Genomic DNA, 47,179 nt, shown 5'->3' with positions numbered 1-47,179 from the left:
GCGGGCCTTCCCGCAGGCTGGCCTTCGTCGCCGAAGCGGCGGGGCGGGCGGGCGTCGCCGCCGGGACGGCGCGGGCCTTCGTCGCCGAAGCGGCGGGGCGGGCGGGCGTCGCCGCCGGGACGGCGCGGGCCTTCGTCGCCGAAGCGGCGGGGCGGACGGGCGTCGCCGCCGGGACGGCGCGGGCCTTCGTCGCCGAAGCGGCGGGGCGGACGAGCGCCGCCCTCGAAGCGACGCGGCCCCTCGTCGCCGAAGCGGCGGGGCGGACGGGCGCCACCCTCGAAGCGACGCGGCCCCTCCGCGTCGAAGCGCCGGGGCGGAGGCGCGCCACCCTCGGGACGGCGCGGCCCCTCGTCGCCGAAGCGGCGGGGCGGACGCTCGAAGCTCTCCGCGCGGCGCGGGCCTTCCCCGCCGAAGCGCCTGGGCGGACGTGCGCCTCCCTCGGGACGACGCGGCCCCTCCTCGCCAAAACGGCGCGGCGGGCGCTCGAAGCTCTCGGCACGGCGCGGTCCTTCGGCGCCGAAGCGTCGCGGGGGACGCTCGCCGCCTGCAGCGAAGGGGCGCTGCTGCCGATCGCCGCCGCCGGGCCTGCCCATCCGCGGGGGGGCTGCGGGTCGGGACGGTGCCTCCGCCGGGCCCGCTGCGCCGATGCGCATCACCCGCACCTCTCGGCGCGGCTCGCCGAAGCGCGGCCGCACCGGCAGGTTGGTCCGGGCTGCGGCCTCGCGCTCCACCGGGCCGGTGGTGCGGCTCGCCCGCGGCTCCTCCGGCGGCGGCACCCCGAGGATCGCAGCGGCGATGTGCGCGAGCCGGTAGCGGCGCAGCGCCTTGCGCCACACCCGCGGCTCGATCTCCATCCGGCGTCGCGCCAGCTCCACGACCACGGTGGGCTCGGTGCTGCTGCCCTCGGCAGCCACCGCCTCGATGGCGGGGCGGAGCTCGGCGAGGTTCCGATCGTCGAGATCCTCGAGCACACCTGCGTCGCGGAGCTGTTCGTCCTTCTCCGCCGCCAGCACGATCCGCTCGGGCAGCGGGCGATCCGCCCGGGCCTCCTCGCGGGTGCGCTCCTTGAGCTCGCGCACGTCGCCCTCGAGGTGGTGCTTGCGGAGGAGCTGCTGCAGCTCCCGCGGCTCGAGCTGGAGCGTGCGGAGCATGCCGGGCAGGAAGCCGCGGTGCTGGCGGAGCAGGAGCTTCAGGTTCTCGGCCTCGACCTTCTCGAACCAGCCGTCGAGGTGATGCTTGCCGAGGAGGCGATCGAGATCGCCCTCGCCGATGGGCCTGCCGTCGTTGCGGGCGTAGAGGGTCCCGAGCCGCTCGACGATCTGCCGGCGGTTGCCCCGCAGCTCCGAGACCAGCCCCTCGAGCACCTCACTTCCCTCGCGGGCCTCGAGCTCGGCGAAGGGACGGCGCGCCGCCTGGCCGGTGACGTACCTGCCGAATTCCGGGACGCCGGGGGTGCGGCCCGGGCGCGGGGCGGGGGCCGCTTCCTCCTCCGGCTCCTCCCGCCTGGCCCGCTCTGCCTTGAGGGCCTCCGCCTCGGCGCGGGTCCGGCGCAGGGGCGCCGCCGCGCTCTCCGCCTTCTTCTTCCGGGTGGCCTTCTTCGCTGCGGCGGGGGCCTTCTCGCCAGCGGCGAGGAGTTCCTCGAGCACGCCGAGCTTGCCCGCCAGCTTGCGGAGCGCTGCGGCGTCCTCGAGGCCGAGCTCGTCCGCCGCCTTCTCCAGATCGCCAGCGGCCCGCGCCACCGCCTCGCGGATCCGGGCCCGCTGCTGATCCGCGCCCGGGGCGAAGGGGCTCTCCTCAGCCTCCGCCGCCTCCTCATCCTCTTCCACCTGCGCCGCTGCCACCGACGCAGCGAAGCCTGCGAGGACGGGGCGGGCGCTGCCTGCCTCTGCGGCTGCTTCGGCGGCGATCGCCTCGTAGGCGCCCGCTTCCTCGAGGCGGGCTGCCTCCGCAGCGGGCAGACCGCGGACCAGATCGATCACCGCATGGGGCGAGAGCGGCCGGGCAGGGGGCTCGCCCTTGCAGATGCCGAGAACCGTCCGGTCCTCGTCGGGCGAGAGCCGGGCGAGGGCCTGGCGGACCTCTTCGGCAGAGGAGGGCCTGTCGGCGCGCCGGCAGAAGTCGGCGAGGGCGATGGCGACGGGGGCGGGGATCTCGGCAGGGTCGCGGAGGAGCATGGGGCGCGGAAGATCCGCGCCAAGGGGGGTGGTGTCAAGCCGTTCCCCGCAGGCTTCCCGTTGACCAGCGATTCGGCGGGTGTTAGTAGCCATATGGAGTTGATAACGGTTTTCATTTTCGCAGCGTGAAAGGCCAGCCGGTGACGCAGCATACGGAGCGGACGCTCGAGCCGATGGAGGTCCTCAACCGCTACATCGCGGAGAAGGGCCTCAAGTCGACGAGGCAGCGCACCCTCATCGTCGACACCTTCTTCTCCACCGGTGGGCACCTGAACGTCGAGCAGCTCCTCGCCCGGGTCCGCGAGCAGGACCGCCGGATCTCCGCCGCCACGGTCTACCGGACGATGAAGCTCCTCACCGAGTGCGGGCTGGCGCAGCCCCGGCACTTCGGCGACGGCCAGACCCGCTACGAGACCGCTGGCGATCACCACGACCACCTGATCTGCACCAGCTGCGGCTTCATCGTCGAGTTCGAGAACGACGAGATCGAGAAGCTCCAGCTCGCGGTGGCGAAGCGGCACGGCTTCCAGGTGAGCCACCACAAGATGGAACTCTACGGTCGCTGCTCGAAATGCAGGAAGGCGAGGGCATAGGTGTCCGCTCCGCTCCCGGTAGAACCCCCGCGCGGCGACGCGGGCCCGGCCTCCTCCCGGCTCCTCCTCGTCGGAAATCCCAACGTCGGCAAGAGCGTGGTCTTCGGCGCGCTCACCGGCCGCTATGCCCAGGTCTCCAACTACCCCGGCACCACGGTGGAGCTCACCCGCGGCAAGGCACACTTCGGTGGCGCCGAGTACCAGGTGATCGACACCCCGGGCACCAACAACCTCCTCGCCATGAGCGAGGACGAGGCGGTAGCCCGCGACATCCTCGTCGCCGAGCGCGGCGCGACGGTGGTGCAGGTCAGCGACGCCAAGAACCTGCGCCGCGCGCTCCTCCTCTCGGTGCAGCTCGCCGAGGCGGGGGTGCCCTTCGTCCTCGCCCTCAACATGCTCGACGAGGCCCGGAGCCGCGGCATCGGCATCGATCCGGGGGAGCTCGCGAAGGCCCTCGGCGTCGAGGTGGTGGGCACGGTGGCGGTGGTGAAGGAGGGGATCGAGCAGCTCGTCGCCGCAGTCCCCGCCGCCCGTCCCGCCTCGCTGCAGATCGCCTACGCGCCGCCGGTGGAGAGCGCGGTGGCCCGGCTGCTCCCGGTGCTGCCCGAGACCGGCATCTCCCGCCGGGCCCTCGCGCTCCTCCTCCTCGCCGACGATTCGATGGAGGCGTGGGCGAAGGCGAACCTCGACGCCGAGACCCGGGCCGTCGTGGAGAAGGAGCGGGGCCTCCTCGCCGCAGCGATCCCGCAGCCGCTGCGGACGCTCCTCGGCCGCGCCCGCCTCGAGACCGCCGATCGCCTCGCCGCCCACGTGATGCGCCGCGGTGCGCCGCAGGGCTCCGGCGCCAGGTTCGCCCGCTTCGTCGGCGACGCCTCGGTCCATCCGGTCGGCGGCTTCTTCGTCCTCGCCGCGGTCCTCCTCGCCGCCTACTACTTCGTCGGCGTCCTCGGCGCCGGCATCATGGTCGACTGGCTCGAGAGCGTCTTCTTCGCCGAATACGTGGTCCCCTGGACCGACGCGGCGATCCGCGCGGTGGTGCCCTCCGGCGTGGTGCAGGAGTTCCTCGCCGGGCCGCCCGGCGTGCCGGTCGACGAATCGAGCGGCTTCCTCATCGGCCAGTACGGCCTGGTCTCGATGGCGCTCTCCTACGGCATCGCCATCGTGCTGCCGATCGTCACCACCTTCTTCATCGCCTTCTCGATCATGGAGGACTCGGGCTACCTGCCCCGTCTCGCCGTAGTGGCGAACAAGGCGATGAAGGCGATGGGGCTCAACGGCAAGGCGGTGCTGCCGATGGTGCTCGGCCTTGGCTGCGACACCATGGCGACGATGACCGCCCGGATCATGGAGACGAAGAAGGAGCGGGTGATCGTCACGCTCCTCCTCGCCCTCGGCGTGCCCTGCTCGGCGCAGCTCGGCGTGATCCTCGGCATGCTCTCCGGGATCTCGCTCACCGGCGCGCTCTTCTGGTCGGGCAGCGTCCTCGGCACGATCCTGCTGGTGGGCTGGCTCTCCTCGAAGGTGCTCCCCGGCGAGAGCTCCGACTTCCTCCTCGAGCTCCCGCCGATCCGCAGGCCCCAGCTCTCCAACATCCTGGTGAAGGTGGTGGCGCGGATCGAGTGGTACCTCAAGGAGGCGCTGCCGCTCTTCCTGCTCGGCACCTTCGTCCTCTGGGTCTTCGACAGGCTGCAGCTCCTGCCCCTGGTGATCCGCGCGGTGGAGCCGGTGGTCACCGGCGTGCTCGGGCTGCCGAAGGAGGCGGGTGTCTCCTTCGTGATCGGCTTCCTCCGCCGGGATTACGGCGCCGCCGGCCTCTTCGACCTCTTCAACGAGCGGATGCGCGCAGGCACCCTCGGCGTGGAGGGCGAGATCCAGGTGGTGGTGGCGATGACCGTGATCACGCTCTTCGTCCCCTGCATCGCGAACTTCTTCATGATCGTGAAGGAGCGGGGGCTCAAGACCGGCCTCGCCATGGTGGCGTTCATCTTCCCGTTCGCCGTCGCCGTCGGCGGCGTCGTCAACGTGCTCATGCACTGGGTGATGGGATGAGCGAAAGCATCGAAGCCTGCCCGCTCTGCAGCACCACCTTCGACGCGGACGGGCTCGGCTGCAGGCCGAGCTGCCCGCTGGCGAAGGGCTGCAGCACCGTCTGCTGCCCGGGCTGCGGCTACTCCTTTCCCCGCACCAGCGCCGGCCTCGCCGGCAAGCTCGCGAAGTGGCTGAAGAGCCGCAAGGACGCCTGACGATGGGACTCCTCTCCGCCTTTCGCCCGCGCAAGCAGGCAGCAGCTGGGGCCGCCGTGCCGGTCACCGAGGCGCCGGTGGGCGTCTTCCTCGTCGTCGACGCGGTCTCGGTGGAGAACCCCGTGCGATCGGACCGGCTCGCGTCGTTGGGGCTGGTGGCCGGGTGCGAAGTCGTGCTAAGGCAGCGCCGTCCCACGTTCGTATTGGACGTGGGCGAGACGACGCTGGCGCTGGACCGCGAGATCGCCACGGGGATCCGGGTGCGGTTGCCCTGAAGAGACGAGAACGCTCCTGCACTGCAGGAGGCGAGCGGTGACGAGCCGCTCTCTTTCTTGCCGGGATTTTGAGAGTGAAGCGCAAAAGCGTTTACATCGTCGCATGGGCGGCATTGGTGGGAGGCGCAGCCGCGTTGCGGCTGGCGGCGCTTCCGCCTGCGCTTCCCGACCTCGACGCGGTGAACTTCGCGCGCGCGCTCACCTCCTTCGATCTCGCCTCGCAGCAGCCCCATTTCCCCGGCTATCCCGTCTACGTCTTCCTGGCGCGGGCCTTCGCAGCGACGGGCCTCGGCGAGGTCGCCGCCCTCGCTGCGCCGGGGCTCCTCCTCGGCGTCGCCGCGGTGGCAGGCCTCGGCGCCGTCCTCCGCCGCCAGGTGGGGGAGGCCGGCGCCTTCGCGGCAGCTGCGGTGGTCGGCTTCGCGCCGTTGGCGGTGCTCCAGGGCGCGCTGCCCCATTCAGACGGCGCCGGCTTCGCCGCGCTGGTCCTCGCCCTGGCAGCTGCGCTGGCCGCTGCTGCAGGGAAGGGCGTCGGTCCTCTGGCCGCCGGTATGGTGGCGGGGCTCACCCTCGGGATCCGGCCCTCCTATCTGCCGGCCCTGGTGGCGCTGCCGCTCCTCTTCGCCGCGGGGCTGCGGCTGCGCTGGATCGCCGGCCTCACCCTCGGCACCGGCCTCTGGCTGGCGCCCCTCGTCCTGATGGTGGGCCCCGCGCGCTTCGTCGAGATCGCCGGCCACTTCCTCGCGGGCCATGCTGGCGAGTGGGGCGGCACCGTGATCGTGCGGCCGGAGCTCGCCGAACGCCTCACCTGGCTCGGCTTCGATCTCGGCGCAGCGGGCCTCGGCCTGCCCTGGAGCGGCGCCGTCGAGCCGGCGCGCATCCTCCTCGCGCTGCTCCTCGGTGCTGGTGCGGTGGCGCTCGTTGCGGCGCGGCAGCCCACCTCGCTGCCGCTGCGGGCCGCGCTCCTGGTGGCGCTGCCCTACGGCGCCTGGGCCTTCCTCGGCCAGAATCTGATCAAGGCGCGCCACGTGCTGCCGCTCCTCGCCGCTGCGGCGCTCCTCGTCGCGCTGCTGCCAGGGGCCGTCGCCCGGTGGCGCAGCGACCTCGCTCCCGCGATGGCAGGGGCGCTCGCGCTGCTGCTCGCCGTGGTGGCCTTGCCGCTCGCCAGGGAGCAGGGCCGGGTGCCCACGCCCGGCGCGCAGCTCGTCCAGCACGTGGCAGCGGCGCTGCCGCCTGCAGGGGCCAGCTATTTCACCGGCGAGGAGGCGCGGCTCTTCGAGCGCTACGCGCCGCAGTATCGGGCCGGCAGGCTCGCCGGCGGCGACGAACTCGCCGCAGCTGCAGGCCGTCTTGCGCAGGCAGGGGTGCAGGTCTACGTGAGCAGCGCAGCGCCCGGCTACGAGCGGCTGCGGCCGCAGCTCGAGGAGGTGGCGCGCTTCTCCACCAGCCGCCTCGTCCGCGCCCACGCCAATCCGATCGTGCTCTATCGCTACCTGCCCGCAGTCGCGGGCGGAGGGGAACTTCCGTGATTCGTACCACTGCGCTCGTGGCCCTCGCGCTGGCGATGGCGGGCTGCAAGGGGCCCACCTCCGACGTCCCCGAGGTGCAGGCCTCCGCCGAGGCGGCCCCGCGCGTGACCGTCTCGCTCAACCGGATCGTGATGGGCCAGTACCGCACCATCACCCCGCTCTGCGTGGGGCAGCGCTACCGGATCGATCTGCCGGAGGGCGGCAGCCCCGGTTCGATCCAGGCGGCGAGCGGCCTGCCGATCCGCCCGGGCGACACCGCCGAGTTCCGCAACTACCTGCCGACGGTGCCCGCCAACGTCACCGCCCTCGATGCGCCGGCGCCGATGTTCAGCCCGAACCTGGTGACGCCCTACAACACCGCTACCGAGGCGGGAGAGACCTTCTCCTTCTGGCGCTACACCTTCCCCGCAGCAGGGGAGTACGAGTTCTTCGACACCAACATGGGCGAGCCGGGGCGGAAGATCGTCGATTCCTACTACGGCACCGTCACCTACGTCGGCGAGTCGAACGCGCCCAAGGGCGTGGTCTGTGTCGACGAGCCGGGATGCAGCACCGATTTCGCCTGCCTCGGCACCAACCCGCCGGCGGATTGCTGCGCCTGCATCTCGGTCTGCTGCGACACCGACCAGCAGTGCGGCAGCGGGCTCTCCTGCCTGCGCAACCGCTGCGTCGATCCGGCCACGGTGGCCGAGTGATCCAACCCTCTTGCCCGGCCCGAAGCCGGGTTGACCTCCCGGTGGCTTCCACCGGCTCGACATCGTCCGCCGTGAGCAGCGAGCGGGCAAACGCTTCCTTAGCTGGAGACTGAAAATGCGAATCAAGTACCTGGCAGCAGCGCTCCTGGCCCTCACCTCCGTGGGCTGCGGTTCCGAGGACGACGGCGACGAGCAGCAGAACCCCGGCACCGAGCAGTGCGAGGGCCAGGCGCAGTACGTCGCCTTCGATCCGGTGAACCACGAGCCCCAGGACAAGCGCCTGGGCGCGATCGACGAGATGCTCGCGCTCTTCGCCGCCGTCCAGGCCGATCCGACCACCGCAGCGGCGAAGGCCGCCGAGGTCCGGGCGATCTACGAGAGCACCGACCACAACCTCCGCGCCAAGGTGCAGGGTCGCCAGGACGTCCACCTCACCGACGACGCGGCGATGGTCGGCCCGGCGATCGACGACGCCATCGTCGGCGCCATCGACGACCTCGCCGCTGCCACCACCGCCCTCGAGGCGAACCTCGCCAAGCAGACCTTCGAGAAGAGCGGCATCTACCGCTTCCTCTATCTCTCGGTGATGTACGAGCTCTACGAGCCCTCGAAGAAGCACTACGACGAGGCGTTCGGCTACTACGGCTCCGGCAACACCGACACCGACGCCAGCCGCCGCGGCCTCGCCCGCCTCGCCGCCAAGCGCGACGGCAACAACGACACCACCCTGGCCAGCGAGCTCTTCGCCCTCGTCCTCGACGGCAAGTGCGCCCTCGCCGACGCCCTCGCCGCCGCAGGCACCGACACCATCGAGATGGGCACCGACGCGACCTACGACGACATCGTCGACCAGATCGACGCGCGCCTGCAGCTGGTGATGGCCTACTCGATCGGCCACGAGCTCATCGAGTTCGAGGCGGACAAGGCCGACGCCGACACCGCCGCCATCAAGATCTGGGAGGCCGACGGCTTCTTCGACATCGTCGAGCCCTACCTGGCCAGCGGCACCACCGAGGAGCAGCAGTTCGCCGCCGACTTCCGCGCCGCCCTCGATGACGCGATGAGCAAGGTGGCAGCCGGCGACACCAGTTGGATCGCCACCTTCGACGGCGCCGGCTTCCTCGAGACGGTCGAGTCGATCTACGGCATCGACGTCAAGGGCTGATCCGCCGATTCGCGGGGGAGGGCGACGCCTTCCCCCGTAGCTGCTGCACCCGGGGATCGCCTGAGGCGATCCCCGGCGACCGGGGCCCACTCCCGGGAGGGGAACGTCTTGCTTCGCTCGATCCACATCCTGCTCGCCCTCGCGCTCCTCGCACCTGCCGCCGCCTTCGCGCAGCAGGAGGAAGAGGAGGCGCCGCCTCCCGACGCCGGTACCGAAGGCGGCGCCGCCTCCGATCAAGCGCCGGAGGAATCCGGCCCCGCCCTCGAGCTCGAGGGGCTCGACACCTCCTCCGGCCTGCAGCCTTCACTTCCGGGCCCGGCCCGCCGGGCCGAGGTGGAGAACTTCGAGTACCGCCTCGATCCCGGCACCACCCTGGGCGAGCGGGCGGCGGCGATCCTCGACCGCACCACCATCGGCGGCTACGGCGAGCACGACTTCGTGGTCCCGGAGGAGGGCGTGAGCACCTTCCGGAACCACCGCTACGTCGTCTTCATCTACAGCCAGATCTCCGAGCGGATCTCCACCGCCACCGAGGTCGAGTTCGAGTGGGCCGGCAGCCCGCTCAAGCGCGACGGCGTCCTCACCTTCGGCGAGGTGCTCCTCGAGTTCTCGGTGGTCGATCTCGAGATCGCCGAGTGGCTCGTCTTCCGCGCCGGCGTGATCCTCGTGCCGGTGGGTTCCTACAACCTGCGCCACGACGCGCCGGCGCAGGAGCTCCCCGATCGGCCGATCGCCTACACCACGATCGTCCCGTCCACCTGGTTCGAGTCGGGCGTCGGCTTCCTCGGCGAATTCGACCTGGGCGCCGGGATGAAGCTCAACTACGAGCTCTACGCGATCAACGGCCTCGACGCCCGGATCACCGACGGCCTCGGCTTCCGCGGCGCCCGCGGCTCGAACCTCGAGGACAACAACGACGACAAGGCGATCGTCGGCCGGGTCGCCTTCCTGCCGCTGCTCAACCTCGAGCTCGGCCTCTCCGGCTACACCGGCGCCTACGACCAGCTGAACAACCGGGTCAACATGGTGAACGGCGACGTCTTCTGGCGGGTGGGCCCCCTCGACCTGCACGGCGAGGTGGTCTACGCAGCGGTCGACGAAGGCTTCGTGCAGGGCTTCCCCGACGGTTCCCCCGCCAACACCCGCGACCGCGTGCCCGAGGGGATGTTCGGGTACTACGCCCAGGCCGACTACCGCTTCCGGATCGAGCCCTTCTTCCGGGCGCTGCCCGACGAGTGGACCGAGGGGCATTTCACCGCCTCGCTCCGCTACGAGGAGAAGGACACCGACACCGACTTCGTCACCGCCGAGGGCGACGCGGCCCGGCTCACCCTGGGCCTCAATTTCCGGCCCCTGCCGCCCTACGTGATCAAGAACGCCTTCTATTTCCAGGAGAACGGCGCCGGCGGCGATCAGCCGCATCTCTGGGACGGCGATTTCTTCGGGGATTCCTCGTGGACCTACATCGGCTCGGTCGCCTACCTCTTCTAACCCTCGCGCTCCTGGGCGCCGGCTGCGCGACGCAGCGGGGCACGCTCGCTGGCGAGCGGCCCCGCGACGTGGCGGTGGTGGTGCGCTCCGCGGTGCAGCTGCCTGCAGCGCAGAACGTCGTCGACGACGTGGCCGGGGTCGAGTCTCCCGCGGGGCTCCTCGCCAGGGAGGCGCAGCGGGCCCTGCAGGCGCGGGGCTACGCGGCGGCGGTGATCGGGCGGGCGGAGGCGCCGCAGGGCGCGCAGGCGCCGGGCTGCACCGGGGCGGAGATGCCGGTGGCGAGTTGCAACCGCGCCGCTGCCATCGCCGCCGGTGCCGGCAGGGACGCGGCGCTCCTCGTCGAGCTCGAGCGGATGGATCTGGAATCTTTGCGCATGCTCGGCCGTACGGAGATCGAGCTGCAGGCATTCCTGGTGGATGCAGGCGGCGCGCTCCTCTGGGCGGGCGAACACCGGGGCGTCACCCGGGTCACCACTTACCGGGCCGGGAGCGATTGGCGCGCGCATCTGCGTGACGCCCTCGACGAGGCCCTCCGGGAGCTGCCGTGAACCGCATCGAGAACGCCCCTGCTGCAACGTGTACGGGAGGAAGAAGCGTGATAGAGCACCCGGCGCCGATGCGCCTCCTTGCCCTCGTCCTCCTTCTCGTCGCCTCGATCGTGCCCGGCAGCGCCGGCGCGGCGGGGACCTATTTCACCACCCCGCAGCTCCTCAAGGCGTTCTTCCCGAAGAGCGAGCGGGTCACCTACCGCAAGATCCTGCTCGACCCCTCGCAGCAGCGGGTCCTCGAGAAGCGGCTCGGCTACACGCCGGCCCGGCGGGAGTACGTGGTCTTCGTCGCCCTCACCGGCGAGCGGATCGACGGCTACGCCCTCATCGACGACGAGCGCGGCCAGCACGAGCCGATCACTTTCGCGGTGAAGTTCTCGCCGACCGGCGTGGTGGAGCGGCACGAGGTGATGGTCTACCGCGAGGGCTACGGCGACGAGATCACCGACAGCCGCTTCCGCGCCCAGTTCGCAGGCAAGACCGGCAAGGACGTGGTCCGCGCCGGTCAGGACATCGACGTGGTCACCGGCGCCACCATCTCCTCCCGCTCGATGGCAGTCGGCGTGCGCCGCGCCATCGCGCTGGTCGAGGAGCTGGTGATCAAGCCCGCAGCCATCGCCGGCAAGCAGGACGAAGCAGCAGGGACGAAGGGGTAGCGCACGTGCGGCAGTTCGCCAGGCCCTTTCCCATCGACCGGCTCTCCCTCGAGGCGCGGGTGCTCTACACCGCCTTCCTCGTCTTCCTCGTGGGCGGCATCGCCTCGTCGGTGTGGCTCTACGAGGATTCCTTCGGATCGCTGGGGGGCGACGCCGCCGCGCGCTACTACCTCGGCGACGAGGCGGGCGCCGCTGCGGAGGGCGCCGGCGGGCCTGCGCTCGAGCTGCCGGAGGAGGGCGGGCCCGCGCTCGATCTGCCCGGGGAGCTGCCGGGCGATGTGCCTGCCCCAGCAGCCACCGCCGGTGGCCTCCACCTCGAGAAATCCCCGCGGCAGGTCCTCGAGACCTTCCACTTCCATCTCTTCACCGTGCCGGTGGTCCTCCTCATCGTGGGCCACCTCTTCATGCTCACCGCGCTCTCGCTCCGGCTGAAGATCGTGGTGATCCTCGTGGCCTCGGTGGGCACCTTCGTCCACCTGCTCGCGCCGCTCCTCGTCCGCTTCGGCGGCGCCGCGTGGTCGCCGCTGATGCCGCTCTCGGTGATCGCCGCCACCATCGGCTGGCTGCCGATGACCCTCTGGCCGCTCTGGGAGATGTGGACCCGGCTGCCGCAGCGGGTGCAGCGCGACGGAGCCGGCGCGTGATCTCGGTGGTGATCCCCGCCCGCGACGAGGTCGCCTCGGTGGCGGAGGTGGTGGCCGCCGTCCGCGCGGTTCTCGCAGCGGAAGCGCACGAGGTGGTGGTCGTCGACGACGGCTCCTCCGACGGCACCGGCGCCGCCGCAGCAGGCGCCGGCGCGCGGGTGCTCCGCACCGAAGGGATCGGCTACGGCGCCGCGATCAAGCGCGGCGCGCAGGTGGCCCGGGGCGAGCTCCTCGCCATCCTCGACGCAGACGGCACCTACCCGGCGGAAGCGCTGCCGCCCCTCGTCGCGGCGGTGCGCGGCGGCGCCCGGCAGGCCATCGGCGCCAGGCCCGCGGTCGGCGCCGCGGAGCCCTTCCTGCGCAGCGCGATCAAGGGGGCGTTCCGCCTCGCGGTGCGGATCGGCGCCGGCGTGGCGGTCCCCGATCTCAACTCGGGGCTGCGGGTGCTGCGCACCGCCGACCTGCTCGCGCTGGCGCCGATCCTCCCCGACCGCTTCTCGCTCACCACCACCCTCACCCTCGGCCTCGCTGCGGAGGGGGACGCGCCGCTCTTCCTGCCCATCACCTACCACCGGCGTTCCGGCCACTCGAAGTGGCGGCCGGTGCGGGACACCTGGCTGATGGGCCGCACCGTTCTCCGCGGGATCGGCTGGCTGCGCAGGGGCCACGCGCCCCGGGCGCTTCCCGCCCGGGAGGCGGTGCAGCCCTGATGCGGCCGGTGGTCATCGGCGCCGGGCCCGCGGGCCTCGCCGCTGCCTGGGCCCTGTGCAGGGCGGGGCAGCGCCCCCTCGTGCTCGAGGCGCAGGCCGGCCCCGGTGGTCTCGCCGGCTCCTTCGACCTCGACGGCTTCCGGGCCGATTACGGTCCGCACCGGCTCCACCGCGCCGCCTCGCCCGAGGTGCTCGACCTCTACACCGCCGCCCTCGGTGGCGCCCTGCGGGAGCGGGCCCGGAGCGGCGTCGTCCACCTCGGCGGCAGGAAGCTGCCCTATCCGCTCTCGCTCGCAGGGCTCCTTCGCGGACTCGGGCTCGGTGGCGCAGCCCGCCACGGCCTCTCCGCCCTCGCGGCGCAGGTGGCGAAGCCCGCGGGCAACCACTTCGCCGGCGAAGCGGCGCGGCGTCTCGGCCGCCACGCGGCGCGGGTGCTCTACGAACCCGCAGCCCGCAAGGTGTGGGGCGTCGATCCGACGGAGCTCGACGTGGCCCTCGGCGCCGCGCGGGTGCAGAAGGGATCCCTGGGCGCGGTGCTGCGGGCGGCGCTTTCGAAGGGGAAGGGCGGCGGCCGCAGCTTCTTCTACCCGCAGCGCGGCGCAGGTGATCTCGCCGAGGGGCTCGCCGACCGGATCCGGGCCGCTGGCGGCGAGATCCGCTGCGCCACGCCGGTGGAGGGGCTCGTCCTCGCAGGCGACCGGGTGGTCGGAGTCCGCGCCGCCGGCACCTCGATCGAGAGCGATGCGGTGGTGGCCACGGCGCCGCTGCCGCTCCTCTGCAGGTGGACCGGACGGGAGGACGCTGCAGCGGGGCTAGCCTTCCGATCCCTGGTGCTCCTCTACCTCACCCTCGGGATCGATCGGGGCAGCGCCCACGACGTGCACTATTTCGCCGACGAGGCGATCGTCGCCAACCGCCTCTTCGAGATGAAGGGCTTCTCCGGCGGCGCGGGACCCGCCGGACGCACCCTGGTCGGCTTCGACATCCCCTGCACCGTGGGCGACGCGATCTGGACGGCGAGCGCCGAGGCCCTCGCGGCGCGGGTGCGGCCCGCGCTGGAGCGGGCAGGGATGGGGCAGGCGCCGGTGCTGGGACAGGTGGCCCACCGGATCGCCTCTGCCTATCCGATCTACCGCAAGGGCTACGGCCCGGTGCGCGACGGCGCCCTCGACGCGCTGGCGGAGGTGGAGGGGCTCTACCCGGCAGGGCGCCACGCGCTCTACGTGCACGACAACGTCCACCACGCCTGCGCCGTCGGGCTCGCCGCCGGCGCAGCCGCCGCTGCCCGGCGCGGCGCGCGGAGCTGGCGCGCGGCGCAGGGGCCCTTCCTCCACGCGCAGATCGAGGACTGAAGAGTTTTGTGAAACAAGCTCTCCAGCGAAGCCGAAGGCGGAGCGATCGCAAGCAGGAGCGTTTCTCGCGCGGAGCGCGAGCGAAGGAGTCGGGCCGGCGCCTGCCGGACCGACTCCTTCCCACGCTCCGACGGTGACAAGGCGGCGTGCACGGCCCACTATGGGCTCGATGCGGTCCGTCCTGCTCCTCCTCGCCGTCCTCTGCACCAGCGCCGCCTGCCGCGACCAGTCCCGGCTCCCGGAGCCCGTGAACATCGCGCTGCCCCGGGCGATCGACGGCAGGCCCTGGTCCTTCGCCGATCGGCGCAGCGAGGCGACCATCGTCTTCTTCTTCAGCACCTGGTGCGTGCCCTGCCAGGCGATGGAGCCCTTCGTCGCCGAGGCGGCGCGCATCGGTCCGCGCGAGGGGATCGAGGTGATCGGCGTCGCCCTCGACGTGGCGGGGAACAAGACCGTCGCCCCCTACGTGCAGGCCACCGAGCCTCCCTATCCGGTGCTGCTCGGCGGCGGCGCCATCGCCGAGGGGCGGAGCCCCTTCGGCAGGATCCCGTCGCTTCCCTCGGTGATCTTCCTCGACGGCGACGGGCGCCCCTCGGCGGTGATCCAGGGGCTCGTCGACACCGAGCTGCTGATGACCCGGGCCCGCGAGGTCCGCAGCCGCACGGACTGACGGGCGGGGCTTTCTCCACAGCCCTCGGTTTGCGGCACCCCTGCCAGCGGGCGTAAGCATGGGGTGATATCACCCGAGTCCGCCCATGCCGCCCCTTCGCTACCTGCTGCTCGCAGCCGTCACCGTCTCCGCGCTGATCTGGCTCGCCGCCGATCCGCGGGGCCTGCGCCACACGCGCAGGCTCGCGGACGACCTCGAGCAGGTGCACGAGCGCAACGGTGGCCTGCGCGCGAAGAACGAGGTGCTGCGCCGGGAGCTGGAGCTGCTGGCGGACGATCCCGCGGCGCTCGAACGAGCGGCGCGGGAGGAGCTCGGGCTGGTTCGGCCGGGGGAAGTGATCTTCCGCCTGGAGGAGGAGGGGGATGAAGCCGCCCGCCCGTAGAGCCCTGCGCACCGTGGCGCGTGTCCTGCCTGCGCTGGTGGGACTCCTCGCCGCGTGGGCCGTGGCAGGCGGGCGCTTCTCCGACCTCGCCGCCCTCGGGCTGCAGCAGGGATTGCTGCTCCTCGCGCTCCTCGCCTCGATTACCTTCCTCGGCTGGCGCCGGGTGCAGCGGGTGGCGCGGGAGATCCCCTCGACCGCGTGGGAGGAGGCCGAGATCGGCGCGCTCCTCCTCGTGGCGGGCCACGCCCTGGCGCAGCCGCTGGGCGGCGTCGACAGCCCGCTCCATCCGGTGCTCTACCTGCTGATGGCCTTCCTCGTCGCCTTCCTGCCGGCGCGGGTCGGCATCGGCCTCACCGCCTTCGCGGTTCTCCTCGACGTGGCGATCTTCGCCGGGGCGGATCTGCTCGAGAGCCGCTGGGAGACGCTCCTCTCCCACGCCGTCTTCCTCGTGATCTTCGCCGGCCTCTACCGGGTGGTCTTCGCCGCCCAGGAATTCGGCGGCGCCGCCACCGGCCGCCTCGCCGAACGCACCCGCCTGCGCGACGTGCAGGAGCGGGCGCGCCAGTACCGGCTCGGTCTCCACGCCGGCGAGGACGAGCCCGTCGACGAGGGGAAGTGGCTCACCGCGGCGGTGAAGGAGGTCGAGGAGGCGGTGGGAAACGCCCTCGAGGTGGCGGAGTGCGCGCTCCGCACCCATACCGTCGCGGTCTTCCTCCTCGCGCCGGACGACAGGACGATCAAGCTCCACGACTGCCGCTCGCTCGCCGACGACGTGCTCCGGGATCCCTTCGAGGCCCACGAGGGGATCGTGGGCGCGGTGCTCAAGCGGCGGATGCCGATGCGCCTCTGCGGCGAGATCAAAGGTGTGACCTGGTACGGCGGCCGCAAGGCGGTGCGCAGCGTGCTCGCGGTGCCGCTGATCGATCGCCGCGGCGCCGGGCTGCCCGGGAACGACGAGGGCTTCGTCCGCGGGCTGCTCGTCGCCGATCGCCTCGAGGCGACGCCCTTCTCCGACGACGACGAACGCCTCCTCGCCGCCACCTCGCGTGAGGTGCTGCGCGCCATCGAGATCGAGCGGGTGATGGGCTACATCCGCCGCGCCCGCGACGAGAAGGAGCAATTCTACGCCGCGATCGAGGAACTCAACCGCTGTTCGAAGATCGACGAGGTTCTCGACACCGCCATTCGTCTCGCCCGCGGCGTGACGCAGCTCGATCTGGTCGCCTTCACCACCCGCTTCGAGGACGACGACGGGCGGGTGCGCCACCGGGTGGAGAAGGTGGCGGGCATGGAGAAGTTCGCCCAGCTGCAGGGTTACGAATTCGGCGACAACACCGGCCTCGTGGCCAACGCGATCCGCTACGAGGCGGTGCTGCCGGGGCGCGAGCTCAAGCTCCTCGAGCGACCGCAGATCTTCGACGCCGCCACCCAGGTGCGCGGGCTCCAGACCCTGAAGATCGTGCCGGTGCGCGCGGGTGGCGAGGCGATCGGCTCCCTCGTCTGCGCGACGCGCAGGCGGCGCGCCCTCGACGGCGACGCGGTGCGCATGCTCCAGGTGATCGCGCTGCAGGCAGGCGAGGCCTTCCTGCGGGCGCGCCTCTTCGCCCAGACCGAGCGGATGGCCACCACCGACGGCCTCACCGGCCTGCTCAACCACCGCACCTTCCAGGCCAAATTCGACGAGGAGCTGGCCCGCGCCGCCCGCACCGGGCGCAAGGTCTCGCTCATCCTCACCGACATCGATCACTTCAAATCGGTGAACGACACCTACGGCCACGCCACCGGCGACGCGGTGCTCCGCGGCGTGGCGAAGCTGCTCCAGCGCTGCGCTCGCTCCACCGACGTCGTGGCGCGCTACGGCGGCGAGGAGTTTGCGATCGTGCTGCCCGAGACCGACATGGCCGGCGGCAAGATCATCGCCGAGCGCATCCGCGAGGCGGTGCTGCAGCACGAGTTCCAGACCGATCTCGGTCCGCTCAAATGCACGTTGAGCCTCGGCATCGCCACCTATCCGGACGTCTCGGAGGTGAAGCAGGAGCTCTTCGAGAAGACCGACCAGTGCCTCTACCACTGCAAGCGCATGGGCCGGAACCGCTCCACCACCGTGGACGAGATGCGGCGCAGCGAGCAGCAGGTCGACGCGGCCTGAGCCTTATTTCTTGAAGAGCGCCTCGAGCTTCGCCTTCGCAGCGGCCGCCGGATCCTCGCCCTCGTGTCCGGGCCTGCCGTCGCGGAAGGAGAAGAAGTCGCAGAAGTTGCCGGCGTCGCGATCGCGCACGGGCTCGGTGCCGGGCTCGCGGCATTGGTTCTGGGCGAAGACGTCGTGGTGCCGGCAATTCCTGCAACAATGCAGGTCGGCGCCGCAGCCGTCGCAGAGATCCCGCCTTCCGATCCTGGTGAGGATGACGACTTCACCGCCGCACGCATGGCACTGCTTCATCGCAACGTCTCCCGTCCGGTGCAGGGTGTTTCAGGGCCCTCGGGCCGTCAAGCGGGCAGGCGCCCGGCCTTCGGCGCCCCCGGGCAGGATGTGGTGAATGGTTCGGCGTGCACTTCGTCCACATCGTGGGAGCGCCGGTGCCGGAACGACGGTACCCGGGCGTTGACCATGCGTGCGGCCGGTCGCTAGTATCTCGGCCCTTCCGAGGAGGAAACCGCGTGACGTTTCGCATGATTCGCCTTGTCGTGGCTGCTGCCGCGATCCTCGCCGCAGTGCCTGCCTTCGCCCTCGGCATCGACCGGGACGACTTCAAGACCTACCTCGAGACCCGCGACGCCCTGAAGGACGAGCGCGTCCAGAAGATGCCCGAGGCCCAGCGCATCCCGAAGATCGCCTCGGTGAACTTCAAGATGAAGGGCGACCAGCTCCAGCGGATCCTCGACAAGGTCGAGGCCGAAGGCGGCGAGAAGGGCGTCGCCCAGAAGTCGCAGGAGGCGCTGCAGGGCGCGCTCTCCGCCACGTCCTTCAAGGACAAGCTCAAGGAGGTCAAGGTCGACACGGGCAGCCCCCACGTCGTCACCTACATCAAGTGGGTCGCCGACGAGGCCAACGTCGAGGCGGAGGCCGCGCTCCTGGCGCTCAAGGCCGGCGCCGCCGACAAGGTCACCTCGACCTTCTTCCTCTGGGCCGTGGACGCAGCCGGCAACGATCTCTGGCGCGCGAAGATCGGCGCCGACCGCACCCAGCGGATCAAGGAAGACCGGATCGCCGACTGGGCCAAGACCCGCTACGTCCGCCTCTTCGAGATCGACAAGGACAACCGCGGCTGATCGCTGCGGCACCTCGCATCGACGAAGCCCCCGCTGCCTGAGACGAGGCGCGGGGGCTTTTCCGTGCCCACGGCTTCTCGTCCCCGCGAGACCTGCAGCAGGAACGGCGACGCCCCGCCGGCACAGGGCCTGGCGGGGCGTCGTCTGCTCAAAAGAGCGCTGCCGGCTTAGTTGCCTGCGAGCTTCTGGTAGAGCTGGGCCTTCGGGGTGCCCTTGGCGATCTCGGCGTCGGCGCGCTTGATCTCCTCGTCGATGACCTTCTTGAAGTTGTCGAAGGGCTGCGCACCGGAGACGAGCTTGCCGTTGATGAAGAAGGCGGGGGTGCCGCGGGCGCCGACGGTGCCGGCGTAGGCGCGGTCCTGCTCCACGCGGGCCTTGTACTTGCCCGAGTCGAGGTCGGCCTTGAACTTCTTCATGTCGAGGCCGATCTCCTGGCCCCACTTCTCGAAGTTCTCACGGGTGAGGGCGCGCTGGTTGGCGAACGCCTTGTCGTGGAACTCCCAGAACTTGCCCTGCGCGTGGGCGGCCATGGAGGCCTCGGCGGCAGGAACGGCGTTCTTGTGGAAGGGCAGGGGGAGGTGGCGGAAGACGATGCGCACGTCCTTGCCGTAGGTCTCCTCGATCTGCTTCACGGTCGGGTTGACGCGCGAGCAGAAGGGGCACTCGAACTCGGAGAACTCGACGATCGTGACCTTGGCGTCGGCGGGGCCCTTGGTGGGAGCGTCCTTGGGGACCTCCACGAAGACCGGCTTGGCCGGAGCAGCCTCGGGGCGAGCGGCGGGAGCGGGCGGGGTGGTCAGGCCACCGGCGATGAGCTTGCCGTAGAGCTGATCCTTGGAGGTGCCCTTGGCGAGCTCGGCGTCGGCCCGCTTGATCTCCTCGTCGATCACCCGCTTGAAGTTGTCGAAGGGCTGGGCGCCCGAGACGAGGCGGCCGTTGATGAAGAAGCCCGGGGTGCCACGCGCGCCGCGCGAGGTGTAGAGGGCCTGCTCCTTCTTGATCTGCTCCTCGATCTTCGGCGAGGCCATGTCGGCCTTGAACTTGGCCATGTCGAGGCCGAGCTCCTTCGCCCAGGTCTCGAAGTTCTCGGCGGTCAGGGCGCGCTGGTTGGCGAACGCCTTGTCGTGGAACTCCCAGAACTTGCCCTGCTGGTGGGCTGCGTAGGCAGCCTTGGCGGCGGGCATGGCGTTCTTGTGGAAGCCGAGCGGGTTGTTCGCCCAGACGATCTTCACGTCGTTGGGGTAGGCCTCGAGGATCTGCTTCACCGTCGGGTTGACGCGGTTGCAGAAGGGGCACTCGAAGTCCGAGACCTCGATGATCGTGACCTTCGCGTCCTTCGCGCCCTTGGTGGGCTGGAAGTCGTCGAAGGGCACGTTGAAGATCTGCGTGTCCGCCGCGCCGGGACGAGCCGCGGGGGCCGGGGTCGGCTTGGCGGCGTCTGCCACCGCTGCTGCCGCCGGGGCTTCCGCGGTCTTCGGGCTCACCGCCCGGCCGCCGACGAAGCCGATGGCGGCGCCCACCACGAGCGCCACCGCAATCGAACCAGTCTGCTTAGCTGCCATTCAGGTCTCCTGCTCCGTTAGAGCTCCGACGGGGAGCTTCCCCCTCAAAGCCTGCTGCCCGCTCCCCGTGGGGCGAGCTCTCGAACGCGCCGTGCGAACCTGCATGCGCGGTCAGTTGTTCCCGGCGTGGTGACTTCCTACGCCAATATCTTCGCCGTCCCCGTGGACGTGGTCGTGGGCCGCCCCGTCCCCGCGGAGGCGCCGCCCCGGCGCCGGCACCGTGGCCGAGGTGGGGGCGCGGGCGATCGCGCTCCGGATCTGGTCCGAGGTCCCTCCGAGCTTCGCCAGCTGGATCGCCTGGGCGAAGGCCCGCGCGCTCTGCGGCGCCGCGGCGTCCTCCACCATGCAGGCCGCGCAGGATCCCGCCCCGCAGGCGCAGGGGGTCGCGTTCATCGCCGCCAGCACCACATCCCGCTGCTCGCTTCCCAGCCCCTCGAGCAGGCCGGCGGGCAGATCGTCCTCGCCTACCCAGGCAGCCCGGGCGCCGCCCGCATGCAGGCGGGTGGCTCCGTATCCGAGGGCGGCGATCCCGACGAGGGCTGCGAGAAGAGGTGCTTTCTTCATCTTCGGATCTCAGCCCCACCTGCCGTTTGACGCCCCCCGGCCGTTGCGGAATGGGCAGAGAGACTTAACAGAAGGAAAAGGGCCGTGCAACGAGGGAACGGTCGGCGCGCGCGGTTCGATTCCGGCCCGGTCGGCATGGTTCTGGCGGCTTGCAAGGCCGCCTGCCGAGCCTTGCCCGCGTTGCCCGGCGGGCGGGAGATGCGCAGTTTGCAGCGCGAAACGGTCCTCTCTTTTCCTGGAGGCGGGGCCGGCCAACGACACACCAGGTTCGTGGTGAAGCCGATGGGACGCTTCCGACTCGACAGCTCGTACAGCCGTGGAACCCTCCGCCTTCTCCTCCACGGCGTCTTCGACGGATCCTCCGCGTGGGAGGTGCGTCACGCCCTCGTCGGTGCGGACGCGGGGCGGATCATCCTCGACTTCTCGGGCGTCGAGGAGACCTGGGAGTTCGGCGCCGCCATCCTCAGCGCCGGGATCAAGGGCACGGATCGCTCGCGCATCTCCTTCGCCCACGTGCCCGAGGAGGTGCGGGCCGCGCTGGCGCTCTTCGGAACGCCGGTCGAGGAGGAGGAGCGTCCCTGGAAGATCGCCTTCCCCTGGATGGCGGCCGCAGCAGAGAGCGCCTGATCGCGGGGCGAAGCGCGCCGGGCCGAAATGGTGGTGCCCCTCCCGTCGTTTGGGGGTAGAACGCCGCCATGGAACGACCCACCCCCGATCGCACCCTCGATACCTCCGGGACCTTCTGCCCGGTGCCCATCATCGAGACCGCGAAGGTGGTCAAGGAGATGGGCCCCTCGCAGGTCCTGCTCGTGGTGGCCACCGACCCCGGCATCGAGACCGACATGCCGGCCTGGTGCAAGAGCACCCGGCACGAGTACCTCGGGACCGACGTGGAGGGACGGGTCTACAGAAGCTGGGTGCGAACCCGGCGGGCCTGAGGATCGACTGCATGACGACGCGCAAGCCCAAGGCACTGGGGCTCATCTCCGGTGGCCTGGACTCCATGCTCTCGCTCAAGATCGTTCGCGACGTGCTCGGTTGCGAAGTTCGCGCGGTGAGCTTCTACACCGGCTTCTGCATCACCGAGACGCAGCGGCGCTCGGGCCGCAAGCGGGCCGACGGGACGGTGAAGCCGAACGAGGCGCTGCAGGCAGGGGCCGAGCTCGAATCCGAGGTCGAGCTCGTCGACATCTCCGACCAGGGCTATCTCGACGTCATCGCCAACCCGAAGTTCGGCTACGGCGCCAACGCCAACCCTTGCGTCGACTGCCGGATCGACATGTTCCAGCGGGCGAAGGCGATCCTCGACGAGTGGGGCGGCGATTTCGTCTTCACCGGCGAGGTGCTCGGGCAGCGGCCGAAGAGCCAGCGCCGCCACACGATGCAGCTGATCGAGAAGAACGCGGGGCTGCAGGGGAGGCTGCTCCGTCCGCTCTCGGCGCAGCTCCTCCCGCCGACCCTCGCCGAGAAGGAGGGGCTCATCGATCGCAGCAAGCTCCTCCGCATCTTCGGCCGCAGCCGCAAGCCGCAGCTCGCCCTGGCGCAGGAGCTCGGCATCGAGAGCTTCCCCCAGCCCGCTGGCGGCTGCTGCTACCTCACCGACGAGTCCTTCGCAAAGAAGTTCTTCGACGTGCTCGACCACAAGGACGACCGGAAGATCTCCCGCGAGGAGATCGTGCTCCTCGCCACCGGGCGCCACTTCCGGATCTCGGATCGCGTCAAGCTGGTGGTGGGCCGCACCGAGGGCGAGAACTTCCAGCTCGACCGCTTCGCCGACGGACGCTACCGCCTCGCCGCCCGTGACGTGAACGGACCGGTGGCGCTGGTGGAGGGCGAGCCGAGCTGGGAAGAGATGGTGCTCGCCTCGCGTATCGTCGCCCGCTACGGCAAGGGGCGGGAGATGTCGAACGTGGTGGTCGACTGGCGCGGGGGCGGTGCCGAAGGCACCGACGAGATCCAGGTCGAGCCCTTCCGCGACGACGCCGCCTTCGCCGCCCTGCGGATCTGACCGCGTCTCGGGTCGCCGAGCGCGGAGCCGGCGCAGGGAATCCACAAGCCCGGGGGACGCGGGGGTTGCAGCGATGCGCCCCTTCGCGAAAGTTGCGGCCATGCGAGGGCCGAGGTGATGGCGTTGTTCGGGCGCAGGGCGAACCGTCGCAGGCGGAGCGAGATCCGGCTGCCCGGTGAGCGGGGCGGTCGCCGCACGAGGGCGAAGATCCTCCTGGCGGGCTTGCTGGTCGGTGCCGGGGCGGCGTACGCGCTGCTGCAGGCGCCGGTGTTGCTCGACGCGGTGGGCGGCGTGGCGCCGTCGATGGGCAGCGGCGAGACGCCGGTGGAGGTGGAGGCGGCGCTGGCGCCGGCCGACGCCGCGCCGATGCGCCACCCGGCGATCGATCTCGTCCGCAGCGCCTCGCTGGGCCCGGACGGGCGGATGCGCGCGGTGCTGCCGGACGGCAGGACCGCGACCCTCACCCTCGACTTCGAGCTGCAGCGCAAGATGGAGCGGATCCTCCGCGACTACCGCGTGCCCTGGGGATCGCTGGTGGCGGTGGAGCCGGGCACCGGCAGGATCCTCGCCCTGGCCGAGCATTCGGCGAAGGGCGTGGCGGAGACCGCGGGGCTCTCGCTCCGGCCGATCGCGCCGGCAGCGTCGGTCTTCAAGATCGTGACCTCGGCGGCGCTCCTCGAGGCGGGCGTCGGCTCGGACCAGCGGATCTGCTACCACGGCGGCCTGCGGCGGATCCGCCCGGCGATGCTCGAGGACTCCCGCCGGGACAGCCGCTGCGTGACCCTGGCGGAGGCGCTGGGCAAGTCGGCCAACGTGCCCTTCGCCAAGCTCGCGCAGCGACACCTCGCGCCGCTCCAGCTCCGCGACATGGCGGAGCGCTTCTTCTTCGATCGGCCCATCGCGCTCGAGGGGGTGGACGTCGTCCCCTCGCCGCTGCAGATGCCGGACGATCCCTTCGAATTCGCCACCACCGCCGCCGGGTTCCACCAGGGCGTGCGCCTGACGCCGCTCCACGGCGCGCTGGTCGCCGCCACCGTGGCGAACGACGGCAACCTCGCGCAGCCCTTCCTCGTGGAGGCGATCGACGGCCAGCAGGTCACCTCGCTGCCACCGCGGCACGTGCTCGATCCGCTCATGGCGCAGGAGCTCGGCAGGATGATGGAGCAGACCGTCACCAATGGCACCGCGCGGGCTGCCTTCCTCGAGCGGCGCCGGCCGGCGCTGCCGGGGATCCGCGTCGCCGGCAAGACGGGCTCGCTCTTCGAGCGCAATCCCTTCCGCGACGCGAGCTGGTTCGTGGGGTACGCGCCGCTGGAGGCGCCGCGGATCGCGGTCTCGGCGGTGATCGTGAACGAGGAGATCTGGCACATCCGCGCGCCCTACGTGGCGCGGGAGGCGCTGCGCAGCTACCTCCTCGGCACCTCGCCCTACCGGCCCTGACGCCTTCGCATCCCCGCCGCCGCAGCGGCGAAGGCGAGGAGCGAGAAGCCGCCGCCGGTGGAGCAGCCGCCCCCGTCGTCGTGCTCGACGTCGTCCTCGTGTCCGGCGACGCCGCCGCTGCCGCCGGTGCCGCCGCTGCCCGGCGCGCCGGAGCCGACGGCGGGCAGCCCCTTCGTGCAGTCGTGATCGCCGTCCGGGTTGTCGGAGAAATTGTTGGTCCAATAGATCCGGAAGTCGGAGCCCGGCACCTCGACGCGGCCGATGCCCATCGCCTTGAAGCTGGCGCGGAGCATGTTCTCGTTGTGCCCGGGGCTGTTGCGCCAGCCCTCGAAGACGTCCTCGGCGGTCGGATAACCTGCGGCGATGTTCTCGCCGCCGGTGCGGAAGGCGTGGCCGAAGTCCCGCATCCGCTCGAAGGGATCCCGTCCGGTGCAAGCCGTGTCGGTGCAGGGCGGTTCGTTGTGCGAGAAGAAGCCCTGCTCGCCCATCGCCTGGCTCATGTAGTCCGACGCGGCGTTCATGCTCGGCGAGATCGAGAGGCACGGCAGGCCGTTCTCGGCCCGGTACTGGTTGATCAGCTCGACGAAGCGGACTTCGATCGCATCGAGGGCGGGGTCGGCGGCAGCGACGCCGGGCAGCAGCAGCGAGGCTGCTGCTGCGAGCGGGAAGAAGCGCATCCTCGGGAGACTCCTCGCGGCGCGTACGGCGCCGGTCGGGCCGCATCCTATCCCGTCCGGCGCCGTCGCCAACCCCGCAGATGCACTTTCGCCCCGTCGGCCCACGTGGGAAGGGTGGGCGCAGGTGGGGCGAAGGTCACGCCCCGTCGCCGCCCCAAGGGGCGCCCGGGGCAGGCTCGTCCAACAACCGGCCCCGGGCAGCCCTTCAGCGCACCCGCACCCAGGGGGAGGCAGCAGCGGCAAGCGCCACCAGCGAGCCGGTGAGGGCCAGCGCCGCAGCGCCACCGACACCCACGCCGCCCGTCGCCGCGAGGGCGATGGCGAGGCCGTTGCCGAAAAGGCCCGCCACGGTGCCGACGTTGCGACCGCGTCTGCTCGCGCGTCCCGCGCGGATCAGCTCGACCACACCGTGGGGATCCTGCCGGAGGAGGAGCGCACCGGCGGCGGCTTCCGCAGCGGGATCGGTCCCTGCCGCGACGGCGAGATCGGCTGCTGCCAGGGCGTCCGCGTCCACGGCGCTGGCGCCCGCCACGAGGCAGGGTCCGTAGCCGCGGAGTTCGTCGACCAGCGCCTTCTTCTGCGCCGGCGAGAGGTCGCCGCGGGCCACGCGCTTGTCGAGGCCGATCGCCTCGGCGAGCCACTGCACCGACGGGGTCGCGTCGCCGCTGGCCACACGGAGATCGAGGTCGAGAAGCTCGAGGGATCCCATCGCCTGCCGGGCGCTCTCCCGCGGGGTCTCCGCGATCCCGAGGACCGCCACCGCCTCCTCGTCGAAGGCGACGACGAGCGGGGTGCGGCCCCTGCGGGCGAGATCGTCCACGGTCTGGACGAGGAGGCCGAGATCGACGCCGCAGCTCGCCGCGAAGTGGGCGGAGCCCACCGTCACCCGCTGGCCGGCGACTTGCGCCTGCACCCCGAGCCCTGCCTCGTGGCGGCGCCCGGTGGCGGCGGGGACCTCCACCTGCAGATCGCGGGCGTGGGAGGCGAGGGCCCTGGCGATGCCGTGATCGACGCCGGCCTCCGCCGCCGTCGCTGCTGCGAGTACCACGCGGGCGTCGCGCCCGGGCTTCACCAGCAATTCGAGCACGGCGGCGTCACCGCGGGTGAGGGTGGCGGTCTTGTCGAGGAGGACGACGCGGGTCGCCGCTGCCCGCTCGAGCGCGGCGCTCGAGCGCACCGCGACGCCGCGTGCGGCTGCACGGGTCACACCTGCTGCGGAGGCGAGGGATGCCACCACGCCGAGGGAGAGGGGCGCTGCCGCAGCCAGCAGCGCTGCAGCGGTCCACGGGCCGGCGAGGACCGCCGCCGCCCCTGCTGCAGCGAGGGCTGCGGGCACGAGCAGCGTCGCGGCGACCTGCGCCGGCGTGCCGCTCGGCCTGGTGGCGAGGGCGCGTTCCGCGATGCGCAGGCCCCGGGCCATCCGGCTTCTGGCGGTGGCGGTGGTGACCTCGATAGCTGCGCCCTGCGGCGCGACGGCGCCTGCGGAGACCACCTCGCCGGCGAGGCGCTCGACGTCGTCGTCGCCGCCCACCGGGCGCTCGTCGAGGATCGCCGGCGCGAGGAGCCTGCCGTCCGCGGGGACGACGCCACCTGCGGCGATCTCCAGCAGGGCGCCGGGACGCGCTTCGCCGCCGGGCAGCGCCGCGCGCAGCGCCTCGATCACCTGCAGGGCGCGGGCGCCGGCCAGACGGGCGAGGGCCGCGATGGTGAGGTGGACCGCGAGCGGAAGGGTCGCGAGGGCGGGGGAGGGGCCCGGGGCGAGCTGCGCTGCGACCAGCGTGGCGAGCGCAGCGGCAACGGGCAGGATCTCGGCGGCGGGCCTGCCGCGCACCAGGTGGCGGAGCGCGGCCTGCACCACCGGCCACGCGGTGGCGAAGGCCCCCACGGCGATGGCGCTGGCGAGGAGATCGCTGCCGGCTGTGCGGCCCGCGCCCCAGGCGACGATGCCGAGGCCGAGGGTCGCCCCTGCGGCGAGGCCGAGGCGCCGGGCCTGCCGGAGCGACGTCGCTGCGTCGGGCGCGCCCTCGCGGGCGGGATGGCCTGCGCCTGCGAGCGCGGACTGCACCGCCGTTCGATCGGCGCCGGCAGGCGAGATCGCCACCAGGCCCGCGGCGAGGTTCGCCTCGACGGAGGTGACGCCGGGAACCGCGGCGACGGCCTTCTCGACGCGCCTGATGCACGAAGGCGTGCCCAGCCCCTGCACCGCGAGGAAGGTGGCGTCGGCGTCGGGGATCGAAAGCGGAACGGCGGGGGCCACCTCGCGGCGCTTCTTCTCCGGCGCGGCTGCAGGCGCGCTCTGCCGCGCCACGGTGGCGACGTGGGTGGGGACGGTGGGAGCGAAGGGGCGGATCGTCTGGCCGCCTGCTGCAGCGGCCTGCGAGATCGAGACGTGGACCACGGGCCTGCCGGGCTGCGCCGCAGCGGGCCGCTGCTCCTCGCGCTGCGGGAGCGCGGGGGCGACGGCGAGGGGCGTGGAGGCGGTTCCGGCCTCGAGGCCGCCGCGGGTGGCGGTGCCCACGTGGCGTACGGTGCGCTGTCCGGTGGCCACGGGGCGCTGCGCTGCGGCGTTGTTGCCGAGGCGCGCGGGCCATCCGCCAGCGGGCTTCTCGGCTCCAGGGGCAGGGGGGGCGGGGCGGGTCGCAGCAACTGCGCCGCGCTCGAGCCGGACCACGCGGACCTCCGGCCCGGTGGCCACCCGGGTCCCAGGGGCGCCGGGCTTGCGGGCGGTGCCGGCGATGCCGAGGCCGCGATCCTCGGGGAACCAGGGGCGGACCGCGCCGGCGGTTCTCGCCTCGGCCACGGGCTGCTGTGGCGGCGCCTCGGCGATCGGCGCTTCTTCGACCGCAGGGGCCTGCGCTTCCGTGGGGGCGGCTTCCTGCCGATCGGCAACGGCTTCCACCGGCGTCGTCGTGCTTTCACTCTGCGTACTGTCACCCGTAGTGAGAGCCGCCTGCCGCTGCACCTTCGTCTTGCGCTTCGCCACTGCTACCCCGTCTCGCGTGCGATCGCCGCCCGCTACCTGCGTTCTGCCGCCTGTCGTTCGAGGCGTTCCTCGAACCCCGCCGGATCCACGATCCGGTGCCGGGCCCACTCCATCCCGTCCACCAGCACCACCGGCACGTCGTACCGGTACCGCGCGAAGAGCGCCGGATCGCTCCGGATGTCGATCTCGCGGAGCTCGAACTCCACGACCTCGCGCATCCCGAGAAGCTCCTCGCGCACCTCGTCGCACAGGTGGCATCCCTGCCTACCGTAGAACTCGACGATCATCGATCCGCCGTCATAGCACACCGTTCCCGCGTCGCTTCGCGCCGTCCGCAAAGAGGGGCGGGAGGTCGTGCAACAAGCGAGCGATGCCCGGATCATTCCCGCCTGCACGACGCGCTTGCCCGAGCCCCCCATGCGCTGGAAGAATCCGCGTCGTGTCCGATCTCCGTGGGCAGTTGGGCTTCATGCCCTGTCGTGATCTCTTTCGCTACCTGGGCAACCGCCGCCTCTCCGGCACCCTGACCGCCTGGCGGGCAGGCGTCGAGAAGCGGGTGGTGGTGCACGAGGGCGCCGCCGTCTCGGCAGCATCCACCGATGCCCGCGAATACCTCGGCCAGATCCTGATCAACGCAGGCCATCTCACCGAGGAGCAATTCGACAAGGCCTACCAGACCCAGCTCGAGACCAACGTGCCCCTCGGCCAGATCCTGACGATGATCGGGCTCGTGCCGGAGGAGGTGGTCCGCAGGGCCCTCGCGATCAAGGTGCGCGAGACGGCGCTCGAGCTCTGCGATTGGCGCTCGGGGGAGTTCACCTTCTCCTCCCACGCGCCGACGCTGCAGGGCGGCGTTCCCCACGCGGTGGCGCTGCTCGAGCTTTGCCAGGAGTCGGAGGGCAGGGCGAAGGCCTGGACGGCGATGCGCCGCGTGCTGCCTTCGCCGGATACCTGCCTCGAGCCGGCGCCAGGCGCGCCCGCCACCCCTCCGCCGCAATCGCCGGAGGGGCGGATCCTCGCTGCCCTCGGCGCGGGCCGGAGCATCGCCGAGCTCGTCGTCGAGCTGAAGGCGAGCGAGTACCCGCTCTACCAGCGCCTCTACTCGATGGTGCAGGAGGGCGTGCTCCAGGTGCAGCGCGACCGCGCCGACACCGCCGTTCCCTCGGGGAGCCAGGTGGAGGCATGGTTCCCGGAGGAGACGCCGGCGCCGCCCCGTGAGCCGCCGCTCTCCGTCAACCAGCTCCTCGAGCGGGCCCGGGCCGCGCTGGCGGACGGCTCCTTCAACGAGGCGGTCGATCTCGCCGGACGCGCCGTGGATCGCGGTGGCGACGGCGGCGCGTTGGAGCTTCTCCAGAAGGCGGAGGGGAAGCTCCTCGCCCAGCTCAAGAACGAGCTCCTCGCCGAGAAGCGGATCCCCGCGCTGGTGGTGGACAAGGCGCAGATCAAGGCGATGCCGCTGAGCCCGCCGGAGCGCTACCTCCTGGCCCGCATGGACGGCAACCGCGAGCTCGGCTCGGTGGTCCGGGTCGCGCCGCTGCGCGAGGTCGACGCGCTCCGCCTGGTGAAGCGCTTCGCCCGCGAAGGGCTGATCCGCTTCAGCTGATCCCGCAGCCCGTCCCGACTGGAGAAGAGATGCAGCGCCACTTCGTCGTCCTCGCCTCGCTCCTCGCCGCCGCCTGTGCGACAGGGCAGCAGGTCGAGACCCCGTCCTCCGCGGCGATCGCTGCAGCGGTGGCGCCAGCGGGACCTGCGACCGATCCCGACGCGGTGCGGGCAGCGGTGCTCCGCCGGGACCGCGCCGCCCTCGCTCCGGCCCTCGTCGATTCCGATCCTGCAATGCGCGCCGCAGCGGTCCGTGGCCTGGGCCAGCTCCAGCTTCCCGGCGACGCGGCGATCGTGCAGGCGCTCCTCGGCGACGTCGACGAGGCCGTGCGCCGCGAGGCCGCCGTCGCCGCGGGCCTGATCGGCCTCTCCTGGGAGCCGCTCGTCCCGGAGGCCCGCGACGCGCTCGCAGCTGCCGCCGCCGCTGCCCTGGTGAAGGAGGAGACGCCCGCCGCCCGCAGCGCGCTCGTCTGGGCGCTGGGCCGCACCGGCGGCGCTGCCGCTGCGCCGGCGCTCCTCGCGGTGCTGGACGGCGACGAGGACGTCCCGGCGGCGCTCACCTCGATCGGCCTCCTCGCCCGCTACCACGGCGCAGGGGCGGGTGCCTCCGCCGCGGTGGCGGATCGGGCCTTCGATCCCGATCCCGCCACCAGGGCCGCGGCGGCCTTCGCCCTGATCCACCTCCGCGACCCCGCCCGGGAGGAGCTCCTCTCCGCCCTGGTCCGCGACGGCGACCCGCAGGTGCGGGCCTTCGCCGCCAGGGCCCTGGGCGAGGTGACCCGCCGCCCCTCGCTCCTCGAGGCGCTCCTCGGTGATCCGGTGGCGATCGTCCGGGTGGAGGCGGCCCGCGGCCTCCTCGCCGCAGCGGCCCATTCCCGGCAGGCGGGCGTGAAGCGGCGCGCCGATCTCACCATGGAGGCCTCCTTCGCCGAGGCGCTCCACCGCAGCACCGCAGCGCTCGCCCTGCAGCTGCGGCGCGGGAGGAAGGCAGAAGCGCTCCAGCCCCTCGTGCTCCTCCTCCGCGGCGATCTGCCCACCGCCGCCGCGGCCGCAGCGATGGACGGGCTCGCAGGTAATGCGGGCCTCGCCTCCCTCCACTGCGAGGCAGCCGCCGCACTCGATCGGGCGCGGGGCCGGGTCGAGGCCCTGCGAGCATGCGCCCCGTCGGTCGATCCGGCGCTGGTGGCGCGGCTCGAAGCGGCGATCCCCGGCCGCGCCGAGGGGGCCGCCGAGGCGCGGGAGAAGGGCGACGGGACGCGCGCTGCCGCAGCGCAGCGCCAGCCGGCGCCGCCCTCCGAGCCAGCGCCCCTCCGTCTCCCGCCGCAGGATGGAGCCGGCGACGTGGTGCTTCACACCACCAGTGGGACGGTGCGGATCACCCTGGACGACGAGGCGGCGCCCATCGCCGCGGCGAACTTCCGGAACCTGGTGGCCCGCGGCTTCTACGACGGGCTCGCCTTCCACCGCCTCGAGCCGGGTTTCGTGATCCAGGGCGGCGACCCCCGAGGCGACGGCGAGGGCGGGCCCGGCTTCGCCATCCCCTGCGAGAACGGCCCGGCGCCCTACGCACGGGGTACGGTGGGCATCGCCCTCGACGGCAAGGACACCGGCGGCTCCCAATTCTTCATCACCCTGGCCAGAGCGCCCCATCTCGAGGGTCGATACACGGCCTTCGGCAGGGTGACCGAGGGAATGGAGTTGCTGGAGACCCTCCTTCCGGGGGATGAGATCCTGCGCGCTGTGCTGCAGCAGACACCGTAAACACCCCGATTTGGGGCGCTTTTCCGCCGGAGCGTTGGCGCTTGATCGGCTCCGCTTCGGTGGGGTACTTCCGATCTCGTGCGTCACAACGGACCGCGTTTCAGCCGTGCAGGCCAGCAGGGTTCTGCACCCTCTTCCCAGCCCACCAGGACCGCCGCCCCCGACGACGAGGCGCCGCTTCCCGTGGTGGTGGTGGGCCTCGGCGCCATTGGGCGGGAGGTCGCCGCCTGCGCCTTGCTGCATCCCGATCTCGAGCTGGTCGGTGCAGCGGATCCCCGCTTCGCCGGCAAGCCGCTGCGGGAGCTGGTGGACGGCGCGCCGGATCTCCGCGTCGCCGAGAGCGGCGCGGCCCTCTACCGCAAGGCGAAGGGCGGGGTGGCGCTCCTCTGCACCGGCTCCCTCCTCGAGGACGTGGCGGAGGAGATCGAGGTGGCGGTCCGCGCCGGCCTCCACGTGGTCAGCTCGTGCGAGGAGCTCTCCAACGCGGGATTCGTCGACCCCGAGCTGGCCGACCTCCTCGATCGCGCCGCACAGCGCGCTGGGGTGGCGGTGCTCGGCACCGGCGTGAACCCCGGCTTCGTGCTCGACCGGCTGCCCGCGACCCTGGGCGCCGTGGTCGGCGAGGTGCGGCGGGTGGAGGCGCTCCGGGTGGTCGACGTGGCGACGCGCCGGGAGGCGCTGCGCCGCAAAGTGGGCCTGGGCCTCACGGAAGAAGAATTCGAACGGCAGGGCGACGAGGGGACGATCGGCCACGTGGGGCTCTCCGAGTCCTGCGCGCTCCTCGCCGACGGCCTCGGGCTCACCGTGGACGAGATCGAGGAAGAGATCGATCCGCTCGTCGCGGAGCAGGCGCTCACCGTCGGCGACCTGCGGGTCGAGGCGGGGCGTGTCCGCGGCCTGCGCCAGGTGGCGATGGCCTTCGACGAAGGGCGCGAGGTGGCGCGGCTCACCCTCGAGATGGGGCTCGGCTTGCCCGAGCCGCGGGATTGGTTTCGCATCGAGGCGGATCCGCCGCTGGAGATGTTGATCCCCGGTGGAATCCCCGGGGACCGGGCCACCGCATGGGCCCTCGTGAATGCAGCGCCCCGGGTGGCCGGCTCGGAAGCCGGCCTCCTCTCGGTGCTCGATCTGCCGGCAGGCCGGTAGGGAGACGACGACGATGCTCGACAAGGGCCTTATCGGCAGGCGCAGCGAGCCGGTGGTGAACGAGGTGGAGAAGGGCGCCATCCGGCGTTTCGCCCAGTCCCTCGGCATCACCGACGAAGTGCATTTCGACGAGCGGGCGGCGGAGGCCGCAGGCCACCGTGGCCTGCTCGCGCCGCTCACCTTCCCGACCACCTTCCGTTCCTCCATCGAGCTGCGCGAGGCGCTGGCGCTGGGGCAGCGCGGCCTGCTCCACGCGGATCAGTCCTTCGAGTTCTTCCGGCCCATCTGCGCCGGGGACCACATCCAGGTGGTGGCGGTGATCGCCGACGTCTCCGAGCGGGCGGGCGCCACCGGACCGATGGACGTGGTGGTGGTGGAGGACGAGGGCCGCGACGAGCAGGGCAACCTCGTCTACCGCGGCCGCAAGACCCTCATCGTGCGCCCAGCACCCCGGGAGGCTTGATCGTGGCTGTCGCCAGAAAGCTCTACTACGAGAACGTGCGTGTCGGCGACGAGCTGCAGCCGCTGCTCAAGCCGGCGCTGGATCGGGTCGCCATCGCGCGCTACGCGGGCGCCTCCGACGACTACAACCCCAACCACGTGGACGAGGACTACGCCCGCCGCAGCGGCTTCCCGGGGGTCTTCGCCCACGGCATGCTGGCGATGGGCTACCTCGGCCAGCTCTGCTCGGAGTGGGTTCGCGCAGGCCAGGTGAAGCGGCTCTCCGCGCGCTTCGTGAAGATCATCTGGCCGGCCGATCAGCTCACCTGCAGGGGCCGGGTGGTGGACAAGCGCCGCGAGGGCGGCGAGTACTACCTCGACCTCGAGATCTGGGTGGAGAACCAGAAGGGCGAGCTGGTGGTGAAGGGCACCGCGACCACGCGCCTCTTCCACAGCCCCGAGGACGAGGACCGGCAGCGCCGCGGCCTCTCGCCGCTCATCGTCGAGGACGATCACCGGCCGTCGCTGGTGGAGGTCTTCGAGCGCGAGCTGCCGCGGATCGAGGTGCCGCCGCGCCCTGCGGCGAAGAGCGCCGCCCGCTCCCGCTCCAAGGCAGCGGTCGCCGCTGCGGCGATGGCCTTCCCCGCCGACGATCCGGACGTCGACGAGGAGCCGCTGCCGGCACCCAAGCAGCCGCCTTCCCGCACCGCGGCGAAGACGGCGACCGCACGCAAGGGCACGAAGAAGAAGTGAGAGGTTCCTGGCTCTGGCCGCTCCTCGCCGCAGCGACCGGGTGCAATTGCGCCCGGGCGCCGGTGGTGGAGCCTGCGCCCGGTGCGGCGGTGGTCGCGCCGGCGCCTGCCGAGTCGGTTGCTGCGCGCACGGCCCGCCTGCGGGCGGAGGCGCAGGAGGCCTTCGCCGCGACCCGGGACAGGCAGGGGCTCGAGGCGGCGCTGGCTGCGTGGAAGCGCGTCGCGCCGCTGGGCCCCGAAGACCACCTCGTCCTCGCCGAGGCCCATTGGCTGCAAGGCGCCCATTTCGCCGCGACGCCCGCCGATGCGGCAGCGGCCTTCGCCGAGGGCGCGCGCCAGGCGGAGGAGGCGATGGCGCTGGGAGCGCCGGCCTTCGCCACCGCCCGTGCAACCGGCGCGAGCTTCGATGCGGCGATCGAGAGCCTCGACGGCGCGGCGACGCAGGGGCTGCGCTGGTTCGTGCGCAACCAGCTCGGCTGGGCCGTGGCGACGGGGCGGGGCACGGTGGTGGCGCAGCGGCCCACGCTGGAGGTGGCGATCGCGCGGCTCGAGCGGGCAGGCGAGCTCGGGCTCGACGCGGAGGCAGCGCTGCTCCGCGGGGAGCTGCTGGCTGCGCTGCCCCTGGCTGCAGGCGGCGATCGGGAGGCGAGCGTCGCCTCGATCGAGAAGGCGCTGGCGCTGGTCGCCGACGCCTCGATGCAGCTGCGGGCGGCGTTGGCCTGGAAGGGCGACGAGGCCAGGCGGCTGGCGCTGCTCGAGGCGTGCGCCGCTGCAGCGAGCGAGGCGCCTGCGTCGGCGCTCGCCAGCACCCGGGCGAAGTCGCTGCTGCGCTGAAGGGCTGTCCAGGGATCGGACGGCCCGAAGGGCGGCGCGACGGCTCCGAGCCGCTACTGCCCGCGGGTGGCGACGGCGAGCCGGGTGAATCCCGCGGCGCGCGCCTTCTCCATCACCGCCACCACGCGGCCGTGGGGCACGCCTTCGTCCGCCTGTACGATCAGCGTCGCCGACGCGGCGCTGCCGTGGGCCGCGCGCAGCCGCTCCTCGACCGCCTCGTCGCGGATCTCCTCGCCGCCGATGACCACGCGGCCATCGGCGAGGATCGCCACCGAGACGTCGTTGCGGACGGTGTCGAGATCCTTCGCCGATCCGCTGGGCAGATCGATCTGCATCCCGGTCTGCTCGCTGCCGCTCTGGCCGGAGGCGGCCTGCACCGCCATCGACGCGCCGACCATGAAGATGATCAGCAGCACGAGGAAGATGTCGGTGAGCGGCGTGATGTTGATCTCGGAGAAGACCGCCGCGGTCTCGTCCCCGTCGTCGGGAAGCCTGCTGCCCATCGCCATCGATCAGCCCCTGGCCTGCGCCGCTTCGGCGGCGGGGCGGCTCTCCTCGCTGGCGCCCTCGGGCTTGCCGTGGAAGAGGAGCTCGAGCACCTCCTCCGCGGCGATCTTCATCGAGAGGGCGAGTTGCGCCACGCGGGAGGTGAAAAAGTTGAAGAAGACCACTGCCTCGATGGCGACGGCGATGCCGGCAGCGGTGGCGATGAGGGCCTCGGAGATGCCGGCGGAGACGATGGCGAAGCCGCCGCCGGGGTTGGCCGCCATGTCCTTGAAGGCCCGCATGATGCCCACCACCGTGCCGAAGAGGCCGACGAAGGGGGCCACCGCGCCGATCGTGCCGAGGATCCAGAGACGGGCGCGGAGCTTGAGGCCCGCCTGCGCCCGCTCGCGCTCCACCGCAGCCAGCACCGCCTCCGGGGCGGAGCGGCCGTAGCGGGTGAAGGCGGCGAGGAGCATGTCGGCGAAGGGGGTGCGGGAGCGCTCGCAGGCGGCGCGGGCTTCCGCCACGTCGCCGCGGTAGAGGCTCTTGATCACCGACTCGGAGAGGCGCCGCGACGCGTCGCCGAGACCCCAGAGAGCGAGCGCCCTCTCGATCGCCACGCCCACCGCGAGCAGAGAGCAGAGCCCGATGATCAACATCGAGCCGCCGCCGTGCAGCGCCATGGTCCAGAGATCCGACAAACCGTCCAAAAAGGCCTCCGAGCGAGGGGCGTCAACCGGTGGGGCGGGGCTTCGATTCCGGTATCAGCGGCAGCTGTACTTGAAGACGTAGATGGTCACGTCGTCCTCGGCGCAGCCCGGCTCGCATTCGGGCGGGGCGTTCTCGTCGGAGACGGTGCACATCGGGGGCACGCAGAGGTCCACGCCCTCGGGGCCCTCGAAGGCGGTGCTGAAGTTGTCGTAGGCGCAGCGATCGTCCGCGCAGTCCACCACCGTGCCGTACTCGTCCACCGAGCAGGTGTAGGGCGGGCAGGAGGGGATGTCGTTGCTCTCGTCGCAGTCGAAGACCTGGCTCTGGAAGTAGCCCGGATCGGCGACGAGGTCGCCGTTGCCCTGGCCGAATGGATCCTCGCCACAGGCGGCGAGGACGAGGAGCAGGGACGGAAGCAGCGGCAGCAGACGACGCACGGCAAAGACCCTCGTGTTGCACAGCGACCGGCAACCAGCAGGCCGGGGGGAAAAGCGCCCGGGGAAACCGGCGGCGCAGTGTAGCATTCCGCCGATGCGCCGGCTCCTGCTCCTGCCCCTGCTCGCTCTCCTGCTCCCGGGCTGCCCCCGGCGGCTCGACTTCGGCACCTACGGGCGCCTCGACGACCCCTTCTACGTGCTCCAGGTGATCCAGAACCGCTACCAACAGGTGGGGGGCCTGGTGGGCGAGGGCAAGCTCGCCGTCGACTCCAAAGAGGTGAGCGGCACCCTCCGGATGGCCGTGGAGGTGAACGAGCCCGCCTTCATCTACCTCGAGACCGTCGACGTCCTCGGCACGCCCCGGGGCACCTTCGCCACCGCCGGCGAGCGCTTCGCCTTCTACCAGCCCGGCGAGAACGTCTTCTACACGGGCCCCGCCACGGCGGAGCAGCTCGGCCGCTTCCTGCCGGTCTCGCTGCCGCCCGAGGATCTCGCCGCGGCGATGCTCGGGGAGCTGCCCCTGCTCTTCGACGCCGAGGAGGCGCGGATGGAGGTGGACGAGACCGCGGGGACCTACGTGATCCTCCTCCGCCGCGGCGTGGTCCGGCAGCGGCTCGAGGTGGCCACCCGGGACCTGCGGCTGATCGCGGTGGAGACCCGGGGCATGCAGGCGATCGACGGCTCCTTCGACGACTTCGAGGAGCTGCTGCCCGGGCTGATCTTCCCCACCACGGTGGTCCTCGAGACCCCGCGGGCGGAGGTTCGGCTCCGCTACACCGACATCCGGCTCAACCCGGAAGTCGTCCCCGCCAACTTCGAGCTCCAGCCGCCGCCCGGCGCCAGGGTGGAAGCGCTCTGAGGCTGATTCGTGGGGCAAGTTGCCGGAATTGCGGCGTTCTTTTCCGCAGGGCGGCTGCGGCCGGCGCTTGACCGGGCGGCATCCAGCTGGGAGCATGCGGGTTCTTCCCATCCATCCAGGTCGCCCCGGCTCTTCCGGCAGGGGCGGTTGCACTCGGAGGTCTCGATGAACCGCCGCCTGCTCGCCGTCCTCGCCCTTGCGGCCTTCGTGGCCTCCGGCTGCCTGGTGCGGGGCAAGTCGCAGGAGGAGAAGGAGGCGGAGGCGCAGCAGGCTGCTGCCGGCGCGGACCACTTCCCCGGCCTCGACGAGTACTGGCGCGAGGGCAAGCTGCCCCCGGGGCTGGAGGAGGGGACGCCGGTGCGCGGCGGCACCCTCACCGTGCGGATCAGCGGCCAGCCTCCGAGCCTCAACTACCTCCTCGACTCCGACTACTGGCTGAGCCGGATCACCCTCCACAACCTCCACGAGACCCTGGTGCGGCCCGATCCCCGCGATCATCCGGACTACGAGGTGATCCCGGAGCTGGCGGAGCGCTGGGAGGTGAGCGAGGACAACCTCACCTTCACCTTCCACCTCCGCGACGGGGTGAAGTGGCACGACGGCAAGCCCTTCACCGCCAGGGACGTGCGCTTCACCTTCGACCGGATGATGGACCCCGCGGTGCGGGCGATGCACCTGCGCCAGGCCTTCGAGGATCTCGAGCGGGTCGAGACGCCGGACGAGCGCACCGTGATCTTCCGCTACAATAAGCCCTACGTCTGGGCGCTGCGGAAGCTCGGCGAGATCCCGATCCTGCCGGCCCACGCCTTCGAGGGCGTGGAGGGCGCCGCCTTCAACTCGCACCCCTACCAGCGTGCGCCCATCGGCACCGGTCCCTTCCGCTTCGAGTCGTGGGAGGACCACAAGGCGATCACCTTCGCCCGCAACGACGACTACTGGGGCCGCAAGGCCTGGGTCGACAAGGTGGTCTACCGGGTGCTGCCCGAGCCCAACGTGGCGCAGCAGCTGCTGATGCGGGGCGAGCTCGACATCGACACCACGCTCACCTCGGAGTCGTACGTGCAGCTGGCGGCGGAGCCCAAGGTGGTCGACACCTTCCACCGGGTGAAGTTCTTCGAGTCGATGTTCGCGTGGATCGGCTGGAACCACCAGCGCCCGATCTTCCAGGACGCCCGCGTCCGCCGCGCGCTGGCGATGCTCTTCGACCGCGAGAAGCTGCGGATCAGCCTCTTCGAGGGGATCCCCGAGAACGCCAACTGCGTCTTCTACCACCTGGGGCCCGGCTGCGATCCCGCCGACCGGCAGCCCGCATTCGACCCCGACGGCGCCGCGAAGCTGCTCCGCGAGGCAGGCTGGCAGGACACCGACGGCGACGGCGTCCTCGACAGGGACGGCGTTCCCTTCCGCTTCACCCTGACCATCCCGAGCGGCAGCCCGACCAACGAGGCGATGGTGCTCGTCTTCAAGCAGGAGCTCTACCGCGCCGGCATCGAGATGGAGCTGCAGAAGATCGAGTGGTCGGTCTTCTCCAACCGCCTGCGGAACCACGAGTTCGACGCCTGCATGCTCGCCTGGATCGGCGACGTGGAGAGCGATCCCTACCAGGTCTGGCATTCGAGCCAGGCCGCCGGCGGATCGAACTACATCTCCTACGCCAACGACGAGCTCGACGAGCTGGCGCTGCGGATCCGCGGCGAGTTCGACTACGAGAAGCGGCAGGCGCTCTTCCGGCGCTTCAACCAGATCGTCGTGGACGAGGCGCCGATGCTCCTCATCTACCACTCGCCGCGCCGCACCATGATCCACCGCCGCCTCCGCGGCGTGTACCTCTCGCCGATGGAGTTCTTCCAGGTGCGGGACATGTGGATCCAGCCTGCCGCCACCGCGGCGATCGGGGGTTAGAACCGTGGGTACCTACCTGGCCCGCCGCCTGCTCCTGATGATTCCGACGCTGCTCGGCATCACGCTGATCACCTTCGTCGTGATCCACATGGCGCCGGGTGATCCCGTCACCGTCGCCATGGGCGGCGAGGTGCAGCAGGGCTCGATGAGCGCCGAGGCGATCGAGCATTTCCGCAAGGAGATGCACCTCGACGATCCGCTGCTGGTGCAATACGGCCGGTGGATCGGCCGCATCCTCACCCTCGACTTCGGCACCTCGTGGCGGACCGGCCGCCCGGTGCTGGAGCAGATCGCCGAGCGGCTTCCGGTGACGATGGGCCTGGGCGCGGCAGCGCTCTTCTTCGTCTACCTGGCGGGCCTGCCCCTCGGGATCCTGAGCGCGGTGAAGCAGGGGAGCCTGCGGGATCGCGTGACCACGGTCGGTCTCTTCGTCCTCTACTCGCTGCCCTCGTTCTGGATCGGCACCCTCGCCATCCTCTACCTCGGCGGCGGGAAATACTGGGACGTGATCCCGGTGCAGGGGCTGCGCTCGCCGGACCACGACGAGCTCTCCGGCCTCTCGCAGGTGGCCGACGTGCTCTGGCACGCGGTGACGCCGGTGGTGCTCCTCGGCTACGCCTCTCTCGCCAGCGTCTCGCGCTACATGCGCACCGGCATGCTCGAGGTGATCCGCCAGGACTACATCCGCACCGCGCGGGCCAAGGGGCTCTCGGAGCGGGTGGTGGTCTACAAACACGCGCTGCGCAACTCGCTGATCCCGATCCTCTCGCACCTGGGCCTGATGGTGCCCTTCCTCATCGGCGGCTCGGTGATCGTGGAGCGCCTCTTCGGCATCCCGGGCATGGGGCAGCTGATGTTCCAATCGATCCTCGCCCGCGACTACTCGCTGATCATGGGGATCAGCACCGTCACCGCGGTGATCACCATGTTCGGCATCCTCGCCACCGACCTGCTCTACGCCGTGGTCGATCCCCGCATCTCCTACGGAGGCAAGAAATGACCGCACCTGCCTCCACTCCGCGTACCGGTGCACCGCTTCCGCCTGCGCCGGTGGCGCCGGCGCCCGCGGAGCGCGTGCGCTCCCGCAGCTACGGGCAGGTGGTCTGGTCGCAGTTCCGCCACTCGAGGCTCAACCTCGTCGCGCTCGCCCTGATCGGCGCGCTGGCGTTGGTGGCCCTGCTCGCCGACTTCATCGCCTCCGACATGCCGATCCTGATGCGCTACCAGGGGCAGCTCTACGTGCTGCCCAACCTGGCGGACGCAGCGGAGCGGCCGCCGGAGCTGCGGCGCCACTCGCCCGACTCGCTCCTCGACGCGATGGGGCCCGAGGATTGGGCGCTGCTCACGCCGGTGGGGCGGGGGCCCCTCGACGCCGACGTGATCAACCGCCTCGAGGGGCCGAGTGCGCGCCATTGGCTCGGCACCGACTCGATCGGCCGCGACGTCCTCGCCCGGATCGTCCACGGCACCCGGATCTCGCTTTCGGTGGGCGTGGTCTCGGTGAGCCTCTACGTGCTCATCGGGATCTTCCTCGGCGCGCTGGCGGGCTACTACCGCGGCTGGACCGACGTGATCGTCTCCCGGCTGATCGAGGTGAAGATGGTCTTCCCCACCTTCTTCCTCATCCTCACGATCATGGGCATCGTCGAGCGCCCCACGATCTGGCACGTGATGCTGGTGATCGGCCTCACCGGCTGGCCCGGGGTGGCGCGCCTCATCCGCGGCGAGATCCTCCGGGTCCGGGAGCTCGACTTCGTCGCAGCCACCCGGGCACTCGGTGGCAGCGACCGACGGATCGTGCTGCGGCACGTGATCCCCAACGCCATCGGTCCCGTCTTCGTGGCGGCGACATTCGGCGTCGCCGGCGCGATCCTCACCGAGAGCTCGCTCTCCTTCCTCGGCTTCGGCACGCCGCCGCCCACCGCGTCCTGGGGCGAGCTCCTGACCCAGGCCTACGAAAACGCCGTCACCGCCGGCGCCTGGTGGCTCACCGTCTTCCCCGGCCTCGCGATCTTCCTCACCGTCACCGCCTACAACCTGGTGGGCGAGGGGCTCCGCGACGCCATGGATCCACGCCTGAAGCGCTAGTACAGTCGGTGAGATGTTCCGCCGGGGGGCGCAGCACGGACCACGAGCACGGTGGGTGCGATTTGGGACGCAAGAAATTGGGCGATCTGCTTCGGGAAGCAGGCCTGATCGACGAGATGCAGCTCGCCTCGGCGCTGGGACACCAGCGGCAGTGGGGCGGCAGGCTGGGCAGCGTCCTGGTGCAGATGGGCCTCGTCGACGAGCAGGCGATCTGCGAGGCGGTGTCGCGGCAGCTCGCGATCCCGTCGGTGCGCCTCGCCGGCTGCGAGATCCCGCACGAGGTCCTCGGCCTCGTTCCCCGCGAGCTCTGCGAGAAGCACCAGCTCCTGCCCTGGTCCCGCACCCGCAACGAGCGCGGCGCCGAGACGATCCACGTGGCGATGAGCGATCCCACCAACCTCGCGGTGGTCGACGAGCTCGCCTTCCGGACCGGCAAGCGGCTCGAGGTGGCGGTGGCCTCCGACCGCGACATCGAGCTGGCGATCCGCCACCACTTCCACGGCGAGCGCTGGAGCGATTCGCTCCGTCCCGCTGCCGCGGCGCCTGCGGTCTTCCGCGGGCCGGAGCTCGATCTGCAGGCAGGCGACGAAGCGCCCCTCGAAGTGGCGGAGAACGCCAGGGCGCGGGTCGAGCGGAGCCTCGTGGTCGAGCTCGACGACGATCTGGTGATCGACGAGGTGCGGGTGCCGGAGAAGACGCCGGCTGCGCCCCACCTCGTCTACGGAGGCGCCGCCCCGGCGCAGGCCACGCCGCTCTCCCTGCGGGAGCGGCTGCTCCTGCAGACCCTCGAGGCCGAGCTCGGCGCCGAGGGGCTGCCCGACCGGCAGCTCCTCCTCGCGCTCGCCCGCCTGCTGATCCGCAAGGGCGTGATCGGCGAAGACGAATGGATCGCGGAGATCGCCCGGCGCTGAAAGGCCGGCGACTCTCCGCTTGTTCCGCAGCCGGGCCCTGCACACGGCCCGAGGAGGAATCGTGCCGCTTCTCTCGATCGAGGGTCTCGAGACCCGCTTCACCTCCGACGGAAAGAGTTTCCTCGCCGTCGACGGCGTCTCCATCGCCGTGGAGCGCGGCCAGACCGTCGGCGTGGTGGGCGAGTCGGGCTGCGGCAAGAGCGTCACCGCGCTCTCGGTGATGCGCCTCATCCCCGACCCGCCGGGCCGCATCGTCGGCGGCAGGATTGTCTTCGATGGCGAGAACCTCCTCGAGAAGAGCGAGGCCCAGATGCGCCGGATCCGCGGCAAGCGGATCGGGATGATCTTCCAGGAGCCGATGACCTCGCTGAACCCGGTCTTCACCGTGGGCGATCAGATCGGCGAGGCGCTCCGGCTCCACGAGGGGATGAGCCGGGCGCAGGCGAAGGAGCGCGCCGTCGATCTGCTCCGCCTGGTCGGCATCCCCGCGCCGGAGGATCGCGTCGAGCGCTACCCCCACGAGATGTCGGGCGGCATGCGCCAGCGCGTGATGATCGCGATGGCGCTCGCCTGCAACCCCGACCTGCTCATCGCCGACGAGCCCACCACCGCTCTCGACGTCACCATCCAGGCGCAGATCCTCGATCTCATCCGCAGGCTCCAGGCCGAGCGGAACATGGCGGTGCTCCTCATCACCCACGACCTCGGCGTGGTGGCGGAGACCTGCGAGCAGGTGGTGGTGATGTACGCGGGCAAGGTGGTGGAGACGGCGCCTGCGGACGCGCTCTTCGCTGCGCCGCGCCACCCCTACACGGCAGGGCTGCTCCGCTCGATCCCCGGTGCAGCCGGGGCAGGGGAGCGCCTCCAGACCATCCCCGGCGTAGTGCCCTCCCTGGGCAACCTGCCGGCGGGCTGCCGCTTCCGCGCCCGCTGCGACAGGGCCATCGCCCGCTGCGCGGAGGAGGAGCCGAAGCTCGTCGTGCTCGGGCAGAGCAGCGCCGCCTGCCACAACCCCGTCCCTGCCAGCAGCGAGGAGGCCGCCTGATGAAGAAGATCCTCGAAGTCCAGGATCTGCAGATGCACTTCCCGGTTCACGGCGGGATCCTCGGCCGCGAGGTCGCCCGGGTGCGGGCGGTGGACGGCGTCTCCTTCTCGGTGAACGAGGGTGAGACCCTCGGCCTCGTCGGCGAGTCGGGCTGCGGCAAGAGCACCCTGGGCCGCACCGTGCTCCGGCTCCTCGAGCCCACCGGCGGCACGGTCCGGTTCGACGGGACCGACATCACGCACCTGAAGCAGGCGGAGCTGCGGCCCCTGCGGCGGCAGATGCAGATGATCTTCCAGGACCCCTATTCCTCGCTCAACCCGCGCATGCGCGTGGGCGACATCGTCGGCGAGGCCTTCTCCATCCACGGCCTCGCCAGCGGCGCGGAGCGGGAGAAGCGGGTCGCCGAGATCCTGCAGCGCTGCGGCCTGCGCCCCGACGTGATCGATCGCTACCCCCACGAATTCTCCGGCGGCCAGCGGCAGCGCATCGGCATCGCCAGGGCGCTGGCCGTCTCGCCCAAGCTCGTGGTGGCGGACGAGCCGATCTCGGCGCTCGACGTCTCGATCCAGGCGCAGATCGTCAACCTGCTCCTCGATCTGCAGGCGGAGTTCCAGCTCACCTACGTCTTCGTCAGCCACGACCTCAAGGTGGTGGAGTTCATCGCCGACCGGGTGGCGGTGATGTACCTCGGCAGGATCGTGGAGATCGCGCCGGCGGCGCGGATCTATTCGGACCCGAGCCATCCCTACACACAGGCGCTCCTCTCCGCGGTGCCCACGGTCGATCCGGCGAAGCGGCGCAGGCGCGTCATCCTCGAGGGCGACGTGCCCAGCCCGATGAACCCGCCCTCCGGCTGCGCCTTCCATCCCCGCTGCCCCGAGGCGGGGAAGCGCTGCACCGAGGAGACGCCGCAGCTCGTCGATCGCGGCGACGGCCACGCCACCGCCTGCTTCCTCGCCGATCCCGCCGGCACCGGTGTGAAGCTCCGGCAGGTCTCCGCGGCCTGATCGTCACGCTCCCTCCCGATCGCCTGGTCGGCAGGGACCGGTGAGGGGAAGGTGCACCGTGAAGGTGGTGCCGCTGCCTTCGGCGCTCTCCACCTCGATCCTGCCGCCGTGGGCCTCCACCACCCGCGCGGCGCTCGAGAGGCCGATGCCGCTGCCGGCGAAGCGACTGGCAGCGTTCTTCGCCCGGTGGTAGCGCTCGAAGATGCGCGGCAGATCCCCGGCGGGGATCCCGATCCCCTCGTCCCGCACCGAGAGGACGACCTCGTCGCCGTGGAGCAGGAGGCGGATCGCCACGGTCCCGCCGGCGGGGCTGTATTTGATCGCGTTGCCGATCAGGTTGTCGAGGACGCGGTCGATCCGTGCCAGATCGAGACGGACCGGGAGCGAGCCCGGCGCAGCGTGGAAGACGAAGCGGTGGCTCGTGGAGAGCGCCTCCAGCTGCTGGAGCTTCTCGTGGACCACCGCCACCAGATCGAAGGCGACGCAGCGCAAGGGCAGGCTTCCCCCCTGTTGGATCCGCGCGGTGTCGAGGATTTCCTCGACGAGGCGGGTCATGGCGCGGGTGCTGCGCAGGATCCGCGCAGCCTGCCGGGCGACGTGCGCCGGATCGTCGGGCCGGCGCTCCAGGCTCTCCGCCGTCGCCTGGATCATGGTGAGCGGCGTCCGAAGATCGTGAGAGGCCATCGAGACGAGCTCGTCGCGGGTGTGCAGCGCCTCCTGGAGATCGTGGAAGAGCGCGCTGCGATCGAGAGCGACCGCTGCCCGATCCGCCAGCGCGCCGGCGAAGGCGCGATCGCCTCTGGGCCAGCCCGTGCCTGCTGGCCGCCAGAGGAGCAGGACGCCCCAGGTGCGACCGCGCCGCCGCGCCGGCATGGCGAGCCACGTCGCGCCGTCGCCGAGGGTCCTGCCTACCTCCTCGAGCTCGCTCGGCCGGTAGGCAGGTCGCTGGGGGAAGGGAGCATCGAGCTCCACCGGACCCCGTTCGTTCGCCCGCGCCACCGGCGTCGCCGCCCCGGTGTCGTCCACCAGCTCGAAGGCCGCCTCGCACCGGCAGCTGGCAGCGGCGCGGGCGGTCACGAAGCTGGCGATGGTGCGGGGATCGCGTTGCGGGGCGAGCTCCGGCCAGACCTCCACCAGGATCCCCAGGCGCTCCTGCGCCACCTCGGCTGCGGCGCGGAGCCTGGCGCGCTCGGCAGCCTGCGCCAGGGCCTGCCGGAGTCGCTGCGGGGCGAGATCGCGCTTCGGCAGGTAGTCGTGGGCGCCGGCCTTGAGCATCTCGGTGGCGAGCTCCTCGTCCCCGGCGCCGGTGAGCATCACCCAGCCGAGCGGACCGCGCGCTGCAGCGCGCAGCCGTTGGAGCAGCGCCGCTCCCTCTCCGTCCGGCAGGTGGAGATCGAGGAGCACCGCGTCGATCCCGCCGGCGCGCAGCGCGTCTTCCGCTTCGTTCGGCGACGCAGCCTCGGCGACGATCCAGCGCCGCGTGCGGTCCCGCTCCAAAAGCCGCCGGGACCACGCCCTGTCGGTCTCGCTGTCGTCGACGATGAGCACGTGCAGCGCGTCGGACATCGCGGCTCTCTTGTTTCTTGTCCACTCGGCCCCGCTGGGCGCGGGACCAAGCGGACGACAGGCGCGCTTCGCGCGCAATTTTCTTCTCGTTGGAGCGCCCCACGGGGGATCAGTCCGCAGGTGGCGCCAGGGTGAAATAGAAGGTGCTTCCCGCGCCGGGCTTCGAGTCGATCCAGATCCTGCCGCCGTGGCGTTCGACGATGCGGGCGGCGATGGCGAGACCCGCGCCGCTGCCGCCGCCGTACGCGCCCGGCGGATGGAGCCGACGGAACATCTCGAAGATCGACGCCTGCTCCTCGGGCAGGATCCCGATGCCGTTGTCCTTCACGTAGAAGGCCGGCGGCGCGCCGCCGACGCAGCCAATCTCCACCCAGGGCACCGGTTTGTCCGCATATTTGATCGCGTTGGAGAGCAGGTTCACGAAGAGCTGCCGGACCCGCACTTCGTCGCAGCGCACCACCGGCAGCGGCGCGGGCAGGCGGATCTCCACCGCGGACTGGACCAGCCTGCCGTGGAGGAGATCGATCACGTCCTCGACGAGCACCTGCAGATCGACGTCGCGCACGGCGAGATCGATCCTGCCGACCCGCGCGTACTCGAAGAGATCGACGAGCATCGCCTGGCTCTTGTCGGCGAGGCGCTGGATGGTGTCGAGCCATCTGCGGTCGGCGCCGAGATGCGCGCCGAGATCGTCCTGCAGGATCGCCGCCGCCTGGCGGATCCCCCGGAGCGGCTCCTGGAGATCGTGGGAGGCCATCGCCGCGAAGGCGTCGAGCTCCTCGTTGCTCCGGGCCAGCGCCTCGTTCAGCCTGCGGACCGCCGCAGCGTGGCGGAAGACGATCTCCACCAACGCGCTGCGCAGCGCCACCGCCCCCTCGATCGCCTCGCTGCCCCACGGGAGGCTGGTGCCCCGGGCCGTCTCCTTCCACGCGGCGAAGGAGTGGCGCGGCGTGAGCTCGTCCACCGCGGGCTTGTTGGGATCGCCGCCCCAGGTGACGGTGCGGAGCCGTTCGCCCCGGAAGAAGACGAGCCAGCTCTCCCGGGCGGAGGTGAGGGGCATGGCGAGGAGCCCGCTCGCCGTGTCGGCGTGGGGCGCCGCAGCGGGAAGGAGCGAGGGGAGGCGATCGGTGCGCTGGAGATCCTCCGCGGGCAGCGCGCAGAGCCAGCGGTGGATCGCGTCGAGTACGGCGCCTGGGGGCACCTCGCCTGTGCGGAGCACGCGCCCCTCCTCGAGGATCGCGGCGCCGTCCGCCTCCACCGTGGCGAGGAGCGCCGGATCCGCGGCGAGCGCCCCCAGGGGATCCTCCGCTGCGCCAATCCGCTCCACCAGCGCTGCCTGCGCGCTCCGCTGGCGGAGCCGGAGCACCGCGGATTCCTCGCGCTGGCGACCGACGATCTCCCCGGAGACGATGCGGCCGAGGAGCTCGCAGGCGGCGCGAACCTGCAGGGGCACGCGGCGGGGGCCGAGGTGGTGGCAGGCCACCAGGCCCCAGAGCTTGCCGCCGGGCAGCAGGGAGATCGACATCGAGGCGCCGACGCCCATGTTGCGCAGGTATTGGAGGTGGACCGGCGAGACGCTGCGCAGCGCCGCCCGGGAGAGGTCGCGGGGCAGGCCGCTTTCGGGATCGAGGAGCGGCACCAGGGGCACGGGCGCCGCGTCGGCATCCGGGATGAGCCGGATCCAGGTCGTGGCGTAGAGCTCGCGCGCCTGCGCCGGGATGTCGGAGGCCGGGTAGTGGAGGCCGAAGTAGCTCTCCACCCCTTCGCGAAGGGACTCGGCCACCACCTCGCCGTTCCAGGCCGGATCGAAGCGGTAGATCATCACCCGGTCGAAGCCCGTGATCCGGCGGACCTCCGTTGCCACCTCGGCGAGGAGCGTGTCGAGCCCCTCCCCGGTGAACCGCTCCACCGCGGCGCAGACGTCGAGGAAGCCCTCGAGCGGATCGGCATGCCCGACCGCCGCCTCGATCTCGAGGAGGAGGCGGCCATCGGCACGGTGGGCC

Annotated in this window: 46 protein-coding genes (1 of these 46 running past the window's edge); 34 read left to right on the top strand and 12 right to left on the bottom strand. The window is 71.8% G+C overall.

Annotated elements, in window-relative coordinates:
- Positions 1-2,174, bottom strand: a 2,174-nt coding sequence (locus ACESMR_RS16410; protein WP_373048187.1) for a hypothetical protein, incomplete at its 3' end; no start/stop codon positions are given.
- Between the two features lie 173 nt (positions 2,175-2,347).
- Between ACESMR_RS16410 and ACESMR_RS16405 the strand changes: the two genes are divergently transcribed.
- The 16 genes from ACESMR_RS16405 to ACESMR_RS16330 all read left to right on the top strand — a co-directional run bounded on the left by ACESMR_RS16405 (position 2,348) and on the right by ACESMR_RS16330 (position 17,273).
- The gene (locus ACESMR_RS16405) at positions 2,348-2,767 is read left to right on the top strand and encodes a Fur family transcriptional regulator (RefSeq protein WP_373048305.1); all 420 of its coding nucleotides are present in this window, start codon (positions 2,348-2,350) and stop codon (positions 2,765-2,767) included.
- Entirely contained in the window at positions 2,768-4,816 is a 2,049-nt protein-coding gene (feoB, locus tag ACESMR_RS16400) for a ferrous iron transport protein B (RefSeq protein ID WP_373048186.1), read from the top strand. It abuts the gene before it with no gap.
- Positions 4,813-5,010 (top strand): hypothetical protein, encoded by a 198-nt coding sequence (locus ACESMR_RS16395; RefSeq protein WP_373048185.1) that lies wholly within the window; start codon positions 4,813-4,815, stop codon positions 5,008-5,010. Before feoB ends, ACESMR_RS16395 begins: the two co-directional genes overlap by 4 nt.
- Before the next feature lie 2 nt (positions 5,011-5,012).
- The gene (locus tag ACESMR_RS16390) at positions 5,013-5,285 is read left to right on the top strand and encodes a FeoA family protein (protein WP_373048184.1); all 273 of its coding nucleotides are present in this window, start codon (positions 5,013-5,015) and stop codon (positions 5,283-5,285) included.
- 74 nt (positions 5,286-5,359) lie between these two features.
- On the top strand, positions 5,360-6,811 hold the full coding sequence (locus ACESMR_RS16385; RefSeq protein WP_373048183.1) for a hypothetical protein: 1,452 nt from the start codon (positions 5,360-5,362) through the stop codon (positions 6,809-6,811).
- Positions 6,808-7,506 (top strand): hypothetical protein, encoded by a 699-nt coding sequence (locus ACESMR_RS16380; RefSeq protein WP_373048182.1) that lies wholly within the window; start codon positions 6,808-6,810, stop codon positions 7,504-7,506. Before ACESMR_RS16385 ends, ACESMR_RS16380 begins: the two co-directional genes overlap by 4 nt.
- Positions 7,507-7,621: 115 nt before the next feature.
- Positions 7,622-8,671 (top strand): hypothetical protein, encoded by a 1,050-nt coding sequence (locus ACESMR_RS16375; protein WP_373048181.1) that lies wholly within the window; start codon positions 7,622-7,624, stop codon positions 8,669-8,671.
- Positions 8,672-8,779: 108 nt separating this feature from the next.
- On the top strand, positions 8,780-10,162 hold the full coding sequence (locus ACESMR_RS16370; protein ID WP_373048180.1) for a hypothetical protein: 1,383 nt from the start codon (positions 8,780-8,782) through the stop codon (positions 10,160-10,162).
- Positions 10,126-10,710 carry a hypothetical protein gene (locus tag ACESMR_RS16365; protein ID WP_373048179.1) on the top strand — a complete coding sequence of 195 codons (585 nt, stop codon included), beginning with the start codon at positions 10,126-10,128 and terminating at the stop codon, positions 10,708-10,710. The genes ACESMR_RS16370 and ACESMR_RS16365 overlap by 37 nt, the downstream gene beginning before the upstream one ends.
- Positions 10,711-10,757: 47 nt before the next feature.
- Positions 10,758-11,366, top strand: coding sequence for an FMN-binding protein (locus ACESMR_RS16360; RefSeq protein ID WP_373048178.1), 609 nt, complete (start codon positions 10,758-10,760; stop codon positions 11,364-11,366).
- A gap of 5 nt (positions 11,367-11,371) precedes the next feature.
- Positions 11,372-12,010: a hypothetical protein gene (locus tag ACESMR_RS16355; RefSeq protein WP_373048177.1), complete on the top strand. Its 639-nt coding sequence runs from the start codon at positions 11,372-11,374 to the stop codon at positions 12,008-12,010.
- Positions 12,007-12,720 (top strand): glycosyltransferase family 2 protein, encoded by a 714-nt coding sequence (locus ACESMR_RS16350; RefSeq protein ID WP_373048176.1) that lies wholly within the window; start codon positions 12,007-12,009, stop codon positions 12,718-12,720. Before ACESMR_RS16355 ends, ACESMR_RS16350 begins: the two co-directional genes overlap by 4 nt.
- Positions 12,720-14,072, top strand: coding sequence for a protoporphyrinogen/coproporphyrinogen oxidase (locus ACESMR_RS16345; protein WP_373048175.1), 1,353 nt, complete (start codon positions 12,720-12,722; stop codon positions 14,070-14,072). The genes ACESMR_RS16350 and ACESMR_RS16345 overlap by 1 nt, the downstream gene beginning before the upstream one ends.
- A 169-nt stretch (positions 14,073-14,241) precedes the next feature.
- The gene (locus ACESMR_RS16340) at positions 14,242-14,742 is read left to right on the top strand and encodes a TlpA disulfide reductase family protein (RefSeq protein WP_373048174.1); all 501 of its coding nucleotides are present in this window, start codon (positions 14,242-14,244) and stop codon (positions 14,740-14,742) included.
- An 85-nt stretch (positions 14,743-14,827) separates the two neighbouring features.
- Complete coding sequence (locus tag ACESMR_RS16335) at positions 14,828-15,124, top strand: FtsB family cell division protein (protein ID WP_373048173.1); 297 nt, start codon at positions 14,828-14,830, stop codon at positions 15,122-15,124.
- Positions 15,105-17,273 (top strand): diguanylate cyclase, encoded by a 2,169-nt coding sequence (locus ACESMR_RS16330; protein ID WP_373048172.1) that lies wholly within the window; start codon positions 15,105-15,107, stop codon positions 17,271-17,273. Before ACESMR_RS16335 ends, ACESMR_RS16330 begins: the two co-directional genes overlap by 20 nt.
- Positions 17,274-17,276: 3 nt before the next feature.
- Here the strand turns inward: ACESMR_RS16330 and ACESMR_RS16325 are convergent, their stop codons facing one another.
- A complete protein-coding gene (locus tag ACESMR_RS16325; RefSeq protein ID WP_373048171.1) occupies positions 17,277-17,564 on the bottom strand; it encodes a hypothetical protein in 288 nt (95 codons plus the stop codon).
- Positions 17,565-17,794: 230 nt separating this feature from the next.
- Here ACESMR_RS16325 and ACESMR_RS16320 point away from each other — a divergent pair, with 230 nt between their 5' ends.
- Positions 17,795-18,394 carry a hypothetical protein gene (locus tag ACESMR_RS16320; RefSeq protein ID WP_373048170.1) on the top strand — a complete coding sequence of 200 codons (600 nt, stop codon included), beginning with the start codon at positions 17,795-17,797 and terminating at the stop codon, positions 18,392-18,394.
- Between the two features lie 167 nt (positions 18,395-18,561).
- Here ACESMR_RS16320 and ACESMR_RS16315 read toward each other — a convergent pair whose 3' ends face one another.
- The gene (locus tag ACESMR_RS16315) at positions 18,562-19,956 is read right to left on the bottom strand and encodes a DsbA family protein (RefSeq protein ID WP_373048169.1); all 1,395 of its coding nucleotides are present in this window, start codon (positions 19,954-19,956) and stop codon (positions 18,562-18,564) included.
- A 111-nt stretch (positions 19,957-20,067) separates the two neighbouring features.
- Positions 20,068-20,520, bottom strand: a complete 453-nt coding sequence (locus tag ACESMR_RS16310) for a hypothetical protein (protein ID WP_373048168.1) — start codon at positions 20,518-20,520, stop codon at positions 20,068-20,070.
- 282 nt (positions 20,521-20,802) lie between these two features.
- Between ACESMR_RS16310 and ACESMR_RS16305 the strand changes: the two genes are divergently transcribed.
- From ACESMR_RS16305 to ACESMR_RS16290, 4 genes are all read left to right on the top strand, one after another.
- Positions 20,803-21,147 (top strand): hypothetical protein, encoded by a 345-nt coding sequence (locus tag ACESMR_RS16305; protein ID WP_373048167.1) that lies wholly within the window; start codon positions 20,803-20,805, stop codon positions 21,145-21,147.
- Positions 21,148-21,215: 68 nt separating this feature from the next.
- On the top strand, positions 21,216-21,458 hold the full coding sequence (locus ACESMR_RS16300; RefSeq protein ID WP_373048166.1) for a sulfurtransferase TusA family protein: 243 nt from the start codon (positions 21,216-21,218) through the stop codon (positions 21,456-21,458).
- 11 nt (positions 21,459-21,469) lie between these two features.
- Complete coding sequence (locus ACESMR_RS16295; RefSeq protein ID WP_373048165.1) at positions 21,470-22,528, top strand: thiamine biosynthesis protein; 1,059 nt, start codon at positions 21,470-21,472, stop codon at positions 22,526-22,528.
- 123 nt (positions 22,529-22,651) lie between these two features.
- Positions 22,652-23,968, top strand: a complete 1,317-nt coding sequence (locus tag ACESMR_RS16290) for a penicillin-binding transpeptidase domain-containing protein (protein WP_373048164.1) — start codon at positions 22,652-22,654, stop codon at positions 23,966-23,968.
- On the opposite strand, the gene ACESMR_RS16285 is transcribed toward ACESMR_RS16290, so the two are convergent.
- From ACESMR_RS16285 to ACESMR_RS16275, 3 genes are all read right to left on the bottom strand, one after another.
- Positions 23,956-24,645 carry a CAP domain-containing protein gene (locus ACESMR_RS16285; RefSeq protein ID WP_373048163.1) on the bottom strand — a complete coding sequence of 230 codons (690 nt, stop codon included), beginning with the start codon at positions 24,643-24,645 and terminating at the stop codon, positions 23,956-23,958. The genes ACESMR_RS16290 and ACESMR_RS16285 overlap by 13 nt on opposite strands.
- A 205-nt stretch (positions 24,646-24,850) precedes the next feature.
- Positions 24,851-27,544: an HAD-IC family P-type ATPase gene (locus tag ACESMR_RS16280; protein WP_373048162.1), complete on the bottom strand. Its 2,694-nt coding sequence runs from the start codon at positions 27,542-27,544 to the stop codon at positions 24,851-24,853.
- Positions 27,545-27,660: 116 nt separating this feature from the next.
- Complete coding sequence (locus ACESMR_RS16275) at positions 27,661-27,915, bottom strand: glutaredoxin family protein (protein WP_373048161.1); 255 nt, start codon at positions 27,913-27,915, stop codon at positions 27,661-27,663.
- A 152-nt stretch (positions 27,916-28,067) separates the two neighbouring features.
- Between ACESMR_RS16275 and ACESMR_RS16270 the strand changes: the two genes are divergently transcribed.
- The 6 genes from ACESMR_RS16270 to ACESMR_RS16245 all read left to right on the top strand — a co-directional run bounded on the left by ACESMR_RS16270 (position 28,068) and on the right by ACESMR_RS16245 (position 34,164).
- Positions 28,068-29,231 (top strand): DUF4388 domain-containing protein, encoded by a 1,164-nt coding sequence (locus ACESMR_RS16270; RefSeq protein WP_373048160.1) that lies wholly within the window; start codon positions 28,068-28,070, stop codon positions 29,229-29,231.
- Positions 29,232-29,260: 29 nt separating this feature from the next.
- Positions 29,261-30,991: a peptidylprolyl isomerase gene (locus tag ACESMR_RS16265; protein WP_373048159.1), complete on the top strand. Its 1,731-nt coding sequence runs from the start codon at positions 29,261-29,263 to the stop codon at positions 30,989-30,991.
- Between the two features lie 78 nt (positions 30,992-31,069).
- Positions 31,070-32,137, top strand: a complete 1,068-nt coding sequence (locus ACESMR_RS16260) for a dihydrodipicolinate reductase (protein ID WP_373048158.1) — start codon at positions 31,070-31,072, stop codon at positions 32,135-32,137.
- Positions 32,138-32,150: 13 nt separating this feature from the next.
- Positions 32,151-32,600: a MaoC family dehydratase N-terminal domain-containing protein gene (locus ACESMR_RS16255; RefSeq protein ID WP_373048157.1), complete on the top strand. Its 450-nt coding sequence runs from the start codon at positions 32,151-32,153 to the stop codon at positions 32,598-32,600.
- 2 nt (positions 32,601-32,602) lie between these two features.
- The gene (locus ACESMR_RS16250) at positions 32,603-33,331 is read left to right on the top strand and encodes a MaoC family dehydratase (RefSeq protein ID WP_373048156.1); all 729 of its coding nucleotides are present in this window, start codon (positions 32,603-32,605) and stop codon (positions 33,329-33,331) included.
- Positions 33,328-34,164, top strand: a complete 837-nt coding sequence (locus tag ACESMR_RS16245; RefSeq protein WP_373048155.1) for a hypothetical protein — start codon at positions 33,328-33,330, stop codon at positions 34,162-34,164. The genes ACESMR_RS16250 and ACESMR_RS16245 overlap by 4 nt, the downstream gene beginning before the upstream one ends.
- A 53-nt stretch (positions 34,165-34,217) precedes the next feature.
- Here the strand turns inward: ACESMR_RS16245 and ACESMR_RS16240 are convergent, their stop codons facing one another.
- From ACESMR_RS16240 to ACESMR_RS16230, 3 genes are read right to left on the bottom strand one after another with little or no spacing between them, the layout of a single operon-like run.
- Entirely contained in the window at positions 34,218-34,673 is a 456-nt protein-coding gene (locus ACESMR_RS16240; RefSeq protein WP_373048154.1) for an ExbD/TolR family protein, read from the bottom strand.
- A 3-nt stretch (positions 34,674-34,676) separates the two neighbouring features.
- Positions 34,677-35,360 carry a MotA/TolQ/ExbB proton channel family protein gene (locus ACESMR_RS16235; RefSeq protein ID WP_373048153.1) on the bottom strand — a complete coding sequence of 228 codons (684 nt, stop codon included), beginning with the start codon at positions 35,358-35,360 and terminating at the stop codon, positions 34,677-34,679.
- A gap of 54 nt (positions 35,361-35,414) precedes the next feature.
- Positions 35,415-35,798 (bottom strand): hypothetical protein, encoded by a 384-nt coding sequence (locus ACESMR_RS16230; protein WP_373048152.1) that lies wholly within the window; start codon positions 35,796-35,798, stop codon positions 35,415-35,417.
- A gap of 94 nt (positions 35,799-35,892) precedes the next feature.
- Here ACESMR_RS16230 and ACESMR_RS16225 point away from each other — a divergent pair, with 94 nt between their 5' ends.
- From ACESMR_RS16225 to ACESMR_RS16195, 7 genes are all read left to right on the top strand, one after another.
- Positions 35,893-36,657, top strand: a complete 765-nt coding sequence (locus tag ACESMR_RS16225; protein WP_373048151.1) for a DUF4292 domain-containing protein — start codon at positions 35,893-35,895, stop codon at positions 36,655-36,657.
- A gap of 165 nt (positions 36,658-36,822) precedes the next feature.
- The gene (locus tag ACESMR_RS16220) at positions 36,823-38,559 is read left to right on the top strand and encodes a peptide-binding protein (RefSeq protein ID WP_373048150.1); all 1,737 of its coding nucleotides are present in this window, start codon (positions 36,823-36,825) and stop codon (positions 38,557-38,559) included.
- A 4-nt stretch (positions 38,560-38,563) separates the two neighbouring features.
- Complete coding sequence (locus tag ACESMR_RS16215; RefSeq protein ID WP_373048149.1) at positions 38,564-39,559, top strand: ABC transporter permease; 996 nt, start codon at positions 38,564-38,566, stop codon at positions 39,557-39,559.
- Positions 39,556-40,647, top strand: a complete 1,092-nt coding sequence (locus tag ACESMR_RS16210) for an ABC transporter permease (protein ID WP_373048148.1) — start codon at positions 39,556-39,558, stop codon at positions 40,645-40,647. The genes ACESMR_RS16215 and ACESMR_RS16210 overlap by 4 nt, the downstream gene beginning before the upstream one ends.
- Positions 40,648-40,724: 77 nt before the next feature.
- Entirely contained in the window at positions 40,725-41,558 is an 834-nt protein-coding gene (locus ACESMR_RS16205; RefSeq protein ID WP_373048147.1) for a hypothetical protein, read from the top strand.
- Between the two features lie 61 nt (positions 41,559-41,619).
- On the top strand, positions 41,620-42,603 hold the full coding sequence (locus tag ACESMR_RS16200; protein ID WP_373048146.1) for an ABC transporter ATP-binding protein: 984 nt from the start codon (positions 41,620-41,622) through the stop codon (positions 42,601-42,603).
- A complete protein-coding gene (locus ACESMR_RS16195) occupies positions 42,603-43,610 on the top strand; it encodes an ABC transporter ATP-binding protein (RefSeq protein WP_373048145.1) in 1,008 nt (335 codons plus the stop codon). Before ACESMR_RS16200 ends, ACESMR_RS16195 begins: the two co-directional genes overlap by 1 nt.
- A 3-nt stretch (positions 43,611-43,613) precedes the next feature.
- On the opposite strand, the gene ACESMR_RS16190 is transcribed toward ACESMR_RS16195, so the two are convergent.
- Both ACESMR_RS16190 and ACESMR_RS16185 read right to left on the bottom strand, forming a co-directional pair.
- The gene (locus ACESMR_RS16190; RefSeq protein ID WP_373048144.1) at positions 43,614-45,176 is read right to left on the bottom strand and encodes a sensor histidine kinase; all 1,563 of its coding nucleotides are present in this window, start codon (positions 45,174-45,176) and stop codon (positions 43,614-43,616) included.
- A 109-nt stretch (positions 45,177-45,285) separates the two neighbouring features.
- Positions 45,286-47,179, bottom strand: partial view of an ATP-binding protein gene (locus ACESMR_RS16185; RefSeq protein ID WP_373048143.1) — the 3' portion only. The gene runs 263 nt beyond the window's last position; only the last 1,894 of its 2,157 coding nucleotides appear in the window; its start codon lies off the right edge, out of view — the gene reads right to left on this strand; its stop codon occupies positions 45,286-45,288.

The organism is Vulgatibacter sp., assembly GCF_041687135.1.
Lineage (GTDB): Bacteria > Myxococcota > Myxococcia > Myxococcales > Vulgatibacteraceae > JAWLCN01.
Note: the sequence above shows the minus strand (reverse complement) of the source record. Positions and strands in the feature narration are given on the sequence as shown.

What these genes read in the sequence shown, in the direction of transcription:
- ACESMR_RS16345 (WP_373048175.1), top strand. Translation starts at nt 12,720, where the DNA reads ATGCGGCCGGTGGTCATCGGCGCCGGGCCCGCGGGCCTCGCCGCTGCC.
- ACESMR_RS16375 (WP_373048181.1), top strand. Translation starts at nt 7,622, where the DNA reads ATGCGAATCAAGTACCTGGCAGCAGCGCTCCTGGCCCTCACCTCCGTG.
- ACESMR_RS16405 (WP_373048305.1), top strand. Translation starts at nt 2,348, where the DNA reads ATGGAGGTCCTCAACCGCTACATCGCGGAGAAGGGCCTCAAGTCGACG.
- ACESMR_RS16265 (WP_373048159.1), top strand. Translation starts at nt 29,261, where the DNA reads ATGCAGCGCCACTTCGTCGTCCTCGCCTCGCTCCTCGCCGCCGCCTGT.
- ACESMR_RS16275 (WP_373048161.1), bottom strand. Translation starts at nt 27,915, where the DNA reads ATGATCGTCGAGTTCTACGGTAGGCAGGGATGCCACCTGTGCGACGAG.
- ACESMR_RS16225 (WP_373048151.1), top strand. Translation starts at nt 35,893, where the DNA reads ATGCGCCGGCTCCTGCTCCTGCCCCTGCTCGCTCTCCTGCTCCCGGGC.
- ACESMR_RS16285 (WP_373048163.1), bottom strand. Translation starts at nt 24,645, where the DNA reads ATGCGCTTCTTCCCGCTCGCAGCAGCAGCCTCGCTGCTGCTGCCCGGC.
- ACESMR_RS16220 (WP_373048150.1), top strand. Translation starts at nt 36,823, where the DNA reads ATGAACCGCCGCCTGCTCGCCGTCCTCGCCCTTGCGGCCTTCGTGGCC.
- ACESMR_RS16335 (WP_373048173.1), top strand. Translation starts at nt 14,828, where the DNA reads ATGCCGCCCCTTCGCTACCTGCTGCTCGCAGCCGTCACCGTCTCCGCG.
- ACESMR_RS16240 (WP_373048154.1), bottom strand. Translation starts at nt 34,673, where the DNA reads ATGGCGATGGGCAGCAGGCTTCCCGACGACGGGGACGAGACCGCGGCG.
- ACESMR_RS16340 (WP_373048174.1), top strand. Translation starts at nt 14,242, where the DNA reads ATGCGGTCCGTCCTGCTCCTCCTCGCCGTCCTCTGCACCAGCGCCGCC.
- ACESMR_RS16330 (WP_373048172.1), top strand. Translation starts at nt 15,105, where the DNA reads ATGAAGCCGCCCGCCCGTAGAGCCCTGCGCACCGTGGCGCGTGTCCTG.
- ACESMR_RS16255 (WP_373048157.1), top strand. Translation starts at nt 32,151, where the DNA reads ATGCTCGACAAGGGCCTTATCGGCAGGCGCAGCGAGCCGGTGGTGAAC.
- ACESMR_RS16395 (WP_373048185.1), top strand. Translation starts at nt 4,813, where the DNA reads ATGAGCGAAAGCATCGAAGCCTGCCCGCTCTGCAGCACCACCTTCGAC.
- ACESMR_RS16315 (WP_373048169.1), bottom strand. Translation starts at nt 19,956, where the DNA reads ATGGCAGCTAAGCAGACTGGTTCGATTGCGGTGGCGCTCGTGGTGGGC.
- ACESMR_RS16320 (WP_373048170.1), top strand. Translation starts at nt 17,795, where the DNA reads ATGATTCGCCTTGTCGTGGCTGCTGCCGCGATCCTCGCCGCAGTGCCT.
- ACESMR_RS16190 (WP_373048144.1), bottom strand. Translation starts at nt 45,176, where the DNA reads ATGTCCGACGCGCTGCACGTGCTCATCGTCGACGACAGCGAGACCGAC.
- ACESMR_RS16310 (WP_373048168.1), bottom strand. Translation starts at nt 20,520, where the DNA reads ATGAAGAAAGCACCTCTTCTCGCAGCCCTCGTCGGGATCGCCGCCCTC.
- ACESMR_RS16325 (WP_373048171.1), bottom strand. Translation starts at nt 17,564, where the DNA reads ATGAAGCAGTGCCATGCGTGCGGCGGTGAAGTCGTCATCCTCACCAGG.
- ACESMR_RS16390 (WP_373048184.1), top strand. Translation starts at nt 5,013, where the DNA reads ATGGGACTCCTCTCCGCCTTTCGCCCGCGCAAGCAGGCAGCAGCTGGG.
- ACESMR_RS16295 (WP_373048165.1), top strand. Translation starts at nt 21,470, where the DNA reads ATGACGACGCGCAAGCCCAAGGCACTGGGGCTCATCTCCGGTGGCCTG.
- ACESMR_RS16195 (WP_373048145.1), top strand. Translation starts at nt 42,603, where the DNA reads ATGAAGAAGATCCTCGAAGTCCAGGATCTGCAGATGCACTTCCCGGTT.
- ACESMR_RS16210 (WP_373048148.1), top strand. Translation starts at nt 39,556, where the DNA reads ATGACCGCACCTGCCTCCACTCCGCGTACCGGTGCACCGCTTCCGCCT.
- ACESMR_RS16300 (WP_373048166.1), top strand. Translation starts at nt 21,216, where the DNA reads ATGGAACGACCCACCCCCGATCGCACCCTCGATACCTCCGGGACCTTC.
- ACESMR_RS16305 (WP_373048167.1), top strand. Translation starts at nt 20,803, where the DNA reads ATGGGACGCTTCCGACTCGACAGCTCGTACAGCCGTGGAACCCTCCGC.